Consider the following 54,845-nt stretch of genomic DNA (forward strand, 5'->3'; position numbering starts at 1 on the left):
AGGCGAGGACGCCCCCGTCACCCCAGCCGTCCACGCCGGAGGCAACCTCCCCGGCACCGGCCTGGGCAACCACCTCCCCGGCGGCACCGCGGACAACCTCCCCGGCGGCCGGGCCGATGACCTCGGCAGAGGACCCACCGCATCGCACGAGCCGCCGAGCGGCCACTCCAGCGGAAATGGTGGCGGTCCGAACGAGCCGCCCATTTCCCCACCTGTCCACGAGGGATCAACACTGCACGGCCATGCTGGCGATGGAGCGCACCACACGACCGAGGGGGTTGCACATCATGGAGCAGGCGACAGCGTGTACCACGGCGGAGAAACAGGTCACGGCGTAGGCGAAATCGTCGACCGCAGCGGCGTTCCAGGTATTCCCGGCATCGACGGTGTCCCGCCGCACGAGATTCCGCACTTCCGCGACAACGTTCCGGACTTCCTTGATGGTATCCCGGAAGACTACCGGGCGTCGGATGCCTTCGATGGTGACTCCCCGATGCCAGCTGCCGGGCCGGGGGACAAGTTCCTGGGGCAACTTGATGCAAGTCGAGTACAGACTGAAAACGGACTGATCACACGGATTGACGGACACTCGGTCGAAAGCTTTATGCAGGCTCTGTCTCGGGAAAGGACCAACGTCTATATCGAGGCAAAGAACACGGGGGACTTCCCGAAGACGGAAACTGGACAGGCTGTTGGTGTGGTGCTGGACCGCCGCACGGGGTTTGTGTACGAGGGGATCAACGGTCGGCCTGGCCAACACCTGATCCCACTCGAAGATCTGCACCCAACGCTTGCTGAACGTTATCATCGGATCTCGGGGAGCAAACCCCACCCGGCTGAATTGCTTGAGCATGCTGAGGTCAAGGCAGTGAACCAGTTGCTGCATGAGCGCACCAAGCTTGGGCTGCCGACCGATACGCGAGCCATGGCGCAGATGCATGCTTCCGTCTACTTCCCTTTCATGAAAGAACCCAACGCCTTGGGCGTCAAGGTCGTTCCGAAGAGAGCTCCCTTCTGCGTCAACTGTTCTCACCTGTTGCATGATGTCCCGAGCGGTTCAGGCCGGTTCCTGGGGCATCCGCCGGACATCAACACCAACTACATTCCTTGGTGATTCATATGAAGCGAATCGACCTCGACGATCCCGAGGTGGACCTCGACTACGCGCAGCGACTCCTGTACCAGGGCGAACTCTTCACCGGCGAGGTCGAGGAGTATCTCGCAGGGCATCGCGTGAGTCTGGTGACGTACACGGACGGTTACCGGGACGGGCCGTTCCGTGAGTGGTACAAGAGTGGAGTCCTTCGCGCTGAGGGAATGTTCCGGATGGGCAGTCTGTCGGGGGACTACAAGAGCTGGCATGAGAACGGCGTTCTCGCCACGAAGAAGCTGCACAGCGCAGACGACGGGACGCCGCTCTCTCACTATGAGTGGGACGAGCAAGGGCGTCCGACCCGAGCTTGGGAGAACACGACTCCGCAGGGGTGAGGCGTCTCCCCTACGGGCCGTCCCTGGACGGAAGGGATTCTTATTTGAGCGGCGAGATCGGCGAGGTGTTCAGCTTCGCTGAGGGATCTAGGTGACTCAGACGAGGATCCGGCAGGACGTTTCCTGGTGTGTGTCACGCTGACTCGCTGGTGAGAGGTGGTTGGGTACGACGCGGTGATCGATGCTGGCCGCTCACCGGAATCAGTGGCCTGGCGAGGTGCCTCGTACGACAGGTTCCATGGCCAGGACGACACTTTTGGGGTGCTCGCCGACGCTCTGGGGTAATGAGCGCCTGCGGGAGTTGACGCCGGTCGCCTGCCCGATGATATCCAGCGTCCTTCGGTCGCCGACCGAGGAGAGTTTTACTCGCCGAGCACAGGACGGTACTACGACATCAAGGGTGTACATTCGGACTGGCCCCCCGTCAACAATGTGCGGGATAAGTCTCAGCCTTTCCGTGGCGCGTATGACCCGGACAACAACGCTCGCTGGTAAATAAGCTTTCGGAGCAAATCGTTGCGAAGGGCCGCACTGTTTTCCAGGATGTCAGGAATGCAAACCAGGCAGCGATTGACGACATCAAGTCCATCGTCGAAAAGAACGGCTGGGAAGGCAATGTCAACTGGTACCCGTAAGGGATGGACACCGACCGGTGCGGTTCCCCGTGGACGATGTCGCAGCCAAGCGTCTGCGTGAGTGGATCGACGCGGGTGAAGGTGGACTGGACGCTGTCGGCCTTGACATGAGCGAGGCAGACCTTTCGCACGCCGATTTCTCTGAGTCGTGGTTCACTGATGCCAGGCTGACGAATGTCAAGCTGATTGGTGCGGAGCTGTACCGATCCGACGCCCAGGGAGCTGACTTGACCGGGGCCGACCTGACAGGGTCTTCCCTCGTGCGCGTGAACCTCGACGATGCGATCCTGCGAAACGCGACGCTCGATGGCGCCAATCTGGTGAAGTCGTCGCTCTACGATGTCGATGCATCCGGAGCCAGTTGCCGGGGAACTCAATTCAAGGGCGCTTCGCTACTGGGCGTAGATTTCTGTTCCGCAGATCTCAGCGACTCTGTTTTCGGTGAAAACTCATTCCAAGTGACCCTGGGCAGGAACACGAAACTCGAAGGTGCGTCGGGGTCGATCTTCGGATCAGTAGTAATCGTGGAGGAAGAGATCACCCGAGAGCTATCGGGTACGGAACTGCAGGAATGGATCGCAGAACGTGGCGGAGTCACTCAGGTACTGGACCGGGCTCCCGGCATTCCTAAGAAAGACATTTGATGAACAGAGAGACTGAGAAGTTCATCAAGGTATATTTGAGCTTGGAGCAGGCTTACGACACCACTGGTTACCTGCGTCCAGCGTTGCACGCCTTCAAAGAGGAGTATGTCAGTGCGGTCCGACAGGGACTGGAGACCGTGTTGCGCACACGAGAGATTTCCGTTGGGGATTATGAGCGCCTCACGGACGTCGAGTTCGAAGACGATGATGCCCTGTACGAATACTTGACGAGCATGTGCCAATACCTCTTCGAGGCGCGGGAAAAGCAGCCTGTCCCGCCCAACTGAGAGGCGTCGGCGATTCCTGACGTCCCCACCTGTGAGAGTCGGTTGGTTTCCGTGATGAGAGTTGGATCGCCTGATGACAGCCGCCCAGCGCATTGACACCGACGACGACGAGATCGACATCGGCTTCGACCACCGGTTGCTCTATGCCGGCGATCCTTACACGGGGAGGCAGAGGAGTACTTGGCTGGTCATCTGGTGAACCGCATTACCTATACGGACGGCTTTAAGGACGGTCCTTACCGCGAGTGGTACAAGGATGGCACCCTCCGTGCTGAGGGCATCATGCGCATGGGATTTGTGTCCGGGGAGTTCAAACGCTGGCATCCGAACGGTATCCTGGCCAAACGAATGATCAATAGTGCGGACGGTAGAACCCCTCTCGCTGAATACGAGTGGGACGAGGAAGGGCGCCCGACCCGGGCTTGGGAGAACACCTCCTCCCAGGGGTGAGGAAACGTGTGATTGCGTCCACCCCTGTCGCCCGCTGGACTTGGGGCCGTGACGGCGAGACCACCGATGAATTGGTCCGCTCTCTTCGTGACCTGATGGCTGCGTATGGCGTTCTGGCTGCACATCGGTTCGCGGTCGGTGGGACCGACGTACAGGTGTCTGTGTCGGAAGCCGGCAAGTCGAACAGTGTTCTGTTCAAGAGGGAGCTGGCCGTTGCGGCGGCCTCTTCCGGCTCGACGAGGTCCGCAGAAGCTGTCGCATCATTGGTGGATCAGGTCAGAATAGGATTGCGTGCTGGCGAAATCGGATCCGTGGACGCGCATATCGAGTGCTCCGGCCTGGTCGCGGTGGGGTCCGATGAAGAGTTTCCTGCAAAGCGCCTTGTTCGTGTTGGCAGCATCATCGTTCGCCGATTTCGTCACCGGCGAGCTGGTAACGCGTAGCGACGTGTGGTTGCCGTTCAACCTGAAGGGGCAGCCTCAGCCTGCTGTTTACGACGCCAACGGACCTCGTTTGGCCGCGCTGTTGCGTGATCTCTCCAAGGTCCTTGAGTTGGAGACCGACCCTGACGACCCGACGTACTTCGCGAAGCCGACCGAGACGGGTGCTGAGAACTTTTTCGATGCCGACGGTGCGGCGTCGGACGTGTGGGGAGCTTCGAGGTTCCGACGCGGTACGACTTCTTCACACATGCGCCCGCTTTCGGACGGATCGGGTACCGGCGTACGGCTGAAGGAGATGTGCGCAACATGCCGGTGCTGAGTGAGCAGGGGATCATCGGCTATGTGCGGGCCACCGACACCGACACCGACACCGACACCGACACCGACACCGAGAACGCGGCGAGCTTCGAGCCGAGGGACGTGGGTGACGACGCGACCTACCGTGCCGGGTGTGGCTGGAGCGGCTGCGGTCCGCGCATGATCGGGGATTGTCCCCGTCGGCGGCTTTGGTCAAGCTGACGCGATGCCGGATGAGGGCGGCGCGGGCCGTGCGGAATCGGATGCACAGTCGCAGAGCATTGATCTCGCCGCTTTGCGGGGACTTGCGGCCGACGAGTGATCAGCGCCGAGCCGGATGGGGATGGTTCCGGCTCGGTTTCCTGTGGACAATGTCGCCGCTCAGCGTCTACGGGAGTTTCTCGACATGGGTGCAGGCGGACTGGACGCTCTCGGACTTGACCTCAGCACCGATGCCAAGTTGACCAACGTCAAGCTGGTGGGCGCAGAGATTCGAGTCGGGGAAGACAAGGCGCGTGAGGAGATCACGCAAGCTCTCGAATCCGGGTGACAGCTCGAAGCGCAGTTTCGTGCCCGGTATGGTCACCCTCGTCCCTTAGCTGTCGCTTGCCGCGTCCGCCAGCGCCACGTTCTTGATCGCTTCAAGCCGCGGCCAGTTCGCACCACACGTACTTCCCCCGGTTCCCGCCTCTGGACAGCGGCTGCCAGCCCCACAGGTCGGCGCAGGCCCTGACCAGCGCCAGCCCGCGGCCGTCCTCCGCGTCTGTGAGTCGGTCCAACGGCGCCGGCGGCTCGGGAGGTTCAGGATCGGCGTCCCAGGCGCCAATGCGCAGCACACCGGCCGACCAGCGGACGCGTAGAGCGGCGGGCCCCTTGGTGTGGCGTACGGCGTTGGAGACCAGCTCCGTAGCCAGCAGTTCGGCCATGTCCACCAAGCGGATCAGGCCGTGCAGGGTGAGGATCAGGCGGAGGGTGCGGCGACTGACGGTGACGGCGCGAACGTCGTTCGGGATGTAGAGGGTGTACTCCCAGGGGGCGTTTCCGTTTTCGGGCATGAGTGAACTCCTTTGTGGAAAGGGGCCGTTCGGTACAAGGAGCGGTGGCCGGTGTCATTGCCGCAGCCGTCATGGCAGGACGGAGCGGTGCACTTCCGGTGCTCGGCAGTGCGCAGCGTGTGCGTCGTGTCACTGACGGTGGAGCTAAAATTTGGGACCATGCAACCCGCTGCCGTAATCTGCCCCCCGAACGAGGCGCTGCTCCAAGGCAGTCCGACGGCAAGGAGGCAGAGCATTGGCGCGCAGGAAGCAACCCACCGCACGCCAAGAGCGTCTAGGTTCCGAACTGCGGAAACTGCGCGAAGCTGCTGGGCTCAAGGGGCGCGAAGCCGCCGCTCTGCTCGGAACGGACTCGGCTCAGATCAGTCAGATCGAGTTCGGCACGGCAGGGGTGAGTGAGGAGCGCGTACGGCGCATTGCCGCTCAGTACTCCTGTACGGACACCGAGCTGGTTGAGGCGTTGGTGGCCGTGGCGACCGACCGGACACATGGCTGGTGGGAGGAGTACCGAGGATCACTGCCGGCGCCGTTCCTCGACCTCGCGGAGCTTGAGCACCATGCCACGTTCTTGCGAGAAGTAGCACTGCTGTACATCCCCGGCCTGCTGCAGACGGAGGACTACGCCCGCGCGGTCTACTCCTACCGCGTCCCGGAACTCCCGGATCAACAAGTTGAGTTGCGCGTCCGCCACCGCATGCAGCGCCGGGTGATCCTCGAAGGCCGCGCCCCTACCCCGTACGAAGCGGTGATCCATGAGGCAGCCCTGCGGATCAGAGTCGGCGACCGCACCGCCTCACGGACTCAGCTCTCACACATTTTGGAATGCTCCGACGCGGGCCACATCACCGTGCGGGTCATCCCCTTCGACCTCGACGGCTTCGCCGGAGCCACGAGCACCATGAAGTACGCGGGCGGGGCTGTGCCCAAGCTGGACACGGTGGTACGAGATGCACCCCACGGCACCGCATTCATCGACTCGGAAGCACAACTCAGCGCCTTTCGAACGCTCTTCCGTAAAGTGGAGGCTGTATCACTCGAACCCAGTCAGTCCCGTGAGTTCATCCACAGGCTGGCGAAGGAACTGTGAGGTCCCCATGCCTACTCCCGGCAACTGGCGGAAGTCTTCCTACTCGGGCCCCGGAGACGGCAATGACTGCGTGGAGGTTGCAAACCTCCGCACCCGCATAGCCATCCGCGACTCAAAGGCCCCGACCCAGGCGCGGCTCTCCTTCCCTGCCGACGCCTTCACCGCCTTCGTCGAGGCCCTAAAATCGCCCCCCGGCCAGCAGTAGACCCTCACCCGCACCCGCAACCCGGCCACCGCGCGTTCGCGGCCGGAGCCCTGGAGCAGTCCGCCGGTCAAGGTCCCGCCCAGTGACAAGGAGTGGATCCCCTGATGACAGCCGTGCAGCGCATCGACATCGACGACCCCGACGTGGACATGGACGTGTCGGAGCGGCTGTACTACCGCGGCGAACCGTTCACCGGCGAGGTGACCGAACATCTCGGCGTCAGTCTCGTCAGCCTCGAAACCTACGTCGACGGCTACAAGGACGGACCCTCCCACGAGTGGTACAAGGACGGCACCCTGCGCTCCGAGGGAACACATCGGGCCGGACTGCCCGTCGGTGAGTTCAAGGAATGGCATCCCAATGGTGTGCTCGCGTCGAAGCGAGTGTTCGCCGCGAACGGGATGACGATCCTGGAGGACTGCGAGTGGGACGAGCACGGCCGGCCGACTCGGACCTGGCGGAGGACCTGACCACCTTTCCTCATCGCAAACGCCATCCTCGGCCTGGCCACCATGAGCTACACCACGACAGGGGACACGACCGAATCCGGTTCATAGGCGATCGGTACGCTCCCCACCATGGGGCTGGACATCACTGTGCTGATCGCAGACCGGTCGTGGTTGGAGGAGGTTCCGCCCGGGGAGCGGCTGGAGCGGCTCAGGGATGCCTGGTACGACGACGAGACGGGCTTCTGGGACTGGGACGGCGCGGCCGAGGTAGTGGGGGACTGGAAGTGGCCGCAGGGGCCCAACAGTTCCATCTTCGCGGTGTACGAGTTCCGGCACGCCAGTGGCTCGTTCAAGGCGCACTTCTGGGCCGGGCAACGCTGGGAATCCGCTCGCGACCATGTCGATCCTCAGCTCCGGTCCGAAATCGACACCCTGTTGCTCGGGTTGATCTGGAACGGGCTGAACGGAGAGGCGGAGCACATTGATTCCGGCTTCTTCAGCGACGGCCCCGGCTTCTACGGCGTGCTGCTCGCACGGTCACCGGACAGTGTGCGGGAACTGGCCGGGACCTGGGAGCGAATACGGCCCGGCCTCGGCGGAATGGAACGGGCCTTCACCGAGCATGCCGCACTTCCCCATGGGTGGGTATGCAACTTCCGCGAGTTCAGAGGCCTCCTGGAGGAGTGGGGCCACGTCCTGAGCGAAGCTGCCCGGCGGGGCTGGTGCGTTGTGGGGCTCAGCGAATAGGGCAGAGAGCAGCATGCGAGGTGCGCCGCGACGACCAACGCGGCACACCGGGTCTACGAGAGTCGACCGGGATCACGCAGCCTGCCGCTCACGCCACCCGCAGCCCAACCCTGACCAGCCTCCCCTCCCGACCGACCAGCAGCTCGGGCACATCCTCCTCGTAGAACCTCACCTGTCCGATCACCCCGTCCCACCGCGCGTGCGCCGCCAGCATCTCCAGCAGTGGTTCGAGGTCCGACAGCAACTCCGCGTGGATCTCCTGCCGTGCGGTCAGTGACCAGTGCTCGGCGGCCTGGTGCAGTTCGCCGGTCAGGACTCCGCCGATCTTCGCGGCAGGCCCCCGGTCCGCGAGGAGAGGGAACGGGTCCGGCGAGGCGTCGACCGGTTCCGTCCCGCCTAGGCCGAGATGCCAACGCAGGGTGTCGAGCACGGCGCCCGGCAGGGCAGGCGAGAGATCGAGGGCCAGGTCCACGGCGAACATGTCAGCCATGCGGGGAGTCTAGTCCGCCAGTACACGCCCCGGCCCGGCCCCTTCCCCAGCGGCTCCCACCCCCACTGTCACAACCCACCGGTACCGTCGAATCATGCCCAACCAGTCCCCACCGGCACCCGGCGACCGCCGCCTGGCCGTCCTCGAAGGCGTCCTCGAGCGGATCACGTACGCCAACGAGGAGAACGGCTACACGGTCGCCCGCGTCGACACCGGCCGAGGCGGCGGAGACCTCCTCACGGTCGTCGGCGCGCTGCTCGGCGCGCAGGTGGGGGAGTCGCTGCGGATGGAGGGGAGATGGGGCTCCCACCCGCAGTACGGCAAGCAGTTCACCGTCGAGAACTACACGACCGTCCTCCCTGCCACCGTCCAGGGCATCCGCCGCTACCTCGGCTCCGGGCTGGTCAAGGGCATCGGCCCGGTCTTCGCCGACCGCATCACCCAGCACTTCGGCCTGGACACCCTGAAGATCATCGAGGAGGAGCCGAAGCGGCTGATCGAGGTGCCCGGCCTCGGCCCGAAGAGGACGAAGAAGATCGCCGACGCCTGGGAGGAGCAGAAGGCGATCAAGGAGGTCATGCTCTTCCTCCAGACCGTCGAGGTGTCCACCTCCATCGCCGTGCGCATCTACAAGAAGTACGGCGACGCCTCCATCTCCGTCGTGAAGAACCAGCCGTACCGCCTCGCCGCCGACGTCTGGGGCATCGGCTTCCTCACCGCCGACAAGATCGCCCAGTCCGTCGGCATCCCGCACGACAGCCCCGAGCGCGTCAAGGCGGGCCTGCAGTACGCCCTTTCCCAGTCGACGGACCAGGGGCACTGCTTCCTGCCCGAGGAGCGGCTCATCGCCGACGCCGTCAAGTTGCTCCAGGTCGACACCGGGCTCGTCATCGAGTGCCTCGCCGAGCTGGCCCTGCCCGACGAGGACTCCGGCGAGCCCGGTGTCGTACGCGAACAGGTGCCCGGTGAGCACGGCGAACCCGTCACCGCCGTCTACCTCGTCCCCTTCCACCGCGCCGAACTCTCCCTTTCCGCCCAGCTCCTGCGCCTCCTGCGCACCGACCAGGACCGCATGCCCGGCTTCCACGACGTCGCCTGGGACAGGGCACTGGCGTGGCTGAAGGGCCGTACCGGCGCCGACCTCGCCCCCGAGCAGGAGGCCGCCGTCAAGCTGGCGCTGACGCAGAAGGTCGCCGTCCTCACCGGTGGTCCCGGTTGCGGCAAGTCCTTCACGGTGCGGTCGATCGTGGAGCTGGCTCGCGCCAAGAAGGCCAAGGTCGTCCTCGCCGCCCCCACGGGCCGTGCCGCCAAGCGGCTCGCCGAGCTCACCGGCGCCGAGGCCTCCACCGTCCACCGGCTCCTGGAACTCAAGCCGGGCGGAGACGCCGCCTACGACAAGGACCGCCCCCTCGACGCCGACCTCGTGGTCGTCGACGAGGCCTCCATGCTCGACCTGCTCCTCGCGAACAAGCTCGTCAAGGCCGTACCGCCGGGCGCCCACCTCCTCTTCGTCGGCGACGTCGACCAGCTCCCCAGCGTCGGCGCGGGCGAGGTCCTGCGGGACCTCCTCGCCGACGACAGCCCCATCCCCGCCGTCCGCCTCACCCGCGTCTTCCGGCAGGCCCAGCAGTCGGGAGTCGTGACCAACGCGCACCGGATCAACGCCGGACAGCACCCCGTCACCGACGGCATGAAGGACTTCTTCCTCTTCGTCGAGGACGACACGGAGGCCGCCGGGCGGCTCACCGTGGATGTGGCAGCCCGTCGTATTCCGGCCAGGTTCGGGCTCGACCCACGCCGGGACGTCCAGGTGCTCGCCCCCATGCACCGAGGGCCCGCCGGCGCCGGCACGCTCAACGGGCTCCTCCAGCAGGCCATCACCCCCGGCCGCCCCGATGTGCCGGAGAAGCGGTTCGGCGGGCGGGTGTTCCGGGTCGGCGACAAGGTCACCCAGATTCGCAACAATTACGAGAAAGGGAAAAACGGTGTCTTCAACGGCACCGTGGGCGTGGTCACCTCGCTCGACCCGGTCGACCAGCGCCTCACGGTGCTGACGGACGAGGACGAGGAGGTTCCGTACGAATTCGACGAACTGGACGAACTGGCACACGCCTACGCGGTGACCATCCACCGCTCGCAGGGGAGCGAATACCCGGCGGTGGTCATCCCGGTGACCACGGGCGCCTGGATGATGCTCCAACGCAACCTGCTCTACACGGCGGTCACCCGGGCCAAGCAACTGGTCGTCCTCGTCGGTTCACGCAAGGCGATCGGCCAGGCGGTGCGCACGGTGTCGGCGGGCCGCCGCTGCACGGCCCTCGACTTCAGGCTCGCACCCCAGCCCCTGCAGCCTTGATCCCCGCCTTGGTCCCCGGCTTCATCCGTGCCGCGCAGAAATGATCGATCAAACGAGTCGGAAAGGTCACAGAGCACTTCCGGATGGGGTATCAACCGGGCAGGATGGCAGGTTGGCGGCACTGAGTGCCGCCGATAAGCCCAATGGTCGACCCCGAGTGCACTCTCCTGAGCCAAATGGGGGATGGTAGAGACAGTCAGGGCACCTCGAAGATGAGGCACTACGTCGGTGAGGGAAGACGTGAGCGACAACTCTGTAGTACTGCGGTACGACGGCAGCGAGTACACCTACCCGGTGATCGACAGCACCGTCGGGGACAAGGGCTTCGACATCGGAAAGCTCCGGACCCAGACCGGTCTCGTGACCCTGGACAGCGGTTACGGCAACACCGCCGCCTATAAATCCGCCATCACCTATCTGGACGGCGAGGCCGGCATCCTCCGCTACCGCGGTTACCCGATCGAGCAGCTGGCCGAGCGCTCCACGTTCCTTGAGGTGGCGTATCTGCTGATCAACGGTGAGCTGCCGACGGTCGACCAGCTCACCGGCTTCAAGGACGAGATCACGCGGCACACCCTGCTGCACGAGGACGTCAAGAACTTCTACAAGGGTTTCCCCCGCGACGCCCACCCGATGGCCATGCTGTCGTCGGTCGTCTCGGCGCTGTCCACCTTCTACCAGGACAGCCACAACCCGTTCGACGAGCGGCAGCGCAACCTTTCCACCGTTCGTCTGCTTGCCAAGCTCCCGACGATCGCGGCGTACGCGTACAAGAAGTCGATCGGTCACCCGTTCGTCTACCCGCGCAACGACCTCGGTTACGTCGAGAACTTCCTGCGCATGACCTTCTCGGTCCCGGCCCAGGAGTACGAGCTCGACCCGATCGTGGTCGCCGCGCTGGACAAGCTGCTGATCCTGCACGCGGACCACGAGCAGAACTGCTCGACCTCCACGGTCCGCCTGGTCGGCTCCTCGCAGGCGAACATGTTCGCCTCGATCTCCGCCGGCATCAGCGCCCTGTGGGGCCCGCTGCACGGCGGCGCCAACCAGTCGGTGCTGGAGATGCTGGAGGGCATCCGCGACTCCGGCGGTGACGTCGACTCCTTCATCCGCAAGGTGAAGAACAAGGAGGACGGCGTCCGTCTGATGGGCTTCGGCCACCGGGTCTACAAGAACTTCGACCCGCGCGCCAAGATCATCAAGGCCGCCGCGCACGATGTGCTGTCCGCGCTCGGCAAGTCCGACGAGCTGCTGGACATCGCGCTGAAGCTGGAGGAGCACGCGCTCTCCGACAGCTACTTCACCGAGCGCAAGCTCTACCCGAACGTCGACTTCTACACCGGTCTGATCTACCGGGCCATGGGCTTCCCGACCGAGATGTTCACGGTCCTGTTCGCCCTCGGCCGGCTTCCGGGCTGGATCGCCCAGTGGCACGAGATGATCAAGGAGCCGGGCTCCCGCATCGGCCGTCCGCGCCAGATCTACACGGGCGTCGTCGAGCGCGACTTCGTCCCGGTCGAGGAGCGCTGACCCGCTGATCCCCGCGGCCGCCTGACGCACAGCAGGCGGCCGCACCCAGTGGTGCACAGCAGCCGTACCCAGCAGTGCAATCCAGCAGTGCAATGTAGAAGGCGCCCCGGTACGCCGGTCCCCCCACGGGCCGACGACCAGGGCGCCTTCCCATGTCCCGGTGCGGATTCCCCCCACGGGATCCGGCCGGGCGCCTTTGAGAAACCAGCGCCTGAATCGCTGTTACTGCGGTACTGCTGCCTTGCTGTTGGCTGCGGTCTGCCGGGACAGCGCACGCTGGGAGGGCCGCTCAAAGCTCCCCGGTGTACGTGTCCCGGCAACGCATCCCTGGGGAAGTCCCCCAAGACATCCCCAGATGCCAGGTGGCGCCCCCCAAGACGCCCTCTGACATCGCCAACTTAGACCTTCGAACCCCTTCGATGGTTACGTTCACATCACTGTGATCTGCGTCTCTTGCATATGTCCCGTTAGATGCGCAAGAGGCCCGATACGACGAACGGGGCTCAAGCGTAAGGATGATGCGCGAGCCTTGTGAAGAGCTTATGTGAGGCTCGCGTCGGACTGAAGGGGGATCCGGCCTTTTCAGCGGATCGTCCGGGATTCAACGTCCGGGCTTCAAGTCCGAACTCAGCGGAACGCCCGCAGCCGCAGACTGTTCGTCACCACGAACACCGACGACAGCGCCATCGCCGCCCCCGCGATCATCGGGTTCAGCAGACCCGCCGCGGCCAGCGGCAGCGCGGCCACGTTGTAGCCGAACGCCCAGACGAGGTTGCCCTTGATCGTGCCGAGCGTCCGGCGGGACAGCCGGATCGCGTCCGCCGCCACCCGGAGATCCCCGCGGACGAGGGTCAGGTCGCCCGCCTCGATCGCCGCGTCGGTGCCGGTGCCCATCGCGAGCCCCAGGTCGGCGGTGGCGAGCGCGGCCGCGTCATTGACGCCGTCCCCCACCATGGCGACCGTCCGCCCCTCGGCCTGCAGCCGCCGTACGACCTCGACCTTGTCCTCGGGCAGCACCTCGGCGATCACCTGATCGATACCGACGGTCTCCGCCACCGCCTCGGCCACCCGCCGGTTGTCCCCGGTCAGCAGCACCGGCGTGAGCCCCAGCGCGCGTAACTCGCGCACGGCCTGCGCGCTGGTCTCCTTCACGGCGTCGGCGACCGCGATCACCCCGCGCGCCACCCCGTCCCAGCCGACCACGACGGCCGTACGACCGCTGCTCTCGGCCTTGTCACGGGCGCGCGCCAAGTCCTCCGGCAGCTCCTCGAAGAGCCGCCCCACGGCCACCTCATGGCCCGCCACGCGCCCGCGTACGCCCCGCCCGGGCACGTTCTCGAACCGCTCGACCGCCGGCAGCTCCCCGACCCGCTTCTCGGCACCGGCGGCCACGGCCCGGGCGACCGGGTGTTCGGAGGCGTGTTCGAGGGCGCCCGCGAGCCGCAGTACCTCCCGCTCGTCGGCGCCTTCGGTGACGTACACCTCCTGGAGGGTCATCCGGCCGGTGGTCACCGTTCCGGTCTTGTCCAGGACGACGGTGTCGACGCGGCGGGTGGACTCCAGTACCTCGGGGCCCTTGATCAGGATGCCGAGCTGAGCGCCGCGGCCCGTGCCGACCATGAGGGCGGTCGGGGTGGCCAGGCCCAGGGCGCACGGGCAGGCGATGATCAGTACGGCGACGGCCGCGGTGAAGGCGGCGACCGTGTCGCCGGTCGCGCCGAGCCACCCGCCGAAGGTGGCGGTCGCGAGCGCGAGGACGACGGGTACGAAGATCCCGGCGACCCGGTCCGCGAGCCGCTGCACCTCCGCCTTGCCGTTCTGCGCCTCCTCCACCAGCCGGGCCATCCGCGCGAGCTGGGTGTCGGCGCCGACCCGGGTGGCCTCGACGACCAGTCGGCCCCCGGCGTTCACGGTCGCCCCGGCCACCGCGTCCCCGGCCGCCACGTCCACCGGCACGGACTCGCCGGTCAGCATGGAGGCGTCGACCGCGGAGGCGCCCTCCACGACCGTGCCGTCGGTGGCGACCTTCTCGCCGGGACGCACGACGAACCGGTCGCCGACGGCCAGTTCGGTGACCGGCACGCGGACCTCGCGCCCGTCGCGCAGCACCGCCACGTCCTTCGCGCCGAGCTCCATCAGGGCCCGTAGCGCGGCGCCCGCGCGGCGCTTGGAGCGGGCCTCCAGATAGCGGCCGAGGAGGATGAACGCGATGACTCCGGCGGCCACTTCGAGGTAGATCGTCGAGGCGCCGTCCGTACGGGAGACGGTGAGCTCGAACGGGTGCCGCATGCCCGGCATGCCCGCGTGGCCGAAGAACAGCGCCCACAGCGACCAGCCGAACGCGGCCAGCGTGCCCACCGAGACGAGGGTGTCCATGGTGGCCGCGGCGTGCCGGGCGTTGGTCCAGGCGGCCCGGTGGAAGGGCAGGCCGCCCCAGACGACGACGGGCGCGGCGAGGGTGAGGGAAAGCCACTGCCAGTTGTCGAACTGGAGAGCGGGGATCATCGCGAGCAGGACGACGGGGGCGGCGAGCAGCGCGGAAACGATCAGCCGCTGCCGCAAGGAGGCCAGCTCCGGATCCTGGGGCGCCTGTTCCGGTTCGGGCTGCGGCGGGGCGGGCTCCTCGGCCGTGTAGCCCGTCTTCACGACGGTGGCGATCAGGTCGGCGACCTCGATCCCGGCCGGGTAGGTGACGCGCGCCTTCTCCGTCGCGTAGTTCACCGTGGCGCTGACGCCGTCCATCCGGTTGAGCTTCCTCTCGACACGGGCCGCGCAGGAGGCGCAGGTCATCCCGCCGATCATCAGTTCGACCTCGGAGACCGGCGTGTCCGGCGTGTCCGGCGTGTCTATGGAGGTCCGTGCGGTGCTGCTGGTCGTGGTGGTGCTGCTCATGTCCGACTCCGACTTCAGACGGCGGACCGGACCGTACGGGACCGGTCTGGGGGTCGATCCTCCGGTACGGCCCGGTGTGGGGAAGCGTGATTCAGGCGCGGCCGACCAGCTCGAAGCCGGCCTCGTCGACGGCCGCGCGTACGGCCTCCTCGTCCAGGTCGGTCGCGGAGACGACCGTGACCTCACCGCTGGCCGCGACGGCCTTCACCGAGCTGACGCCGGGCAACTGGGAGATCTCGCCGGAGACGGCGCCTTCACAGTGTCCGCAGCTCATCCCGCTCACCTTGTAGACGGCGGTGACGGAACCCTGGGTGTCGGTCTGCGCGGTCATGTCGTTCTCCTCGTCGAGGCAGATGGGGCTGGCGGGGCCCAGGAGGGTCCCTTACATGTCCACACTATACCCCCTGGGGGTACTTATCCAGGAGGGGCCACGGCGGCCCGGCGACCGCGCCCTGAGCAGCGGTCGCGCGACAAGGGGGCGGCCGGAGGCTAGCGTTCCGGCAGGGCCGGGGCGGTGTGTCCCAAGGGCCTGGACGAAACGAAGGCGAGGGGCGACGGATGCGGGCTGTGGTGTTCGAGCGGTTCGGGGAGCCCGCCGAGGTGCGCGAGGTGGCCGACCCGCGGCCCGCGGAGCACGGCGTCGTGGTGCGGGTCGAGGCCACCGGACTGTGCCGCAGCGACTGGCACGGCTGGCAGGGCCACGACCCGGACATCACGCTGCCGCACGTCCCCGGTCATGAACTCGCCGGTGTCGTCGAGGCGGTGGGTGCCCGGGTGACTGGCTGGCGGCCCGGCGACCGGGTCACCGTCCCGTTCGTGTGCGCCTGCGGCACCTGCCCGTCCTGCGCCGCCGGCGACCAGCAGGTGTGCGAGCGGCAGACGCAGCCCGGGTTCACCCACTGGGGCTCGTTCGCGCAGTACGTGGCGCTGGACCACGCCGACGTCAACCTCGTCGCCGTACCGGACGGCATGACCTTCGCCACGGCGGCCTCGCTGGGGTGCCGGTTCGCCACGGCGTTCCGGGCGGTCGTGCAGCAGGGCCGGGTGGCGGCGGGGGAGTGGGTCGCGGTGCACGGGTGCGGGGGAGTGGGCCTGTCGGCGGTGATGATCGCGGCGGCGTCGGGGGCGCGGGTCGTCGCCGTCGACATATCGGCGCAGGCGCTGGAGCTGGCGCGGAAGTTCGGGGCGGCTCAGTGCGTGGACGCGGCCCGCACCGAGGACACGGCGGCCGCGATCCGGGACCTCACGGGCGGCGGCGCCCACCTCTCCCTCGACGCCCTCGGGTCCCCCGCCACGTGCGCCGCCTCCGTCAACGGCCTGCGCCGTCGCGGCCGGCACGTCCAGGTCGGCCTGCTCCCCTCACACACGGGCACCACGCCCGTCCCCATGGCCCGCGCGGTCGCCCTGGAACTGGAACTGCTCGGCAGCCACGGCATGGCGGCCCACACCTACCCACCGATGCTGGAGTCGGTCCGGGCGGGCACCCTGCGCCCCGACCTGCTGGTGACCGCGACCATCCCCCTGGACGCGACCCCGGCCGCACTCGCGGCACTGGGCAGCGCGCCGGGCGCCGGGGTGACGGTCATCGAGCCGTGGAGCTGATGCCGAAGTCCCGGGGGGCTTCGCTCTGTCTCCGGTGGGCGGCTCGGTCCCGGGGGGCTTCGCTCTGTCTCCGGTGGGCGGCTCAGTCCCGGGGGGCCTTCCCTACCCCCGATGGACGGCCCAGTTCCGAGGGACCTCGCCCTACCCCCGACGCACGGCCCAGTCCCGAGGCACCTCGACGTGTCCGCGGTGCTCGGCCCACTCCCGGTCGAGGACGGCCATCAGCACCTCGTCCACCCACTCCCCGTCCCGCCGGGCCGACTCCCGCCGCACGCCCTCGACCACGAAACCGACCTTCCGGTAGACGCGCAGGGCGCGGTGGTTGTCGCCGTACGCCTCCAAGTGGACGCGATGCAGCCCGAGTCGCTCGAAGCCGTGGCCGACGATGAGCCGGGTGGCCTCCGTGCCGAGGCCCCGGCCACGGCCGCGCGGGCCGATGAGGGTGCGGAAGTTGCAACTGCGCGTGTGGGGATCCCACTCGTTGAGGACGACCTCGCCGACGACCTCGCCGGTGTCACGGTCGGTTACGGCGAGGTCCAGCCGGTCGGGCTGGTCGGACCGGGAGCCGTACCAGGAACGCAGGCCCGCCAGGGTGAGTTCGGTGGACGGGTCGAAGGTGAAGCGGATGACCTCGGGGTCGCTCAGGATCTCCCAGATCGCCTCCGCGTCGGCCTCCGTGAACGGCCGCAGCACGGTCCTGACGCCGGTGAGCACGGGTTTCTCGGAGAAGCTCATGCGCACGACTGTGCCCCACGCGAACGTGGGGCACCACGGAAATTCCGGCGACGTAAATGCGACTACGGACATTTCGCCCGCAGTCGTCACTCCGTTCGCCGCCCCCGATTCCCCGGCCGGGAAGCGACCCAGGCGCGGACAGTATCCGCGTACCAATACGGCTTGCCGCCCTCCACGTGGTCCGGCGGGGGCAGCAGCCCGTGTTTGCGGTACGACCGCACGGTGTCCGGCTGCACTCTGATGTGCGCCGCGATCTCCTTGTACGACCAGAGCCTTCGGTCGGTCATGAGTGCACCTCCCTGCGCATGCCGCGGCGGCGGCCGGGGGCGGCCGTCGGGGGAGCCGGGCGCTGCGCTGGCGATCAGTCACCAAGCCTGTGCCCGCTCAACGACGGAGAGTGACGGCGGGGAAGTGCCTGTCGTGCGGATGTGACGCAGGGGCCGCGTACACGGGACATGCATGACAGGACAGTGGCGTTTGTGACAGATCCGAGGCAAAGGCGCGCACGCCGCTCACTCACGGCCGCGCACCCCACCCCGCTGGTCCGAATGTCTGGACAAACTATTGACAGGCCTCATGTCCGGAGACTAGAAACCGGAGAGAGCCGCCGACGAAGGCGCGACGGGAACGCGAAGGGATCTCGATGGCGTACGACCTGATCACCATGGGGCGGATCGGCGTGGACCTCTATCCACTGCAGACCGGCGTCCCGCTCCCACAGGTGACGTCCTTCGGCAAGTTCCTCGGCGGATCCGCGACCAACGTCGCCGTCGCCGCCGCCCGCCTGGGCCGCCGTACCGCGGTGATCACCCGCACCGGCGACGACCCGTTCGGCACCTATCTTCACGAGGCGCTGCGCGGCTTCGGTGTCGACGACCGCTGGGTCACGCCCGTGCCCGGACTGCCGACCCCGGTCACCTTCTGCGAGGTCTTCCCGCCGGACGACTTCCCGCTGTACTTCTACCGGCAGCCCAAGGCCCCCGACCTGGAGATCGACGCCCACGAACTGGACCTCGACGCCATCCGCGCGGCGAGCATCTTCTGGGTCACCGGCACCGGCCTGAGCGAGGAGCCCAGCCGGACGGCGACCCTCGCGGCCCTCGCCCACCGCAACAGGTCCGGCACCACGGTCTTCGACCTCGACTGGCGCCCCATGTTCTGGCAGGACCCGGACGCGGCCCGCCCGTTCTACGCCGAGGCCCTCAAGCACACCACCGTCGCCGTCGGCAATCTCGACGAGGTGGAGGTCGCCACCGGCGTCCGCGAACCGCACGCCGCGGCGGCCGCGCTCCTCGACGCCGGCGTGTCCGTCGCCGTCGTCAAGCAGGGCCCCAAGGGTGTCCTCGCCGTCAGCGACACGGGCGAGTCCGTCGAGGTCCCCCCGCTGCCGGTCGACGTCCTCAACGGCCTCGGCGCCGGTGACGCCTTCGGCGGCTCGCTCTGCCACGGCCTGCTCGCCGGCTGGGACCTGGAGAAGACCATGCGCCACGCCAACGCCGCCGGCGCCATCGTCGCCTCCCGCCTGGAGTGCTCCTCCGCGATGCCCACCGAGGCCGAGGTGGAGGCCGCCTTGAGGGCAGGCGCCGTACACACCGCCCAAGCCGGCACCCCGGCCCCCGCCGACACTCCGGCCCCCGCCGACCCCACGGGAGCCCCCCAGTGACCGTCGACATCGCCGACCTCGTCCGCACCCGCACCCACCGCCCCGAGGCGATCGCCGAGGCCGCCGCCCGCCGCGTCCGCCGCCCGCTGCTCAACGCGGCCGGCCGCCTCATGATCGTCGCCGCCGACCACCCGGCCCGGGGCGCGCTCGGCGTCGGCAACCGCAAGATGGCCATGGCCAACCGCGCCGACCTGCTCGAACGCCTCTGCCTTGCGCTCAGCCGCCCCGGCGTCGACGGCGTCCTCGCCACCGCCGACATCCTCGACGACCTGCTGCTGCTCGGCGCCCTCGACGACAAGGTCGTCATGGGCTCGATGAACCGCGGCGGCCTCCAGGGCGCCCGCTTCGAACTCGACGACCGCTTCACCGGCCACCGCCCCGAGGACATAGAGCGCCTCGGTTTCGACGCCGGGAAGCTGCTGCTGCGCATCGACTACGACGACGCGGGCTCCCTGACCACCCTGGAGTCCACCGCCCGGGCCATCGACGACATGGCGGCGCGCCGGCTGCCCGTCTTCGTCGAGCCGTTCATCAGCCGCCGGGACGCCGACGGGCGGCTGCGCAACGACCTGTCCGCCGACGCCGTCACCCGGTCCATCGCCATCGCCTCGGGGCTGGGCGGCAGTTCGGCGTACACCTGGCTGAAGGTCCCCGTCACCGAGAACCCCGACGACATGGCCCGGGTCATGGAGACCACGACCCTGCCCGCCGTGCTGCTGGGCGGCGAGGTCGGGGACGACCAGGACAGCGCGTACGAGAAGTGGCGCGGCGCCCTCCAACTCCCCACCGTTCGGGGGCTGGTGGTCGGCCGGTCGCTGCTGTACCCGGTGGACGGCGATGTGGCCGCCGCCGTGGACACCGCCGTAGGACTGCTGTGAGGGCCGCATGAGCAACGAGTTGTACGTCCCGAAGGGCACCACCGCCGACGCGTACTACGCGCTCGACATCGCCCCCAAACTGGCCGGCTGGACCCACAGCAGCCTGCGGATCGTCGAGCTGGAGGCGGGCGGCACGCACACCTTCACCACCGGGGACAGCGAGTGGATCGTGCTGCCCCTGCAAGGCGGCTGCACGGTGCGGGTGGGCGACACCGAATTCCAACTCCTGGGCCGGGACAGCGTCTTCGCCTCAGTCTCCGACTTCGCGTACGTGCCCCGCGACGCCCAGGCACAGATCACCTCCGGCGCGGGAGGCCGCTTCGCCCTGGCAGGAGCGAAGTGCGAGCGACGACTCCCCGCCCGCTACGGCCCCGCGCCGGAGGTGCCCGTCGAGCAGCGCGGCAGCGGCACCTGCACCCGCCATGTGCGCAACTTCGCCTCCGCCGACGCCTTCGAGTGCGACAAGCTCATCGCCGTCGAGGTGATCACCCCCGGCGGCAACTGGTCCTCGTACCCGCCGCACAAGCACGACGAGCACCGGCCGGGCGAGGAGTCGGAGCTGGAGGAGATCTACTACTTCGAGATCGACGGCCCGAACGGCTTCGGCTACCAGCGAGTGTTCCCCTCGCGCGAGGGCGGCGCCGATGTGCTCGCCGAGGTACGCACCGGCGACGCCGTCCTCGTCCCCGACGGCTGGCACGGGCCGTCCATCGCCCAGCCCGGCCACGACATGTACTACCTGAACGTCATGGCGGGACCGGGTCAGACCCGGGAGTGGCGGATCTGCTTCCACCCGGACCACACGGAGGGATATCGATGACCACCAGGCTCACGGTCGCACAGGCGCTCGTACGCTTCCTCTCCGCCCAGTACACCGAGCGGGACGGCATACGGCAGCGGCTCATCGGCGCCACCTGGGGCATCTTCGGCCACGGCAACGTCGCCGGGATCGGCCAGGCGCTGGTCGAGTACGCGGACGTCATGCCGTACCTCCAGGGCCGCAACGAGCAGGCCATGGTGCACGCGGCGGTCGGCTACGCCCGCCAGTCCAACCGCCTGTCCACGCACGCAGTGACCACCTCCATCGGCCCCGGCGCGACGAACCTGGTCACCGGCGCCGCCCTCGCCACCATCAACCACATCCCGGTCCTGCTGCTGCCCGGCGACATCTTCGCCACCCGCCCCGCCGACCCGGTGCTGCAGCAGCTCGAAGTGCCGTACGCGGGCGATGTGTCGGTCAACGACAGCCTGCGCCCGGTGTCCCGGTACTTCGACCGCGTCACCCGCCCGGAAGCCCTGATCCCGGCGGCGCTGCAAGCCATGCGCGTGCTCACCGACCCGGTGGAGACCGGCGCGGTCACGCTCGCGCTGCCGCAGGACGTGCAGGCCGAGGCGTACGACTGGCCGGAGGACTTCTTCGCCGAGCGCACCTGGGTAGTACGCCGCCCGGGCGCCGACCCGACGGAACTCGCCGAGGCCGTCCGCACCATCAGGCAGGCCCGGCGGCCGCTGCTGATCGCAGGCGGCGGCGTCCACCACAGCCGCGCCGAGGGCGCCCTCGCCGAGTTCGCCGAGGCCACCGGCATCCCGGTCGCCTCCACCCAGGCCGGCAAGGGCTCGCTGCCGTACGACCACCCCCAGGACGTCGGCGGCATCGGCCACACCGGCACCGCGACCGCCGACGAACTGGCCCGCACGGCCGACCTGGTGATCGGCGTGGGCACGCGCTACACCGACTTCACCACCGCGTCCGGCACGCTCTTCGCGGGCCCGGACGTCCGTTTCCTCAACCTCAACATCGCCGCCTACGACGGCCACAAGCTCGCCGGATCGCCCCTGATCGCGGACGCGCGCAGCGGCCTGGAGGAGCTGACCGAGGCGCTGGAACTGCACGACCACCGGGTGCCGGACGCGTACCGGGCGGAGTACAGCGAGGACAAGGAGCGCTGGGAGCAGCGCGTCGACGCCGCCTACGAGGCCGCCGAGCCGGACGTACGCCCGACGCAGCCGCAGGTGCTCGGCGCCCTGGACGCGCTGGCCGACGAGTCGGACATCATCATCAACGCGGCCGGTTCGCTCCCCGGTGACCTGCACAAGATGTGGCGGGCCCGATCCTTCGACCAGTACCACTTGGAGTACGGCTACTCCTGCATGGGCTACGAGATCCCGGCCGCGATCGGCGTGAAGCTGGCCGCCCCGGACCGGCCGGTGTGGGCACTGGTCGGCGACGGCACCTATCTGATGATGCCGACGGAGATCGTGACCGCCGTGCAGGAGGGCATCGCGATCAAGGTGCTGCTGGTGCAGAACCACGGGTACGCGTCCATCGGCGGGCTCTCCGAGGAGACCGGCGCGGAGCGGTTCGGCACCGCTTACCGCTACCGCGCGGGCGACGGCACGTTCTCCGGCGCCCCGCTCCCCGTGGACCTGGCCGCAAACGCCGAGAGCCTCGGCATGCGGGTGCTGCGTGCCCGCACCGTGGCCGACCTGCGCTCGGCACTCGCCGAGGCGCGGGCCTCCGACCTTCCCACATGTGTCTACGTCGAGACCGAAACGGCAGACACAGTGTCGGGCGCGCCCGAAGCGCAGGCCTGGTGGGATGTTCCTGTGGCCGAGACCGCGACGCGACCGTCGGCGGTCAAGGCCCGTGAGCTGTACGAACGGCACGTCTCGACCCGACGCCGCCATCTGTGAAGGAGTAACTGGTCATGACGAAGATCGTCAACCACTGGATCGGCGGCAAGGCCGTCGAAGGCGCGTCGGGCACGTTCGGTCCGGTCACGGACCCGGCGACCGGCGCGGTCACCACGAAGGTCGCGTTCGCCTCCGTCGACGAGGTGGACGCGGCGGTCGCGGCCGCCAAGGAGGCGTTCGCGACCTGGGGTCAGTCCTCGCTGGCCCAGCGCACCTCGATCCTGTTCCGCTTCCGCGCCCTGCTGGACGCGCACCGCGACGAGATCGCCGAGCTGATCACCGCCGAGCACGGCAAGGTGCACTCCGACGCCCTCGGTGAGGTGGCGCGCGGCCTGGAGATCGTCGACCTGGCCTGCGGCATCAACGTGCAGCTCAAGGGCGAGCTGTCGACGCAGGTCGCCAGCCGGGTCGACGTGGCGGCGATCCGCCAGCCGCTCGGCGTCGTCGCGGGCATCACGCCGTTCAACTTCCCGGCGATGGTGCCGATGTGGATGTTCCCGCTCGCCATCGCCTGCGGCAACACCTTCGTGCTGAAGCCGAGTGAGAAGGACCCGTCCGCTTCCCTGAAGCTCGCCGAGCTGCTGGCCGAGGCGGGCCTGCCGGACGGCGTCTTCAACGTCGTGCACGGCGACAAGGTGGCCGTCGACCGGCTGCTGGAGCACCCCGACGTCAAGGCGGTGTCCTTCGTCGGCTCCACCCCGATCGCCCGCTACATCCACACCACCGCCTCCGCCAACGGCAAGCGCGTCCAGGCCCTCGGCGGCGCCAAGAACCACATGCTGGTCCTGCCCGACGCCGACCTCGACGCGGCCGCCGACGCAGCCGTGAGCGCCGCCTACGGCTCGGCGGGCGAGCGCTGCATGGCCATCTCCGCCGTCGTCGCGGTCGGTGCGATCGGCGACGAGCTGGTGGAGAAGATCCGCGAGCGCGCCGAGAAGATCAAGATCGGCCCCGGCAACGACCCGACCTCCGAGATGGGCCCGCTGATCACCAAGGTGCACCGCGACAAGGTGGCCTCCTACGTCGAGGGCGCGGCGGCCGAGGGCTGCGAGGTCGTCCTCGACGGTACCGGTTACACCGTCGACGGCTTCGAGGACGGCCACTGGATCGGCATCTCCCTGCTCGACAAGGTGCCGACCAGCGCGAAGGCCTACCAGGACGAGATCTTCGGCCCGGTGCTGTGCGTGCTGCGCGCGGAGACCTACGAGGAGGGCCTGGCGCTGATCAACGCCTCCCCGTTCGGCAACGGCACCGCGATCTTCACCCGGGACGGCGGCGCCGCCCGCCGCTTCCAGCTGGAGGTCGAGGCCGGCATGGTCGGCGTGAACGTCCCGATCCCGGTCCCCGTCGGCTACCACTCCTTCGGCGGCTGGAAGGACTCCCTCTTCGGCGACCACCACATCTACGGCAACGACGGCACGCACTTCTACACCCGCGGCAAGGTCGTCACCACCCGCTGGCCCGACCCGGCCGACGCCCCGGCGGGCGTGGACCTGGGCTTCCCGCGCAACCACTGAGCCGGCCCGATGCCCCGGTCCGCCGAGCGACACGGCGGGCCGGGGCACCGGCGTGTCACTGACCTATCGCCGCGTCCCGCTGCTCCGTGACCTGCTCGGTGAGGTCGCCGGTCTCGGCGGCGGGCGGAGCCGTGATCTGCTCGGTCGCCCCGAACTTCACGAAGTCCATGGTCACGGTCATGCCGGCGCCGGTCTGCGCGATGCGCACGGGCAGGTCCTCGCCGTCGACCCAGATGTCGGCCGTCAGCTTCCCGCCGCCCGCCTCCAGCGCGGCGAGGGCGGCCTTCTTCTCCGGCCCGGTGAGCTTGGACTTGTTGATGTGGTCCTTGCCGACGCTGCCCCGGTAGTGGGTGACCTTCTTGCCGAGGACGGTCTCCTCGCCGAGGTCCTTCACCTGCGTGGAGGCGGTCATGTAGCGCAGCATCGCCGTCGGGTCCGCGGTGGCCGCCATGTTCTCGGCACCCGCCTCGCCCATCACCGCGGAGACGTCGATACGCATCCACTCCTTGCCCATGAGCGGACCGCTCGGCTGGGGGTCGATGTCGTAGTAGTAGGCGCCGTCGACCATGATGACGCGCGTCGTCGGGTCGTCCTGGAGGGCGCTCATCTGCGCCGCGGCGGTGTCCATCTCGACGTCCATGGCCGGGCCGTCACCCCAGGAGTAGGTGCCGTCCATGGCGATCGGCTCGCCGCCGGTCGCGTCCAGCTCGGTCGTCGTCTCGATCTGCGCCGAGCCCAGCTCCTCGGTCCGGTCCGTCGCGCGCGTGAGCGCCGCCATGATCTGGTCGGCGTTCTGGACCGCCTCGGCCGCCTTCTTCGTCGTCTCCGCGCTGCAAGCGGTCGTCGCCAGCAGCGCCGCCGCGGTGACCCCCACCCAGGCAGCGGTGTGCCGCACGTCCATGTGTTCCCACCCCAAAGCTGTGTGTCAGTTGTGGGCGCGACTCTAGCGGGCCGTACTGACACTTGTGCGACGTCCTTTTGTTCGCTCAGGTGAATTCACGGCGCCGGGCGTACCGCGGGCGTGGTACGCCCGGGGTGTGCGGTACTCCCCGGGGAGGGGGCCGGTTTCCGCCCACAAGCTGTCTGTCGCCGACAGGTTGGCCCCGTACCGTTGACGCATGGATCTTCGATCGCCCGGACTGCGGGGGCTGCTTCGGCGGCCGCGACGGCTGATCGCCGCCGCGGCCGCCGTCGTCGTGCTCGCCGGTGCCGGTACGTGGACGGCCGTCGCCGACGACGACGCGCCCGCGGTGCGCCGCGCCGACCGGGTGCTGGCCGTGGGCGACGGGGTGCGCCTCGACACCTCGTACTTCACCTCCGCGGCCACCGGCCGCCGCCCCGCCGTGCTGCTGGCGCACGGCTTCGGCGGCAGCAAGGACGACGTACGGCAGCAGGCGGAGGACCTGGCCCGCGACGGGTACGCGGTGCTGACCTGGTCGGCGCGCGGCTTCGGCAAGTCCAGCGGCAGGATCGGGCTGAACGACCCGAAGGGCGAGGTCGCCGATGTCTCGAAGCTGATCGACTGGCTGGCGAGGCAGCCGCAGGTCGAGCTGGACAAGTCCGGCGACCCGCGCGTGGGCATGGCGGGCGGCTCGTACGGCGGCGCGATCTCGCTGCTGGGGGCCGGGTACGACGACCGCGTGGACGCCATCGCCCCGGCGATCGCCTACTGGAACCTGGCCGACGCCCTGTTCCCGAACGGCGTCTTCAAGAAGCTGTGGGCCGGCATCTTCGTCAACTCCGGCGGCGGCTGCGCCAACTTCGAGCCGCGGCTGTGCGAGATGTACGAGCGGGTCGCCGAGTCCGGCACCCCCGACACCGAGGCACGCGAACTGCTCGAAGAGCGCTCACCGTCGGCCGTTGGGGACCGTATCGACGTACCGACGCTGCTGGTGCAGGGCCAGTCGGACTCCCTGTTCCCGCTCGGCCAGGCCGACGCGGCCGCCCGGGCCATCCGGGCCAACGGCGCCCCCGTGGACGTCGACTGGATCGCCGGCGGCCATGACGGCGGCGACATGGAGACGAGCCGGGTCCAGCAGCGCGTGACGGCGTGGTTCGACCGGTACCTCAAGGACGACAAGGGCGCCGACACCGGCCCCGCCTTCCGCGTCACCCGCACCGGAGGCGTCGACTCCACCGACGGCGAGGCCCTGCTGCGGGGCGCGAGCGCGGACACGTACCCCGGCCTGGAGAGCGGAGTGCGCTCCGTCCCCTTGACCGGGCAGGAGCAGACCTTCGACAACCCGCCCGGCGCCGGACCGCCCGCCGTCTCCGCCCTGCCCGGCCTCGGCGCCGGCAGCGGCCTCGCCCAGCTCTCCGCGCTCGGCGTCGGCATCTCGCTCGACTTCCCCGGCCAGTACGCCCGCTTCGAGTCGGCGCCGCTGAGCCAGGACCTGCGCATCACCGGTTCCCCGACGGCCACCGTCCATGTGAGGTCCAGCAGCGAGGACGCCGTCCTGTTCGCCAAGGTCTACGACGTCGGCCCCGACGGCCGCCAGCAGGTGCTGCCCTCCCAGCTGGTGACGCCCGTCCGGGTCGAGGGCGCCGAGGCCGGCAAGGACGTGACGCTCACCCTGCCCGCCATCGACTACGAGGTCGGCAAGGGCCACCGGCTGCGCCTGGTCCTGGCCTCCACCGACCTGGCGTACGCCTCCCCGGCCGCCCCGGCGACCTACACCGTCTCCCTCAAGGGCGACCTGAAGGTGCCGACGGCTCCCGCTGTGACGACGGCGGCCGCGCCGCTGCCCGCCTGGGTGTGGTGGCTGCCGCTGACCGGTGCCGCGATCGCGCTCGCCCTGCTGCTCTCGGCCCGCCGCCGCACCGCCACGCCCGCACCGGACCCTGCCCTGTCCGAGGTCCCGCTCCAGATCACCGGCCTGAGCAAGCGGTACGCGAAGTCGGCGGACCGGTACGCGGTCCAGGACCTGTCCTTCCGCGTGGAGAAGGGCCAGGTCCTCGGCCTGCTCGGCCCCAACGGCGCGGGCAAGACCACGACCCTGCGCATGCTGATGGGCCTGATCAAGCCGGACGGCGGCGAGATCCGGGTCTTCGGCCACGCCATCCGCCCCGGCGCTCCGGTGCTGTCCCGGGTCGGCGCCTTCGTGGAGGGCGCGGGCTTCCTGCCGCATCTGTCCGGCCGGGAGAACCTGGAGCTGTACTGGCGGGCGACCGGCCGCCCCGCCGAGGACGCCCACCTGGACGAGGCGCTGGAGATCGCCGGGCTCGGCGACGCGCTCGCCCGCGCGGTGCGCACGTACTCGCAGGGCATGCGCCAGCGCCTCGCCATCGCACAGGCCATGCTCGGCCTGCCGGACCTGCTCATCCTCGACGAACCGACCAACGGCCTCGACCCGCCACAGATCCGCGAGATGCGCGAGGTGATGATCCGGTACGCGGCTGCCGGCCGCACAGTGATCGTCTCCAGCCACCTCCTGTCGGAGGTCGAGCAGTCCTGCACGCATCTCGTCGTGATGGACCGGGGCAAGCTCGTGCAGGCGGGCCCGGTGGGCGAGATCGTCGGCTCCGGCGACACCCTCCTCGTCGGTACCGGTACGCCCGTGGAGGACGCGGTCGTCGAGAAGATCGCCGCCCTGCCGGGCGTCGCCTCGGCCGTCCTCACCGGCGACGGGCTGCTGGTCCGGCTGGACGCCGACGGCAGCGCCACGCGCCTGGTCGCCGAACTGGTCCGGCTGGAGGTGCCGGTCGCCTCGGTCGGCCCGCACCGCCGTCTGGAGGACGCCTTCCTCACCCTGATCGGAGGTTCCGCATGAGCACCACCGCTCTCACCGACGTCGCCTCCGGCTACCGGGCGGGCCGCACCCTGCCCCTGCGCGTGGAGCTGGTCCGCCAGCTCAAGCGGCGCCGCACCCTGGTCATGTTCGGCATCCTCGCCGTCCTGCCCTTCGTCCTGGTCGTCGCCTTCGCGATCGGCGGCGAGCCGGACGCCGGCGGCGACCGGGTCACGCTGCTGGACACGGCCACCTCGTCGGCGGCCAACTTCGCCGCGGTGAACCTGTTCGTGTCGGCGGGCTTCCTGCTGGTCGTCCCCGTCGCCCTGTTCTGCGGGGACACCGTCGCCTCCGAGGCCGGCTGGTCCTCCCTGCGCTATCTGCTCGCCGCTCCCGTGCCCCGGGCGAGGCTGCTGTGGTCCAAGCTCGTCGTCGGACTCGGCCTCAGCCTCGCCGCCATGGTGCTGCTGCCCCTCGTCGCGCTGGGCGTCGGGATCGCCGCCTACGGCTGGGGACCGCTGCAGATCCCCACCGGCGGCGCGCTCGACGCGGGCACGGCGGCGCAGCGGCTGGCGGTGGTCGTGGCGTACATCTTCGTGTCCCAACTGGTCACCGCGGGGCTGGCGTTCTGGCTGTCCACCAGGACGGACGCACCGCTCGGCGCGGTCGGCGGCGCGGTCGGCCTGACCATCGTCGGCAACGTCCTCGACGCGGTCACCGCCCTCGGCGACTGGCGGCACTTCCTGCCCGCGCACTGGCAGTTCGCCTGGGCGGACGCCGTACAGCCCGAGCCGCAGTGGTCCGGCATGATCCAGGGCACCGCGATTTCCATAACGTACGCACTGGTGCTGTTCGCCCTGGCCTTCCGGGGCTTCGCCCGCAAGGACGTGGTGTCGTAGCGGACGCAATTTTATGATCAATGGATTCGCCGACCAGATGTGTATCCCATATCCCCATATCCCTTCGGGGAATTCCGAGCAATGCGCTCCTTCACTCCGTGGCATTCATGCGTATGGAGTAGCGCATTGCTTCGGGTGGATCGCGGACTGCTATGTTCTCCCTCTGTCGGATCAGGGATGACTTTCACGCGAGGTGAATCATGAAGAAGGCAGTTTTCACAACTGCGGCGCTGGCTATCGGCGCGGGGCTTGTGGGTGGCTCCGCCGTCGCGGCGTCGGCGGCCGACAAGGCACCTGTCCGCGAAACCGGTCCGCTCGGCCTCATGTCCCAGACCGAGGTGGCTCCGGCGATCGTGCCCGCGGCCGACACCGTGACGCGGCTGGCCCGCAATGGCAACATCACGAAGGGCAGCGCGTTCGACGAGAAGAGGCCGGGGAAGGTCTCCGGCGTGTACCTGGACGGGCTCGACCGCGGCAAGACCAAGAAGCCCGCGATTCCGGTGAAGAACCCGGTCGGCACCGGGGAATTTCAGGTCCGCCCGCTGAATGCGCCGACCAGCGCCGGGCTCGGTAGCCTGTTCAATCGGGGATGACGCAAAAACCGCTCGGAATTCCGACCCTCTGATCCGGTTCTCGGCAGCCGGAGACTGACACCGCAGTGTCGCGGGACGGACCGGCCCCATGACGGCCCTGGTCCGGCCCACGTCCGGTGCCTCGAAGGCACAGGCCCCGAGGCTGATCCGGATCCGCAGCTTCGCACCCACTCGGCGGCCGACGCCGCGCGGGGCCTGCCCTCAAGCCTGTCCGGCCCACTGGATTCCTCCTTGCCAGTGGGCCGGACGCATGTCGGCGTTCACTTCGGACTCCTAATGCGCGGCCCCGATTCGCACGGCGTCATTCCGCCATCCGATGGAATCTGCCTCGTATGGGCGGTTTCCGCGTGACCTTTAGTCACAAATTTCGGTTTCCTGTTATGTAAGCGGGCTCTACCGTGAATCCAGAAAGGAACCGAGTTGACCAGGAAGTTCGCGGTTGTCACCGCCCTCACCCTTGGCGCTGTCTGCGGCAGCGCCGGTGTAGCCTCCGCCCACTCGGACAACACCAACGTCACCGGCGGTAAGGGATTTTCGTCCTCCCCGGTCGTCGTGAACGCCCCTCAGCAAGGCGTTGTCGTCGTCAACGGCACGCTCGTCGATGGGCGCTGCATCGCGCCGTGGTCGAACGGTTCCGTCCTCGGCGGCGTCATTGCGCCGAACTCGCACTACGCCGCCTGCAACACGGCCCTGATCGACCAGTCGCAGAACGCGGACTACAACGCCGGCATGCTCCTCTGACCCGTTGCTCCGAGTCATTCGAGCAAGGGTCGACAACCTCACAACGCAGCCCGGAAAGGCCATCTCATGCGTAACAAGATCACGGCTGTCTCAGCCGTTGCCGCGGGTATCGTCCTGGCGGCCGGCGCCACCGCTGCGGCCTGCAGCTGCACGGATGTCACCGGAGGCAGCGACTTTTCGTCGTCCCCGGTCGTCGTGAACGCCCCTCAGCAGGGCGTTCTCGTTTCCAACGGCACGCTTGTCGACCTCCGCTGTGCCGCGCCGTGGTCGAACGGTTCCGTTCTCGGTGGCGTCGCCGCACCGAACTCGCGCTACGCCGCGTGCAACACCGCTCGCATCGATCAGTCGCAGAACGCCGACTACAACGCCGGCCTGCTCCTCTGATCCTCCTCCGAATCTCCCCGCACTCCGATCAATTCGGAGCAGGGCAGCCCTCCCCTCCCCATCCGTATCCCATCCGAAAGGTGGCACCTCATGCGCAACAAGGTTTCGGCCCTCTCGGCCCTTGCCGCGGGCATCGTCCTCGCGGCCGGCGGCACCGCTGCCGCCGGCGACGGTGACAACACCACCGTCACCGGCGGTTCCGGCTTCTCGCAGTCCCCGATCGTCGTGAACGAGCCCCAGCAGGGGCTTGCCGTCGTCAACGGCTCCCTGGTCGACGGTCGCTGCCTCGCGCCGTGGTCGAACGGTGCCGTCATCGGCGGCATCTACGCGCCGAACTCGCGCTACGCCGCGTGCAACACCGAGCACATCGACCAGTCGCAGCTCGGCAACTACATCAGCGGCCTCCTCTGAGCAGAGCCGCACCCTGGCGGTCCGCCGAGTGTCGGCGGACCGCCGCCGTGCTTTGTACCGGTCTTTCTACGCCGTTCTTTGTACCGGCGAACCCGAGCACGACAAAGGTCGGCCCCGAGAACTACGGAGCCGACCTGAATCGCTGAGCCGGTGTGGTCCGCTACTCGGCGACCTGAAGTCGCGCAGGCAGCTTGCCGTTGACAGGCATCTTGCCGTTGATGGGGCTCTTGCCATTGATGGGATTCGGCAGGGCGCCGCCGAGGACAGGGGTCTTCACGACACCCGTCCGCTTCACGCCCTCCGTCGCATGCCTGACGTCGTTGGCCACCTGACCCGCCGGGACCTCGGCTGCCTGGGGGAGCGCGCGAGCCACCGTCTTCCCCTCCTCGATGAGGCCCTGCGCCGGCAGGTCCGCCGCAAGAGCGGGCGCCGCGGTGCCTGCGATGGCAAGGGTGCCGACAACGAGGACGGCAGCCTTCAGACTCTTCATGCTGTTCCTTTCTTCGCGGGTGTCCGCTATCTCAGTTCCCCCGGCTAACGAGAAAGGAGCGCCACGGGAAACTCCGCCGCCGACAAGTTCCCGGAACTCATACGAAAAGACCTGCTCCCGTCGGATTATCTGCCGTTTTCCTCCATTGGTGTACCGCGGACGCACCGACACAGTTGACGGTTCCTCAGATAAGTGCGGATAAGCGACTAGTGTGGTCGTCCGAATCCGGCGGATTTTATGAAGGGAAGCCTCTGTCATGCGCATTTCCCTGGGACCCGGCCCGGACCGTGCGGCGCCCGCAGCACGTGAGCCGCACGTCCTGCACGTCACTCAGCCGGTCGAGGGCGGTGTCGCCCGGCTCGTGACGGACCTGGCGGCGAGGCAGCGCGCCGCGGGGCTGCGTGTCACCGTGGCCTGCCCGTCGGGCGGCACGCTGATGAACGCACTGCGCGCGACGGGTTGCACGGTGATCCCCTGGGAGGCGACCCGCGCACCGGGGCACCGGCTCCCGGGCGAGGTACGGCGGCTGGCGCGGCTCGTGCGTGCCGTGCGGCCCGACGTGGTGCACGCGCACAGCGCGAAGGCGGGGCTCGCTGCCCGGCTCGCGGTGCGCGGCCGCGTCCCGACCGTCTTTCAACCGCACGCGTGGTCGTTCGAGGCCGTGGACGGAAGTCCGGCCAACGCGGCTGTGTGGTGGGAGCGGTTCGGGGCGCGATGGACGGCGCGTGTCCTGTGCGGGAGCGAGGCGGAATGGCGTACCGGGGAGCAGCGTGGCATCTCCGCCCAGTGGCGGGTGATCCCCAACGGCGTGGACACCCGCAGGTTCCGGCCGGAGGGGATCAGCGCTCGGACCGGCGCGGGTCCACTCGTCGTGTGCGTGGGACGGCTGTGCCGGCAGAAGGGCCAGGACGTGCTCCTTCGGGCCTGGCCCGCCGTCCTGCGGCAACTGCCCTCCGCCCGGCTGGTGCTGGTCGGCGACGGCCCGGACGCGGACCGACTGCGCGCCGTTGCGCCCGCGTCGGTGGAGTTCGCCGGCCCGGCACTCGACCCCGCCCCCTGGTACCGGGCCGCCGACGTCGTGGTCCTGCCGTCCCGCTGGGAGGGCATGGCGCTCGTACCCCTGGAGGCCATGGCGTGCGCCCGGCCCGTCCTCGTCACGGACGTGGACGGAGCGCGCGAGAGCCTGCCGCCCGGCCATCTGCCGCATTGCCTGGTGCCGCCGGAGCAGCCCGACGCGCTGGCGTGGGCGCTGACGACGCTGTTGCGTCGGGCACCGCTGCGCGCGGCGCTGGGCGCGCAGGGCCGCGCCCATGTGCTCGCCGAGCACGACGTACGGCACGCCGCCAACGCAGTGATCGATGTGTACCGCGAACTGTTCGGGATTGTCATCACGCCGGTCGTCGTACCCAGCCAGAGCAGGGAGTCCATCACCACGTGACGGAGCGCGAACGACGGGGCCCTGTGCCGCAGCCGGCGCAGGGCCCCGAACTGATTTCGTCACTGGCCGTACGCGTACCGCAACATCATGCGCTGGCGCTCCCGCGTGTGCTCGGCGAACAGCTCGGCCAGCCGCACGTCGTTCTTCTCGCCGGGACCGTGCGTGAGCACGGCGACGGCCGCTGCCGCCAGCTGTCGCGGTGTGTCGACCAGGCCGGTCAGGCCCAGGGACTCCAGGGCCGGGATGCGCCGCGCCACCACCGGCCGCCCCAGCCCCACCGCCTCCAGGAGCGTCATCGGCGCTCCCTCCCACAGGGCGGTGTGCGCGTACACGGCCACCTGACCGAGCAGTCGTTGCAGGGAACGGTGGTCCAGCCACCCGGTGACCGTGACACCGGCCCGCTCCAGCCGCTCCCGGTGGGCGGGGTCGCCGCCGCCGAGCCAGAACCAGTTGCTCGACGGCATCAGCCGCCGCCCTTCGGCGGCCGCTTCGGCGAAGAAGGCGGGGTCCTTCTGCGGGCACAGCCTGCCGACGGCGGCAACGGTCCGCGGCGGCAGGCTGCCGAAGTCGCCGGTACGCACCGCGGTTTCCGCCCTCGGCCGCAGCGGAACGGCGGTGGCTTCCTGACGGGGCACCAGGTTAGGTACGTGGACGGCACGCTGACGCTTACGCAGGGCGCGGGCGAGTTCGACCTCACGGGGGCTGACACCCGCCACGGTGCCGGTACGCCGGGACAGCACACGCTCGACCGTCTGCACCGCTGCCGCGGCGTGCCGTGCGAGGTCGCCGCGCTCCATCGCGTAGCAGTGCGGGGTGTAGACGATGCGCTCCGTCGGCACGGAGGGGGCGAGGCGCACATAGGCCCCCGCCAAGGAGGAGTGGGCGTGGACCACGTCCGGCCGCAGCCCGCGGAACAGTCGCCCCACGTCGCGGACGCGTGCGAAGTGGCCGGACGGCATCCGCCAGACCCCGTCGAAGAGCGCGTCCGTGTCAGTGATCTGACAGTCGGCGCGCTCGGACATCAGCAGCAGGTGCCGTACCTCTGGAACGGATCGCACGTAGTCGCGGACCGCCGTCTGCACCCCGCCGCCCCAGGCCTCCGCGACATGCAGGACAGTGGGCCGCCTTCCGCCCCCCGTCGTCCTGCCCGGGTCACCGCGCATTGCGCGTTCTGAGGACGGCGGGCAGCGTGCGCAGGAGGATGAGCAGGTCGAGCTGCAGGCTCCACTGGTCGACGTACCGCAGGTCGAGCCGGATCGCCTCGTCGGCCGTGGTGCTGGAGCGGCCCGACACCTGCCACAGCCCCGTCATGCCCGGCTTGACGGACAGCCGCCTCGCCCGGTCCGCCGAGAGCAGCGTCTGGTTCTCGGGGCGCAGGTTGGGGCGCGGCCCCACCAGCGACATCTCGCCCCGCAGCACGTTGATCAGCTGAGGGAGTTCGTCCAGCGAGGTCTTGCGCAGCAGACGGCCGACCGGCGTGATGCGCGGATCGTGCCGTGGTTTGGCGCAGATGGACATCGTCCTGCCGTCCGCCAGCAGCAGCTCCGCCAGGTCCACGGTCGAATTGACGTACATGGTGCGGAACTTCAGGACGGTGAAGGGTCGTTCAGCCAAGCCGTCCCGGGTCTGCCGGTAGATGACAGGTCCCGCACTGCTGACGGCCACCACGACACCGATGAGCACCATCAGAGGCAGAAAAGCGACCAGCAAAAGCGCGGAGAGCACGAGGTCCAGCGTGCGCTTGACGCGGGAGTCGGCGCAGTGAGCACGTGGCTCGCCGGTGAGCGAAGGCTGTGGCGTCACCTCCAAGCTCTCGGCCTCGCTCAGCGTATGAACTACTCCTCCCACAGCACTACTCCTCCCGAAATGGAAGAAAAATAATCTGACATGCGGAATGTAGGAGGGGTTGCCATCGCAGATTGACCGCGACATACCGCGGCCCATTCGGTCGCCGAGGCAAGACACCCGTTCGACGCATCGAGGGTCGGCCGATGGCGCCGACGGGGTGAGTCGAGGTTCCGGGACACGACACGTCCGACCTCACGGTTCCGACACAGTTGACGACCTTTCAGGTAAATACAGATGCCGATAGAGGTGCTCGCCTCCGAAAACCAGCGAACTCCGCCGAGTCACAGTTCTCGATCCGCACGCCCGAGGAATTCACATCGACAGCGCAGTCCTCAACTCTTGCCGCTGGTTTCAGAAATGCAGGGAGACCACCCCCACATGAGCACGACGTCCGCAGCCGCGTCACCGTGGGCACCACCCCTGCCGTCGCTGCGCCGGGCCGCTCCCGTCCTGCCCGTCGTGGCGTTGATCGCCCTGATCGGACTGCCGTACATGTCGGACGGCCTCGTCACACCCGCCGACGCCGCCTCCGGGCTGGTGGTGCTCTGGGCCGTCGTACGCACCGCGCGCCAGGCCCGGCGTCCGCTGACGCGAACCGCCGCCGTCGTACTCGGGCTGCCCGTGATCGGCGTCGCGGTCGCCGCGACCGGCGCGTCCAGCGCGGGTGCGGGCCTCGTGGGATTCGCCCGCTACCTGCAGGTCTGCGTACTCGTCCCGGTCGCCGTGCTGATGCTGCTGCGCGACCGCCGCGATGTGCGGCTGGTGGCCTGGTCGCTGATCGGGCTCGCGGTGTGGGAGGGCGCGGTCGGGGTGCACCAGTACATGACGGGTACGGGCGCCCTGTACGACGGGGTGTACGTCCGGGCCGTGGGCACCTTCGGGCCGACCGAAGTGATGGCGATGGCGATGGTCGTCGCATCCGGCGTGGTCGCCGCCACGGGGCTCGCGCTCGGGGCGCCCACACGGCGGGAACGGATCGTGGCGACGGTGTTCTCGCTGGCGCTGCTCCTTCCGCTGACGGTGTCCTTCAGCCGGGGTGCCTGGATCGCCACGGTCGCGGCCTGCGGAGCACAGCTGCTGCTGGCCGGGGTGCGGCGGGCGGTGAAGGTGTTCGCGGCGGCGGTCGCGGCCGCCGTGGTGCTGGTCGGCGGGTTCGGGGTGGGGACGTCGATGCTGCAGGAGCGCCTGACGAGCATTTCGCAAGTCACCGACGCTCCGGACCAGTCGGTCGTCGACCGCTATTCATTGTGGTCGGCCGCGGTCGGCATGTGGCGGGAGAAACCGTTGACGGGCGTGGGGCTGAGAGATTTTCCCGAATACCGGGACGGCCATGCCCCGCTCGCGATGAATTCGGCCTCCGACACCGCAGGAGCGGGCCACGGCTATTACCGCGAGCCCTTTCTCTCACCGCACAACATGTACCTGGAGATCCTCAGCGAACAGGGACTGCTGGGCGTGGTGACAGTCGGGGGAAGCTGGCTGGCCCTGCTGGTGTGCGCACTGATGCGCACACGCCGGGCCCGGCCCCGCCCGGACTGCGCGATCATCGCCTGCGGCCTGCTGCTGTGGCACCTCGTGGACTTCCTGTACGGCGACATCGGCGGCTCCGCCACCGTTCTCATCGGCGTCAAGTTCGGCCTGGTGGCCTGGTGGGCACTGGGCCACGACGCGCCGGACGGCACGGCCGCGGCGTCGGAAGCGAGCCCGCGATGACGACGACCGAGGCCACGGCTCGGGGTACGGACACGGGGCCCAGCTCGGCAGCCTCGGGCCGCTTCCTCGCGAAGGCGACCTTGCTCACCACCGCGCTGTCCGTGGCCGGGGCGGGGCTCGGACTCGTCAGGGATCAGATCCTGGCCCATTTCTTCGGGGCGAGCGGGGAGACCGATGCCCTGCTGGTGGCCTGGACCCTGCCCGACCTGGCCGGGGCGCTGCTGACCGAGGGCGGGGTGGTGATCGTGCTGGTCCCCGTGTTCAGCGTGGCGCTGGCCCGGCGGGCGCGCGGCGTCCTGTCACCCGACCCGGTGCGGGAGCTGATCGCCTCCTCACTGCCCCGGCTGGGCCTCGCCTTCGCGGCCGTGGCCGCGGTGTTCATCGCCGGGGCGCCGCAACTGGTCCCCGTCCTCGCACCCGGCCTGCCCGATCCCTCCCTCGCCGTGGACTGCACCCGCCTGACTGCGACCTGCGTGCTGACCTTCGGGCTGGCCGGGTACTGCAGCGCGGCACTGCAGGCACACCGCTCGTTTCTCGCCCCCGCGACGATCTCCCTCACCTCCAACAGCGCCATCATCGTCACGATGCTCGCCCTCGGCGGCCACTGGGGCGTGCGCTCCGCCGCACTCGGGGTCGCGCTCGGAGGATGCCTCATGGTCACCGTGCAGGCCCTCTCCTTGCGGCGCAGGATCACCGACGGACCCCGGCAGCCCGCGTCCGCGGATGCCGGTGAGAGTGTCCGGCCGCTGACGTTCACCCTGGTCGCCACGGTGCTGCTCTTCGCGCTGTGCCGCCACTCACAGGTCCTCGTGGAGCGCTACTTCGGGTCCGGGCTGCCCGCCGGTGCCGTCTCGTACCTCAACTACGCCCAGAAGATCGGGCAGTACCCCATGGTGCTGGCGCTGACGCTCGCCATCGTGACCTATCCCCTTGTGGCACAGGCCATCGCCGAGGGCGACATGCGGCGGGCCCGGGACCGTATCGAGCGGGATCTGGTGCTGGTGTCCTGCGTCGCGCTGCTGGGCGCCGCCGCGATCGTGGCCTGTGCGCCGCAGATCGTCCATGTCCTCTTTCAGCGCGGGGCGTTCACGGCCGAGGACACCGAGGCGACCGCCGCCGTCCTGCGGGTGTACACGCTCGGGCTGCTCGGCCACACGCTGGTGGGCGCGCTGGTGCGGTCGTACTTCTCAGCGGGACGTGCCACCTGGTACCCGGTGGGGGCGATGACTGTGGGCATGGTCGCCACCGCCGTCATCGGCGCCTGGGCCGTGGGGCCCTGGGGCGCATGCGGCATCGCCGCGGCCAACGCGGTCGGCATCACCCTCACCGCACTGCTCCTGCTGCACGGGCTGGGCAGGCGCAGCGTCGCCGTGCGCGTCCGTCGCGTCGTCACCGAACTGGCGAAGCCGGTGGGCGCGGCGGTGGGCGCCGCGGGAGCCGGGTTCGTCTGCGCACAGTCGTTCACCTCGCCGCCGGCCGCCCTCACCGTGGGCTGCCTGGGCGTCACCGTCGTCTACCTGCTGTTGGTCTGGGTCCTCGACGCGGCGGGCGCCCGGTCGCTGGCTCCCTGCGCCTTCCTCACCATCCGACGCTCCCTCACACGAAGGCAGAAACATGGTCATTGACGCCTCAGAAGCCCACCCAACGGCTGGGCAGGACTCGGGGCCGGTCGTACGGAGACGGCCCCGGCGGGGCCCGGCCGCCTGGGTGGCCATGTACCACTCCGTCGCCGACTGCACGGACGACCCGTTCAATGTCACCGTCTCCGCCGACCGCCTTCACCGCCAGCTCGCCTGGCTGCGTGGCCGTGGTCTGCGCGGGGTGAGCATGCGGGAACTGCTCGACGCCCGCGCCCGAGGAGAGGAACGGGGGCTGGTGGGCCTCACCTTCGACGACGGGTACGCCGACTTCCTCACCACCGCGCTGCCCGTGCTGCGCCGTTGGCAGTGCGGCGCCACCGTGTTCCCGGTGGTCGGGCGACTCGGCGGGGAGAACGGCTGGGAGCCGTCCGGCCCGTGCAAGCGGCTGCTCGACGCGAACGACATCCGCCTCATCACGGCCGCGGGCGTCGAGGTCGGCTCGCACGGCCTCACACACGCCGACCTCACCCGGGTCCCGGAGGACACGCTGCACGCCGAGGTCCACCACAGCCGCGCCCTGCTCGCCGAGATCACCGGTCAGGAGATCCAGGGCTTCTGCTACCCGTACGGCTCGGTCGACGCACGTGTCAGGGCCGCCGTGCACGCTGCGGGCTACCGCTACGCCTGCGCCACCGCCCCCGACCCCGAGGACGCCGGCGACCTGGCGCTGCCCCGCATCCACATCGGGCAGGCCGACACCGGGCTGCGGCTGGAAGTGAAACGGCGGCTGGCTCGTACCTGGGGACGCGCCGTGGAGGCCTCATGAGAGTGCTGCACATCATCACCGGCCTCGGCGTGGGGGGAGCCGAGCAGCAACTGCGCCTGTTGGTACGCCACCTGCCCGTGACCTGCGACGTGATCACACTGACCAACCCCGGTCCGGTCGCCGACGGACTGGCAGCCGACGGCGTCCGCGTCACCGACCTGGGCATGCGCGGCAACCGAGACCTCCGCGCGCTGTTCAGCCTTGTCCGGTGGATCCGCGCCGGCCGCTACGACGTGGTGCACACGCACCTGTACCGGGCGTGCGTGTACGGCCGGATCGCCGCGCGCCTCGCGGGTGTCCGGGCCGTGGTGGCCACCGAGCACTCGCTGTGCGCGACGCGGTTGGAGGGCAGGACCCTGAACGCGGGCATCCGGGCCCTGTACCTGGCCACCGAACGCCTTGGCCGTGCCACGGTCGCCGTCTCCCCGACGGGCGCCGGGCTGCTGCGCGACTGGGGCGTACCCGATAAGCGCATCCGCGTCGTCCCCAACGGCATCGACGCCTCCCGCTTCCGCTTCGACGAGGTGCGCCGCAAGGAGGCCCGCGCCTTCTACGGAGTGCCCGAGGACGCCTACGTGGTGGGCGGCATCGGCCGCCTCGTCTCCGCCAAGCGCTTCGACGTGGTCGTGCGCGCGGTGGCAGCGCTGCCCGGCGACGTACGGCTGGTGCTGGCCGGTTCCGGGCCCGAAGAGGAGACACTGCGGCGCATCGCGCGAGAACTGGGGATCGCGGACCGGGTGGTATTCACCGGCGAGCTTCCCTACCTGCCGGATCCCCGCATTGATGCGCCCGAGCTTCCGGCGCTGCTGTCCGCGCTGGACGTGGTCGCCGCGCCCGGCACTGATGAGACGTTCGGCCTGGCCGTGCTGGAAGCGCTCGCGGCCGGGCTCCCCGTGCTGTACACGAGCGCCCCCGCCCTCGCCGACCTGCCGCCGGACGCGGCTCCGGGCGCCCAGCGCCTGGCGAGCGGCGCCGAGACGTTTGCCCGGGAACTCTTGCGGCTGCGTACGGCAGGACCCGGCGAACGAGCCGTCCCGGACGCCGTGCGGCACTACAGCATCGAAAGCACCGCCCGGCAGTTGATGGACGTGTACACGGCAGCCCTGGCGGCTGGTGGATCAACCTGGAAGTGAGTCCCCTGATGACCGACAACCCCAGCCGGCTCATGCGACTGCCTCGCCGGATTCTCGCGCGCGTGGGGCGGCTGATTCCGCGATGGCTGATCCCGGCGGGCGTACTGCTCGGTGCCGCGGCCGGAGGCGTGTACGGGTTGGTGAAGCCACCGCAGTACACGGCCACCAGCTACGTCATCGCCGTACCGACCGGCGAAACGAGGTCCGACGCCACGGCGGCACTCGGATTCGCGCAGGCCTACGGCCGTGTCGCGACACAGCTCGCCGTGCTCGCGGACGCGCAGATGTGGGCGGGCGTGCCGGTGAAGGAGCTGCGCAGCAGCGTGCGCGCCGCCACCTCGCCCGACGCGCCGATGGTCGCGATCACGGCGGACTCCGAACGCCGCGACCAGGCTGCCGACATCGCCAACGCCGTGTCCCACGCATTGACCCTGCAGGCCGACCGTGCCAAGAACGAGACCGGCATCGAGCTCGTGCTCCTGTCCCGAGCCCTCAAGCCCACCGAGCCGTCGTCCGCGTCACCGGCGCTGACCTCGCTCGTGGGCGCGAGCGCCGGAGGCCTGCTGGGCGGCCTCGCGCTGCTGGCCCGGCCGCGGCGGGCGGCGCCCACGAGCGCGGACGGCCACACCGGGCGGGCCCAGCTGCCCGCCCCGGCCCCCGCCGCCGACACCGAGGGGGCGCTGTGACCACCGCAACCGTTCGTGCCGTGTCGGTGGAGGTATGCACCGACGAGCACGCGTTCGCGGAGCTGGCAGGGGAGTGGGAGCGGCTGCGCCGGGCCTGCGGCGCGGCGACGCCGTTCCAGAGCCACGCCTGGCTGAACTCGTGGTGGCGGTCGTACGGAACGCCGGGCGGGCTTCGGCTCGTCCTGGTGCGTGGCGACGGTGAACTGCTGGCTGCCGCACCGCTGATGCGGGTACGCCGCCCGTTTCCCGCTCTGGTGCCGATCGGCGGCGCCATCACGGACTTCTGCGATGTGCTCCTCGACGAGACGGCGGCTGCTCAGGGCGCCCCGGCGCTGGCGGAGGCCCTGGCCGACCTGGCCCGCACCGCTCTGATCGACTTCCGTGAGGTGCGGCCGGGCGGCGTGGTGGAGCGGATCTACGACTGCTGGCCCGGTCCGCGTCACCTTGTGCCCGACTCGCTGTGCCTGGAATTGCCCGCCGTCCCCATGGATCAGCTGATCGGGCGGCTGCCGTCGACGCGCGCTCGGCGGATCCGTAACAAGATCAGCAAGCTCGGACGGCTCGGCGTCGAGTGGCGTGTCGTGGGTCACGACGAGACCGAGGGTGCACTGCGCCGACTCCTCCTGCTGCACCGACTGCAGTGGCAGGGCAGGAAGGTGGCGCCGGAGCATCTGCGGCCGCGGTTCCTGGAGCACCTGGTGCGCTCGGTGCCCGCGATGGTCCGGTCCGGCGATGCGGTCGTGAGGGAGTTCGTGCTCGACGGTGCCGTGGTGGCGGTAGCTCTGACGGTGCTGTCGAGGAGGTGGGAGGGCCTGTATCTGTACGGCGTCGACCCTCAACTGCTTGAGCGCAAGGCGGACGTGTCGACGATGCTGCTGCGTGCCTTGACCGAGGATCCCGTGGCCGGTGGCGAGCGCCAGGTCCTGAGCCTGCTGCGCGGCGACGAGCCCTACAAGCACCGCTGGCACCCGGAGACGGTCGTCAACCAGCGTCTGCTGCTGGCCCGTCGGCGCACCGCGCCACTACTCGCGGCCGCCGTCGGCGAGGCCGCAGCGCGAGCCCGGGCCAAGAAGATCCTGCGCCGGAACGCCACCACGGGCTCCCCGAAGTCCGGGTAGGCGCTCGCGCCACCACAGTTGGGTCATTCTCCCGGCGTAGGGCTGGGGTGGTGAGGCGTCGGATTCGGAGTCGGATGCGGCGGCTCGGCGGAAGCCGTGGGCGGCCGCGAGGAGGGCACCGACGGCTCCGGTTCCGGGTCCGGCGCGTACTGACCGGACACCACCGCGCGGTAGACGGCGGACGCCCGGGAATTGGCGGAGCACTCCCAGACGCCGTGCGGGCAATAGTCGGTGACCGTGTGGTACAGCGGCTTGTGCTCGTCCAGCCACGCGAGCATGCGCAGCATGTACGTCGCGTTGTCACCGTTGCGGAACAGACCCCACTCGGGGTACGCGATCGGCTTGCCGTGCGCCTTCGCGAAGTCGACGTGGAACTGCAGGCCGTAGGGCTCGGACACCTGCTCGTCGAATGTGATCCCGTTATGCTGGTCGTACGAGTCCATGCCGATGATGTCGACGACGTCGTCACCCGGATAGCACTTCGGCCACGGAATGTCATCCACGCCCCGGTTCGGTGCGAACTCGAACATGAACCGCTGTCCGGGCACCGAGCGCATGGCGGTGACGATGCGCCGCCAGTACGTCTTCCAGTGCTTCGGGTTGGGGCCGCAGCGGTGGGTGTACGTGATGCCGTTCATCTCCCAGCCGAGCACCAGGATCGTGTCCGGCACCCCCAGAGCGACGAGGTTCTGGGCCAGCGTCCGGAAGTGCCGGTCGAACGCGCCCGCCGCGGCCTGCCGCAGCAGGTCCCTGACCTTGCTGTCGGGAAGATCCGCCTCGTTCTGCTCCATCAGCGGGACGTTGAGCACGAAGACCCGGTCGTCCTTGGCCCGCCGCCACTCGGCCCAGACGTCGAGGAAGTCCCGCCTGCCCTCGATGTTGCTCCACAGGTCTCCGGGCAGATACGTGTGCCCCACGCGCACGTTGGCGCCGCCCAGCCATGTGCTGAACTTCTTGATCCGCTTCACGCCGCGGATGTCGTAGCCGACGTACGCGCCGAGGGCGGGGGAGTCCGAACCCGAGGTCCCGTTGGCAGAGCACACGGAAGGGGTGGGATGGCCGGATCCCGCAACCGGCATGCAGTGCCGCGCATCAGGCTTGCTTGCGGTGTCGGCCTCAAGGCCCGGATCCGGAACGCCAATCGCCGACGCGAGCACTGCGACGAGCACCGCCACGAGTACCGCCGCGGCGAGGAGCGCCAGTCGCTTGTGGGTGGACCGGCGAGGCTCGGACGTCATTCGTACTCCTTCGGTGCGACTGCCCCCTTATGCCAAAGCACAGCCATATATACGCTGAATGCACCAAATGAGTCGGGCGGCTCGGCGCTGATCGCCCGCAAAGAGGAACGGACGGACGAGAAGTCTCGCCGGACGGAACGGAGCGGCGGGTGCCGGACGCGAGACGTCCGGCACCCGGTGTGCTACCGACGGGACTTGGCCCGGCCTCGCCGGAACAGGGCGGTTCCGGTGGCCAGCAGCGTTGCGCCGGCGGCCGTCGCGGCGAGGACGCCCTCAGCGCCGGTCTCGGGCATCTGGGGACGCGGATCCGTGGGCGGTGCCTTCGGCGCGGGAGGCGTCGGCTTCGGCGACGGGGTGGTCTTGTCCGGAGGCTCAGGCGTGGTCGGCTTGCTGGGAGTGGGCGTCGGCTTGGGCGACTCGTCGTTGCCGTAGCCGTATCCGTTGCAATCGCAGGAGGACTCGTCGCTCGGTTCCGCGGACCCGTATCCAGAGGTGCCGTATCCCGATGTGCCGTATCCGGATGTGCCGTATCCGGACGTGGTGTCTTCGGGCGTGCCGTAATCCGTCGAGCTGTCTGTGGGCGTGCCGTATTCCGACGAGCTGTCTTCGGATGTGCTGTCTTCGGACGCGCCGTATCCGGACGTGCCGTAATCCGATGTGCCGTCTGTGGACGACGTGCCGTATCCGAGCGCCGCCTCCGGTTCATCCGGCTCATCAATGTCCAGGTCATCCAGGTCGACCGTCTGAACCGTGTTGCCCGACAGCACAGCGGATGAGTCCGCCGCGGCCCCATGCATGCGGGAGTCCGCGTACGCCCATGTGCCGTACAGAGACAGGGCGCTTGTCGCGGCGGCGGCCACGATCAATCCCTTGCTCAGGGTCTGTCGCACTCTCGTTGTCCTTTTCTCAGGCGGAAATGGGAAGCCGGCGTCGGTCGTTGACGCGATCTTGTCGATCGCCGGGTTCCGCAGGGTCATCGCAGGGAGCGTGCTGTCGCACGTTCGCACTCGCCACGACCTGCGGACTGTGAACGAGATATGGAGGCCCCAAGAAACCAGGACGCCCCAATCGCCGGGGAATTCACCCGATCGCCCGCCCCGAGCCGTGTTCGAGCGACGTCGGCACGGCGTCCCCCGAACGTGTGGGACGCCGACCGCTTTCACCCCGGTCGGGTGAGCGGGCACCGGCCCGCCCGGCCGAGCGCCGATAGGGTCGCGCGGTGACCTCAACCCCCCTCGAAACGCGCCCTTCCCGCTCGGCGGAGCTGGGCACACTCGTCCTTCTCGCCTGGACCGGCGAGACCCCCGACGGTGACGTGCCCCACCTCCTCGCCTACTGCCTCGGCGACGCGGCGGACGGCCCCGAGGCCTCCTCCGCTGCCGTCCGCGAGCTGCTGGAGGACAACGGCCTGGCGGTCGGCGGCGACATCGTCGACGGCAACGACGAGCCCGGCCTGACGGTTGGGCTGCTGGTGGAAGCGGGCGATGCGGTCGTCTCCCTGCCCTCCCTCGTCGCCCGGTGCGCCGCCCCGCCGAACTGGCTGGCCGCTGTCGCCGAACGCGGATACGCCCACCTCGTGTTCACCTCCCGCCCGTGGCCGGAGGCCGTGCCCGGCAAGCCCGTCCTGGCCGAGGCGCTGGCCGCCTTCATCGGCGCCGAGGAGACCCTGAAGGCCGCGGCCCATGTCATCCTTCCCGCCCGCAGCCCGCACGCCTGAATTGCGCCACAGCGTCGTGATCCGCGTCAGCACGAGCCAGTTCGGGAGCAGCTCGGTGCCGCGCAGGACGCCGTGACCCCCATCACTCCATCGCCGCTCCAGTCACCGGTCCGGCCGCACGTCGGTGACCGGAAGGGCGGTCCGGTGGTTACCGCTTCGGACAACCGAACCCGACGAGGAGTGAACGATGGTCGTAGGCGTCGGCGAATCGCCGGCGGGCGGGCAGCGCGGCACGCCGTTCGAGGGGGCGCGGTCCCTGGGCAGAACGCGGCGGGAGGCGACGCGGAGGCTGGTCATCTCGGCCGTCGCCGTGGCGCTCGCCCCGGCGGTCGCGGCCTGCCGGCACCCGCGTGTCCCGGACGACGGCCGGCAGGTCACCTCCTTCGAGGAGACCTACCGCGGCCGCCACATCCGGGGCGTCGAGGTCCACCCGGCACGGCAAGCCGTGGGCAGCCGCTGGGAGGTCACGATCGACGGCCGCCCACTGCACCTGATGCGCCGCGCCGACGGCAGCTGGCTGAGCATGGTCGACCACTACTGCTCGTACCCGACCCCGCTCGCCGCGGCCCGCGGGGCGGTCGACGAACTGGGCCCCGGAGAGCAGTTGCACGACCTGGCACCGGGACCGATGGGCGGGGGATCGATGCACACGGGGGACGGACATGACGTACACGCGTAAGGACGTCAGCAAGCTGACCGGCACCGAGCGCCGAAGGTTCGTCGGCGCCCTGCTGGAACTCAAACGGCGTGGTGAGTACGACGAGTTCGTACGGATGCACGTCACCTACTACACCCCCGACGGCGAGCGCGGACTGCGCTCCGCCCACATGACGCCCTCCTTTCTGCCCTGGCACCGCAAGTTGCTGCTGGACCTGGAGCGGGCGCTGCGCCGGGTGGACCCGTCGGTGACGGTGCCGTACTGGGACTGGACCCGCGACCGCACGGCCACCTCCGTGCCGTGGACCGACGACCTGCTCGGCGGCAACGGGCGGCCCTCGGACCGGCAGGTGATGACGGGCCCGTTCGCCTACCGAGAGGGGCGCTGGCCCCTCAAGGTGGGCGTGACCGACAGGAGGTACCTCACCCGCGACCTCGGCCGCGCCCGTGACCCGATCGCGCTGCCGACCAGGAACGATCTGGAGTGGGCGCTCAAGGACGGCGTGTACGACACGTATCCGTACGACTCGACGGTCACCAAGGGGTTCCGCAACAAACTGGAGGGGTGGGGGACGGGCCGGGGCAGCGCATCCTGGCGCAACCACAACCGGGTGCACCGCTGGATCGGCGGGACGATGCTCGGTGGCGCATCCCCCAACGACCCCGTCTTCTGGCTGCACCACGCGTTCGTCGACCTGCAGTGGATCCGCTGGCAGCAGCGGCACCGCGCCCACCGATACCTCCCGGACAAGCCGCCCGGCGTGGGCAACGCCCAGCGCGGCCGGATCGTGGCCCGGCACGAGAAGTTGCCGCCGTGGGACGTGACGCCGGACGAACTGGACGACATGAGCGCGATCTACCGGTACGTGTGAGGCCAGTTCAGGGGCGACGTACGTGAGAAGAGCCCCGGCACGCGAAGTGCCGGGGCTCTTCCCACGCACGCCCCCCCGTCAACGCCGAGTGATCGCTTGGTTGTTCGGGTCATCGCACGTTCCGTTGAAAAATCAGCGACACGGCGGCCACTGCTGGCTGCGCATGCCATTCCCTTGATCGTCTTTGTGTCTTCTGCGAACGGAGACGCCCTGTGCGAGTTTCTGACATTCAGCGCTGCGAGGTCCGGCCTGGACAGCTCGTCGAGTGGACGTTCAGCCCGGCGACCGTCGCGGCGGCGGCAGTGCTGCCGCCGGATCCGCGGCCGCCGGCGTACATCCAGGAGTCGCACATCCGAACGGCGCGGTCGGTGCGCGAGGACGGTCTGTTCGTGCCGACCTGGCTGGGCGCGGCGTTCGACCTGCCGGGCCGGGCCGATCTCGACGCGCTGGAGGAGGCGCTGCGCGGCTGGACGCTGCGGCACGAGACGCTGCGCAGCGGCTTCCGTTGGGCCGACGACGAGATGCAACGGTTCACGCTCGACGGGGACGACGTATCGCTGAGTCGCAAGGTGGTCGGCGACTTCACCGACGAGGGCGCGCTGGTACGGCACTTGCAGGACCGTTTCGACGTGGCGGCGGACGCGCTCGGCTGGCCGAACCACATCTTCGCGGCGGTCGTCCGCGACGATTCCACCAGCGTGTACATGGCCTTCGACCACACCAACGTCGACGCCTACTCCCTCCAGCGCATCCCGCAGGAGATCCACGAGCTCTACGCGGCGCGTCTCGCGGGCCGTGCCGTGGCCGGGGCTCCGGCCGGCAGCTACGTCGACTTCTGCGAGCTGGAACGGGCGAGCGCGGACGGGATCGACGACTCGCACGCGATCGTCGCCCGCTGGCGCGAGTTCATCGGCCGGTGCGACGGACGGCTGCCCAGCTTTCCCGTCGACCTCGGCCTGGAGCCCGGGGGCGGGCTGCCCGCGCAGCAGCTCATGCGTGAACCGCTCGTGGACGCGGACGCCGCAGCCGCGTTCGAGGCGTACTGCCGTCCCTTCGGCGGCAGCCTGGTGGGCTTCCTGGCTGCAACCAGCCTGATCGTCCATGAACTTGGCGGGGAGCCGGTCTACCGCACGGTCGTGCCGTTCCACACCCGGCTGAAGTCCGTGTGGTCGGACTCCGTGGGCTGGTACGTCGGCGGCGCGCCGATCGAGGTGGCCGCGGCACGGGACTTCGACGAGGCACTCACGGCGGTACGCGCCGAACTGCACGCCAACCGGTCACTGGCGCGTATGCCGTTGGCCCGGGTACTGCGCCTGCTCGGCACGGACTTCCGCCCGACCTCCCCCGACCTGTACTCGATCGTCTCGTACGTCGACGCCCGCGTCGTCCCCGGCTCCGCCCGCTGGGCAGAGCGGAAGGCGTACGGACTGATCCGGGTCTCGTACGGCGATCAGGTGTGCGCCTGGGTCAACCGGCTGCACGAGGGCCTGTGGTTCGCCTGCCGCTACCCGGACACCGACGCGGCATACAAGAACATGCGGCGGTACGTCGAGGGGCTGCGGGATCTGGTCGTCTCCGTGGCCGCGCGCCACTGAGCACAACTCACCCTTACTGCGTGGGTGTTGGTGTCTCGACCGGACCTCGAAAGATCCCTGAATGTGCCCCATGTCCCCATCTGGACACGGCTGTCCAAGTGTGGAACACGCTGGATGATTACTGCTAGTGTTCATTCAGTCACGGTAGGCAATCAGCCTCGATGTAACAGGCAATGAAGAACCGAGGGTTCCATGCGTAAGCTTCAGCAGGTCGTGATCGCAGCAGTGGCCGCCGGCGGTCTGTCGGCCGTCGGTGCCGGCGCCGGTACCGTCTTCGCTCACGAAGGCGGGCTGGAGGCGAACGACCTCTACCGCCCCTACCAGGAGTGCAGCCCGCAGACGGTGGCCGAGACCGACCTTCCGATCGGCGTGCTCGGTCTCGCCCAGACCTTCGACACCACCTGCGGTCAGTTCAACAACGCCTTCACTCGCTGAGGGCGGCGGCGCAAGCGTGCGCGACGCGGGCCACTTTGGGGTCAGCCCCCGAGGGGCCCGCGTCGTACACGGCCGGAGTCTGTCTCTCGGACGTCATCAGGGCCCGGCGTGGCCCGTTCGCGGCGCACGGCGCCCGGGCACCCTCACAAAGGAAACGCACCACATGTTCAGTACGAAGAAGATCGCGGCCGTCTCGGGGCTTCTGGGTGGCCTCGCCGTGACCTGCACCGGCATCACCCAGGCCTACGCCGCAGCAGGCCCGGGTGCCTGCACCAGCGATGCCGAGGGCAACATCACCTGCATTCAATGGGTTACCGGCACCCCGGCCGAGGGCGACAGGTTCGCCAGGCAGTCACAGGGCTGCGTGCCGATGCAGCCCTGGACGTTGCCCTCTCCCCTCAGCTTGCTGAGCAGGGGGACCACGAAGATCGGGCCCGAGGTGACGTGCCTCAACTCGACGCCGAAGACCGGCGACAGCGCCGAGAGTGCCGACGGCCCGGTGCTGCCTCGTCTGCTGGGCTGAGCCTCGGCGGAACCTTCAGACACCTTCATCACGCTTCAACCAGCGGATGGCCGGACCGGGATGACCCGGGGTCGGCCATCCGCTGTTTTCGCGTCCACGCGAGCGCACCTGCAAATGGGTGACCGCCTCTGGCTGCCCGTGACTCGGCCCCGGGGCAAGCTCGTTGCCTTCACGGGACGAGGCGGATGGAAGGGCGCCTCGCCATGAGCCGACACGACGGAAGGCAGAGATCCCAAAATGCTACGTAGCGTGTGTATATGCTCACACTAAGTAGTCAACCCATGGCTTCATGCCAGGTCAGAAAGGGTCAACCATGCGCAAGTTTCAGCGCGCTGCCGTCGTAGCCGCAGCGGTCGCGGGGCTGTCCACCCTTGGCGTCGGCGTCAGCTTCGCCAACGGCGGGGACGCTCCGCAGATCACCGCGGTGGCCAACTCGCAGGCCAACGCGGTGGCCACGTGGGGCGGCGCCCCGCACGATCAGTCGAAGGCCGCTCCGTACTCGGCTCCGTACGCTGCCCCGCAGGCGGCTCCTTACGCCGCCGCTCCCCAGGCGGCTCCGCAGGCCGCTCCGTACGCTGCCCCGCAGGAGTCCACCTACGCCGCGCCTCAGGCGGCTCCGTACGCCGCCGCGCCCGACGCCAACTACGGTCAGTACTCCGCTCCGGACGGCTACCGGTAAAAAAGCGCCGGGGCTCGACGCGCACGTTTCAGCGTTGCCCGGCGGCTTCCTCGAGGCCAACGCTCTGGGATGTTCAGCGGTGTGCTGAGTGACACCCTCAACGGCAAACGCGGCCCGGGCGCGCAGCAGACCCATCAGGGTGCGCGCCCGGGCCGCAAAAGTTCCTGCCGCCGAACGCAAGTTGAGGATGCGTCAGGCGCCGGGTCCCGTATTTCGACCTTCTCCAAGGCTCGGGCGCACGCCGGTCAACGGCACAGGCGCCCGGGCCTCGATTGCAAAGGAAAGCAGCACATGATCGGTCGACGGAAGATCGCAACCGTCTCGGGGCTCCTTGGAGCCCTCGCTGTGATCTACGGCGGTGCCACCCAGGCGTACGCTGACGAACCCTCGGGCGAGTGCACGCTCAACGGCCAGGGTGACATCATCTGCGTCAAGAAGAGCGAAGTCGTCCACAAGGACAAGGACGGCAAGCACGTCATCAAGCAGAAGCAGAACTGCGAGACGATCGAGCGGCCGCGCTTCGTGTTTTCCGACGGTCACCTGCTGAACGGTGGGGCCACGAAGGTCGGACCGGAAGTGGAGTGCTCCAACAAGGCGGAGCTGCCCAAGGGATACAAGCTGCCTGAATTCAAGTTCTGAAGTGCGACCGGTGAATGCCGGATCGGGATCCCTCCCGATCCGGCATTTGGCTTTCCTGACCTCCTGTCGACACAAAAACCCCGGTGCCCCGGCCAGTGGCCGGGGCACCGGGGAAGGGGTCTTGGCCTACCTCACTTGCCGACGCTGTTGTTGCAGCCCATGGTCGAGCCCAGGCTGGTCTCCTGTGCGCCCGGGTTGCCCTCGCCGTTGAGCAGGTTTCCGCCCAGACCGTTGCCGATGCCGACCTGGCCGAGGATGTCGACGTTGCTGTCGTGCGACCTGCAGGTGGTGCTCTGCAGGACGTTGAAGCTCGTGCCCTTGTGGCCCCAGCCGCCCGGTCCCTGGTCCGCGGTGGCTGTGCCGGCGCTCAGGAGGCCGACGCTCCCGAGGGCGGCGACCACGACGGCGGCCTTGCGGAGCTTGTGCATGTCATCTCCGGTGGAGTGAAGTGGGTTGCGATCTGTGACAGATCGACTTCGTACAGTTACGGAGGGTAATAAGAAATATCCCAAAGCAACTGACGGCACGCCGAATTCGGGGCAGTCTCACCATCTTGGCCGATGGGCGGTAAATGGCTCGCCTTGCGAGTGAATCTCTCAAGTGAATTGGGCAAAAAAGGGGTCCCGGCGCCGAGTCTGATGCTCGGTGCCGGGACCTGTTTCCCGCTCTCGGCCGGCGCTGCGACCGTTGCGCGCCTAGAAGGCGCTGTTGTTGCAGCCCATGGTCGAGCCGATGTGCGTGTCCTGCGCGCCAGGTGCGCCTTCGCCGTTGAGCAGGCCGGCCAGCGCGGCGCCGAGCAGGTTGACCTGGCCGAGGACGTCGACGTTCAGGTCGTGCGACTTGCAGTTGGAGCTCTGCAGGACGCTGAACTTGTCCCCGTCCTTCTTGCCGCCGTGGCCGTCGTGCCCGTTGGCGCTGGCGGTGCCCGCGCTCAGGAGTCCGACGCTGCCCAGGGCCACGACTACGACGGCAGCCTTGCGAAGCTTGTGCATGTCATCTCCGGTGGAGTGAAGAGGGGTGCGATCTGTGGAAGATCGACTGCTTACAGTCACAGGAGATTATTCGGAAATACCTCAAAACGGACAGCGACGCGCCGATTTCGTGATCTCGCAGCGGAAGCACCCGGACGTCGCATCGCAGACCAGCGGGCCCTCCGGGGATCCTCGAAGGGCCCGCGTGGACGCCAACCTCCTGCCGCCCGACGGCTCTAGCTGGTGTGGAGTGCGTTGGCGAGGGCGTTCGACTGGCTGTTGGCCTGGGTGCAGGCGACGCCGTTGGCCTCGGAGGCGGCGAGTACGGCGACCGGCAGATTCGCGTTGAGCAGGGACTGCGGGCTGCACTCCTGGTTGGGACGGAAGAGGTTGTTCTGGCTCGCCGGGGCGGCCTGCGCCGAGCCACTCTGCGGCGAACTCTGCGGGCTGAGCTGAGGGTTGAGCTGAGGGCTGAGCTGCGGATTGATCTGCGGGCTGACTTCAGCGGGCTGCTGCGGGGCCATGTGCTGGTACGGGGCCGGCGCGCCGTGGGTCTGCGCGGCGGCCTGAGAGGCGGTCCACGATCCGGCCTGGGCGTCCGGCTGTCCAATGGGGGGCGGAGCAGCACCGTTGTACGCGACGGGAGCGTCGGCGAAGCTGGAGCCGGTGTTGAAGGCGGACAGACCGCCGGCTGCTGCGACGACGAGCGCGACCTGTTGAAGTTTGCGCATGGAACCCTCGGCCCTTCATTGACCTGTGCATGGAACGTATGGGAATGCTGATGAGCCGGCGCAGCCTTTGTCGTTGTTGCTGCCCCGGCGGCTGCGGTGGGCCATCGCTCTGGCCGAGTGGGGAACGAGACAAGGGCTGGTCCAGGCACGGGTGTCAGGGCGTGGTCACTCATTTGCCCCAATGTCGTACGGCGTGTCCTTACCGACCCGTGGCGAGGCAGGCTGGCGCAAATGGGTGAGCGGATTTCGGATCCCGTGACCGGGTCAGGAGAAATGTCGTTGCCAGCGGGGAGAGGACAGCGACCGTGCATCTGAGAGGGGTCAGGAGATTCGCTGTCGACTCCGGCATGAAGTCCACGCGACAACCCGGGATGACGCCTGTCAGGGCGCAGTACGAACATCCGACTGGGTGGACGCAGGACTGCACTGAATACAACGAAATTCCCTGTACAGGTATTGAAGGGCCGAGGGTTCCATGCGAAAGCTCCACAAGGCCGCGCTCGTCGCAGCAGCGGCCGGCGGTCTGTCCGCCATCGGCGCCGGCGTCAGCCATGCCGACTCTCCCGTCGGGTACAGCGGTGCTGCTCCGGCTCCTGCACCCCAGTACCCGGCTCCCCAGTACTCGGCACCCCAGTACTCCGCACCGCAGTACTCGGCTCCGCAGTATTCGGCACCCCAGTACTCCGCACCGCAGTACTCGGCTCCCCAGTACTCGGCTCCGCAGTATTCGGCTCCCCAGTACGCAGCCCCCGCGCCTGCTCCCCAGTACTCGGCACCCCAGCACAGCGCTCCGCAGGCCAGGGCGGCAGCCGGTTCGGCGGGCACCGCACAGGTCGCCGCTCCGCAGCCGCATGCCCAACCGGTCCACTCGACGCTGCCGGCGCCGGCCCCGCACCAGGGCGGCGGTTACGCCTCCGCTTCGGCCTCGTCGGGGGGTTACGCGCAGGTCTCCAACTCGCCGTACGCCGCGCAGCAGGCCGCCCCCCAGCAGCCGGCGCCGCAGGTCATGCCGCAGGTGACCCCGCAGACGGCGCCGCAGGTCATGCCGCAGGTCGCTCCGCAGGTCGCCGTACCCCAGGCCTTCGCTCCGGCGCCCGGACCGCGTGTCACCCCGCAGGTGAACCCGGAGGTCAACCCGCAGGTGAATCCGCTCATCAACCCGCTGATCTCGCCGGCCGGGCCGCCGCAGGTACCCGGGCTCGGCCTCGGACAGGTCGCGGCGCCTCCTGTGGGCCAGTTGGGTCTGCCCCGGCTCGGCTGATGACCTTCCCGCACGTCTCCAACGACCCCACTCGATCCGCTGCACACCACATCCGCTCGACCAACGGAGAAGAAATGCGCAAGCTTCAGAAGGTCGCCCTCGTGGGCGCCGTCCTCGGCAGTGTCGGCTCCTTCGGCGTCGGCACCGCCGTCGCCCACGGTGAGGCGGGAGCTCACGACTTCGACGTCACCCAGGGCATCGAGTGCCGCTCGCACGACATGAACATCGACGTCCTCGGCAGCCTGGGCGCCCTCAACAGCGTGCTGGCCAACGCGTTCAACGGCGAAGGGTCGCCGGGCGCGCAGCCCACCCACCTCGGTTCGGACATGGGTTGTAACAGCCAGGCGTTCTGACCTGCCGCGCTACACGCCCTCCCACCGAGGAGTGTGTAGACCTGGCAGCGAACAGATGTCGCGTCCGGGGAACCGCAGCGCGTCGCGGGGGCTCTCGCCCTCGCTGACGCGGCGGGGCCAGAGGGTGTGCGACCATGAACAAGGGCAGGCCATCGCGCAAGTCTCCCCGGTGAACGGTCAGTTCAACCGGTGGAGCGCACGATGGCCTTTGTCTCTTGGTCTGAGGTGATGGGATGGCCGCCGCGGGACCGTCACTCCTGACGACACCGCTTGGCGGGACATGACCCCTAGTGGTGCCCGTGGTGCCCGTGGTGCTTCTTGGTCGGGTGGGCGGGCTTGTCCGGGTAGGCGGGTTTGGTGGGGTAGGTGGGCTTGTCCGGGTATGCGGGCTTCTCCGGGTGGACGGGCTTGGCGGGGTACGTGGGCTTGTCCGGGTAGGCCGGCTTGACGGGGTATGCGGGCTTGGCCGGGTACGCAGGCTTTTCCGGGTAGGCGGGTTTGGCGGGGAGGGCGGGCTTCTCCGGGTAGGCGGGTTTGACGGGGAGCGCGGGCTTTACCGGGTACGCAGGCTTCTCCGGGTAGGCCGGTTTGACGGGGAGCGCGGGCTTTACCGGGTACGCAGGCTTCACCGGGTAGGCGGGCTTGGCGGGGAGCGCGGGCTTCTCCGGGTAGGCGGGCTTGGCCGGGTATGCGGGTTTGACGGGGAGGGTGGGCTTCTCCGGGTATGCGGGCTTGACGGGGTACGCAGGCTTCTCCGGGTAGGCCGGCTTAACGGGATACGCGGGCTTGGCCGGGTAGGCGGGCTTCTCCGGGTGGACGGGCTTGACGGGGTAGACGGGCTTCTCCGGGTGGGCCGGCTTCGCCAAGTGATGATGCTTCGCCGGGTAGGCAGGCTTCATCGGGGACGGCGGGTGCGGGTTGGTGTGGTCCTCTGCGTAGGCGGCTCCCGCGTTCGCCAGCGGTGCTGCGACGAGCGCTGCAGCTACGGCGGCTGACGGCAGAACAGATCGCCATCGCGGCGATGTCGTCATTCGTTCCACTCTCCTCGGCTTGGTTCAGGGCTAGGTGACAGGTGGTCAGCACCAAGCGCCAGACAGTGGAATGCATAGGAAATCGGAGAATATGAATAACGCTGCGACGGCCATAAGCCACCGGATGGTGTAACACGGCACACCTGTTGGCCCGGCTGAAGCGATTGGGGCGGAGCCACTCGCGGTGCAGCTGACCGGCGGGCACCGCAACGACGTCACCCGTCTGCCGCCCCTGATCATCTCCGCACGTCAGGACGTGAGCGCCCCCGGCAGGACTCGAACCTGCGGCCAAGCGCTTAGAAGGCGCCTGCTCTATCCACTGAGCTACGGGGGCCAGGTGTGTGGCCTCTGTCGTGGGTGCCCGGGTGTGGGCCGATCCGTGACGTTGCCGGGGACAAGGATAGGGCTCCC

General features: G+C 69.1%; 58 protein-coding genes and 1 tRNA gene. 42 read left to right on the forward strand and 17 right to left on the reverse strand.

Annotated elements, in window-relative coordinates; translation table 11 throughout:
* The 7 genes from SSP24_RS24135 to SSP24_RS44265 all read left to right on the forward strand — a co-directional run.
* The coding region (locus SSP24_RS24135) for a YwqJ-related putative deaminase (RefSeq protein ID WP_280527087.1) at positions 1 to 1,114 on the forward strand (1,114 nt) is incomplete at its 5' end.
* A gap of 5 nt (positions 1,115 to 1,119) precedes the next feature.
* Entirely contained in the window at positions 1,120 to 1,488 is a 369-nt protein-coding gene (locus SSP24_RS24140; protein WP_141311786.1) for a toxin-antitoxin system YwqK family antitoxin, read from the forward strand.
* Between the two features lie 664 nt (positions 1,489 to 2,152).
* Positions 2,153 to 2,767: a pentapeptide repeat-containing protein gene (locus SSP24_RS24145; RefSeq protein WP_229866200.1), complete on the forward strand. Its 615-nt coding sequence runs from the start codon at positions 2,153 to 2,155 to the stop codon at positions 2,765 to 2,767.
* Entirely contained in the window at positions 2,767 to 3,054 is a 288-nt protein-coding gene (locus SSP24_RS24150; protein ID WP_141311788.1) for a hypothetical protein, read from the forward strand. The genes SSP24_RS24145 and SSP24_RS24150 overlap by 1 nt, the downstream gene beginning before the upstream one ends.
* A gap of 73 nt (positions 3,055 to 3,127) precedes the next feature.
* A complete protein-coding gene (locus SSP24_RS44955; RefSeq protein WP_268255108.1) occupies positions 3,128 to 3,253 on the forward strand; it encodes a hypothetical protein in 126 nt (41 codons plus the stop codon).
* Positions 3,254 to 3,861: 608 nt separating this feature from the next.
* Entirely contained in the window at positions 3,862 to 4,266 is a 405-nt protein-coding gene (locus SSP24_RS44260; RefSeq protein WP_229866212.1) for a hypothetical protein, read from the forward strand.
* Entirely contained in the window at positions 4,254 to 4,466 is a 213-nt protein-coding gene (locus SSP24_RS44265) for a hypothetical protein (RefSeq protein ID WP_229866219.1), read from the forward strand. The genes SSP24_RS44260 and SSP24_RS44265 overlap by 13 nt, the downstream gene beginning before the upstream one ends.
* 419 nt (positions 4,467 to 4,885) lie before the next feature.
* Here SSP24_RS44265 and SSP24_RS24165 read toward each other — a convergent pair whose 3' ends face one another.
* On the reverse strand, positions 4,886 to 5,299 hold the full coding sequence (locus tag SSP24_RS24165; RefSeq protein ID WP_141311789.1) for an ATP-binding protein: 414 nt from the start codon (positions 5,297 to 5,299) through the stop codon (positions 4,886 to 4,888).
* A 235-nt stretch (positions 5,300 to 5,534) separates the two neighbouring features.
* Here SSP24_RS24165 and SSP24_RS24170 point away from each other — a divergent pair, with 235 nt between their 5' ends.
* The 4 genes from SSP24_RS24170 to SSP24_RS24185 all read left to right on the forward strand — a co-directional run bounded on the left by SSP24_RS24170 (position 5,535) and on the right by SSP24_RS24185 (position 7,787).
* Positions 5,535 to 6,386, forward strand: coding sequence for a helix-turn-helix domain-containing protein (locus SSP24_RS24170; RefSeq protein WP_141311790.1), 852 nt, complete (start codon positions 5,535 to 5,537; stop codon positions 6,384 to 6,386).
* 7 nt (positions 6,387 to 6,393) lie between these two features.
* Positions 6,394 to 6,591, forward strand: coding sequence for a DUF397 domain-containing protein (locus SSP24_RS24175; RefSeq protein WP_141311791.1), 198 nt, complete (start codon positions 6,394 to 6,396; stop codon positions 6,589 to 6,591).
* Positions 6,592 to 6,695: 104 nt separating this feature from the next.
* Positions 6,696 to 7,061 carry a toxin-antitoxin system YwqK family antitoxin gene (locus SSP24_RS24180; RefSeq protein WP_141311792.1) on the forward strand — a complete coding sequence of 122 codons (366 nt, stop codon included), beginning with the start codon at positions 6,696 to 6,698 and terminating at the stop codon, positions 7,059 to 7,061.
* A gap of 108 nt (positions 7,062 to 7,169) precedes the next feature.
* Complete coding sequence (locus tag SSP24_RS24185) at positions 7,170 to 7,787, forward strand: hypothetical protein (RefSeq protein WP_141311793.1); 618 nt, start codon at positions 7,170 to 7,172, stop codon at positions 7,785 to 7,787.
* A gap of 88 nt (positions 7,788 to 7,875) precedes the next feature.
* Here the strand turns inward: SSP24_RS24185 and SSP24_RS24190 are convergent, their stop codons facing one another.
* Positions 7,876 to 8,277, reverse strand: coding sequence for a hypothetical protein (locus SSP24_RS24190; protein WP_141311794.1), 402 nt, complete (start codon positions 8,275 to 8,277; stop codon positions 7,876 to 7,878).
* A 94-nt stretch (positions 8,278 to 8,371) separates the two neighbouring features.
* Between SSP24_RS24190 and recD2 the strand changes: the two genes are divergently transcribed.
* The gene (gene recD2, locus SSP24_RS24195) at positions 8,372 to 10,633 is read left to right on the forward strand and encodes an SF1B family DNA helicase RecD2 (protein WP_141311795.1); all 2,262 of its coding nucleotides are present in this window, start codon (positions 8,372 to 8,374) and stop codon (positions 10,631 to 10,633) included.
* Positions 10,634 to 10,873: 240 nt separating this feature from the next.
* On the forward strand, positions 10,874 to 12,163 hold the full coding sequence (locus SSP24_RS24200) for a citrate synthase (RefSeq protein ID WP_141311796.1): 1,290 nt from the start codon (positions 10,874 to 10,876) through the stop codon (positions 12,161 to 12,163).
* Between the two features lie 627 nt (positions 12,164 to 12,790).
* Here SSP24_RS24200 and SSP24_RS24205 read toward each other — a convergent pair.
* Together SSP24_RS24205 and SSP24_RS24210 are read right to left on the reverse strand one after the other, a co-directional pair.
* On the reverse strand, positions 12,791 to 15,055 hold the full coding sequence (locus tag SSP24_RS24205; protein WP_141311797.1) for a heavy metal translocating P-type ATPase: 2,265 nt from the start codon (positions 15,053 to 15,055) through the stop codon (positions 12,791 to 12,793).
* 91 nt (positions 15,056 to 15,146) lie between these two features.
* Positions 15,147 to 15,386, reverse strand: a complete 240-nt coding sequence (locus tag SSP24_RS24210) for a heavy-metal-associated domain-containing protein (RefSeq protein ID WP_141311798.1) — start codon at positions 15,384 to 15,386, stop codon at positions 15,147 to 15,149.
* 227 nt (positions 15,387 to 15,613) lie between these two features.
* On the opposite strand from SSP24_RS24210, the gene SSP24_RS24215 reads away from it, so the two are divergent.
* Positions 15,614 to 16,657, forward strand: a complete 1,044-nt coding sequence (locus SSP24_RS24215; RefSeq protein ID WP_141311799.1) for a zinc-dependent alcohol dehydrogenase family protein — start codon at positions 15,614 to 15,616, stop codon at positions 16,655 to 16,657.
* Between the two features lie 141 nt (positions 16,658 to 16,798).
* Here SSP24_RS24215 and SSP24_RS24220 read toward each other — a convergent pair whose 3' ends face one another.
* Both SSP24_RS24220 and SSP24_RS24225 read right to left on the reverse strand, forming a co-directional pair.
* Complete coding sequence (locus SSP24_RS24220) at positions 16,799 to 17,392, reverse strand: GNAT family N-acetyltransferase (protein ID WP_141311800.1); 594 nt, start codon at positions 17,390 to 17,392, stop codon at positions 16,799 to 16,801.
* 86 nt (positions 17,393 to 17,478) lie between these two features.
* Complete coding sequence (locus SSP24_RS24225) at positions 17,479 to 17,679, reverse strand: helix-turn-helix transcriptional regulator (RefSeq protein WP_053763086.1); 201 nt, start codon at positions 17,677 to 17,679, stop codon at positions 17,479 to 17,481.
* Positions 17,680 to 18,035: 356 nt separating this feature from the next.
* Between SSP24_RS24225 and iolC the strand changes: the two genes are divergently transcribed.
* Genes iolC through mmsA form a run of 5 tightly spaced genes read left to right on the forward strand, consistent with a single transcriptional unit; the run spans position 18,036 to position 24,144 of the window.
* The gene (iolC, locus tag SSP24_RS24230; RefSeq protein WP_229866221.1) at positions 18,036 to 19,055 is read left to right on the forward strand and encodes a 5-dehydro-2-deoxygluconokinase; all 1,020 of its coding nucleotides are present in this window, start codon (positions 18,036 to 18,038) and stop codon (positions 19,053 to 19,055) included.
* On the forward strand, positions 19,052 to 19,933 hold the full coding sequence (locus tag SSP24_RS24235) for a Cgl0159 family (beta/alpha)8-fold protein (RefSeq protein WP_141311801.1): 882 nt from the start codon (positions 19,052 to 19,054) through the stop codon (positions 19,931 to 19,933). Before iolC ends, SSP24_RS24235 begins: the two co-directional genes overlap by 4 nt.
* Before the next feature lie 7 nt (positions 19,934 to 19,940).
* Positions 19,941 to 20,753, forward strand: a complete 813-nt coding sequence (gene iolB / locus SSP24_RS24240) for a 5-deoxy-glucuronate isomerase (protein WP_141311802.1) — start codon at positions 19,941 to 19,943, stop codon at positions 20,751 to 20,753.
* Positions 20,750 to 22,627 carry a 3D-(3,5/4)-trihydroxycyclohexane-1,2-dione acylhydrolase (decyclizing) gene (gene iolD / locus SSP24_RS24245; RefSeq protein WP_141311803.1) on the forward strand — a complete coding sequence of 626 codons (1,878 nt, stop codon included), beginning with the start codon at positions 20,750 to 20,752 and terminating at the stop codon, positions 22,625 to 22,627. The genes iolB and iolD overlap by 4 nt, the downstream gene beginning before the upstream one ends.
* Positions 22,628 to 22,641: 14 nt before the next feature.
* Positions 22,642 to 24,144: a CoA-acylating methylmalonate-semialdehyde dehydrogenase gene (gene mmsA, locus SSP24_RS24250; RefSeq protein ID WP_141311804.1), complete on the forward strand. Its 1,503-nt coding sequence runs from the start codon at positions 22,642 to 22,644 to the stop codon at positions 24,142 to 24,144.
* Positions 24,145 to 24,199: 55 nt separating this feature from the next.
* Here mmsA and SSP24_RS24255 read toward each other — a convergent pair whose 3' ends face one another.
* Complete coding sequence (locus SSP24_RS24255) at positions 24,200 to 25,045, reverse strand: SCO4651 family lipoprotein (protein WP_141311805.1); 846 nt, start codon at positions 25,043 to 25,045, stop codon at positions 24,200 to 24,202.
* A 217-nt stretch (positions 25,046 to 25,262) separates the two neighbouring features.
* Between SSP24_RS24255 and SSP24_RS24260 the strand changes: the two genes are divergently transcribed.
* The 6 genes from SSP24_RS24260 to SSP24_RS24285 all read left to right on the forward strand — a co-directional run bounded on the left by SSP24_RS24260 (position 25,263) and on the right by SSP24_RS24285 (position 30,900).
* A complete protein-coding gene (locus SSP24_RS24260; RefSeq protein ID WP_167529683.1) occupies positions 25,263 to 27,914 on the forward strand; it encodes a CocE/NonD family hydrolase in 2,652 nt (883 codons plus the stop codon).
* A complete protein-coding gene (locus tag SSP24_RS24265; RefSeq protein WP_141311806.1) occupies positions 27,911 to 28,771 on the forward strand; it encodes an ABC transporter permease in 861 nt (286 codons plus the stop codon). Before SSP24_RS24260 ends, SSP24_RS24265 begins: the two co-directional genes overlap by 4 nt.
* A 200-nt stretch (positions 28,772 to 28,971) precedes the next feature.
* Positions 28,972 to 29,364, forward strand: a complete 393-nt coding sequence (locus SSP24_RS24270) for a hypothetical protein (protein WP_229866223.1) — start codon at positions 28,972 to 28,974, stop codon at positions 29,362 to 29,364.
* Between the two features lie 420 nt (positions 29,365 to 29,784).
* A complete protein-coding gene (locus tag SSP24_RS24275; protein ID WP_141311807.1) occupies positions 29,785 to 30,105 on the forward strand; it encodes a hypothetical protein in 321 nt (106 codons plus the stop codon).
* A gap of 66 nt (positions 30,106 to 30,171) precedes the next feature.
* On the forward strand, positions 30,172 to 30,489 hold the full coding sequence (locus SSP24_RS24280) for a hypothetical protein (RefSeq protein ID WP_141311808.1): 318 nt from the start codon (positions 30,172 to 30,174) through the stop codon (positions 30,487 to 30,489).
* A gap of 90 nt (positions 30,490 to 30,579) precedes the next feature.
* On the forward strand, positions 30,580 to 30,900 hold the full coding sequence (locus SSP24_RS24285) for a hypothetical protein (RefSeq protein ID WP_141311809.1): 321 nt from the start codon (positions 30,580 to 30,582) through the stop codon (positions 30,898 to 30,900).
* Between the two features lie 160 nt (positions 30,901 to 31,060).
* Here the strand turns inward: SSP24_RS24285 and SSP24_RS24290 are convergent, their stop codons facing one another.
* Entirely contained in the window at positions 31,061 to 31,390 is a 330-nt protein-coding gene (locus tag SSP24_RS24290; RefSeq protein WP_141311810.1) for a hypothetical protein, read from the reverse strand.
* 256 nt (positions 31,391 to 31,646) lie between these two features.
* Here SSP24_RS24290 and SSP24_RS24295 point away from each other — a divergent pair, with 256 nt between their 5' ends.
* Positions 31,647 to 32,828, forward strand: a complete 1,182-nt coding sequence (locus SSP24_RS24295; protein WP_141311811.1) for a glycosyltransferase family 4 protein — start codon at positions 31,647 to 31,649, stop codon at positions 32,826 to 32,828.
* A 59-nt stretch (positions 32,829 to 32,887) separates the two neighbouring features.
* Here the strand turns inward: SSP24_RS24295 and SSP24_RS24300 are convergent, their stop codons facing one another.
* A complete protein-coding gene (locus SSP24_RS24300) occupies positions 32,888 to 33,991 on the reverse strand; it encodes a glycosyltransferase family 4 protein (RefSeq protein WP_141311812.1) in 1,104 nt (367 codons plus the stop codon).
* Positions 33,981 to 34,676 (reverse strand): sugar transferase, encoded by a 696-nt coding sequence (locus SSP24_RS24305; RefSeq protein WP_218037102.1) that lies wholly within the window; start codon positions 34,674 to 34,676, stop codon positions 33,981 to 33,983. Before SSP24_RS24305 ends, SSP24_RS24300 begins: the two co-directional genes overlap by 11 nt.
* A gap of 378 nt (positions 34,677 to 35,054) precedes the next feature.
* Here SSP24_RS24305 and SSP24_RS24310 point away from each other — a divergent pair, with 378 nt between their 5' ends.
* The 6 genes from SSP24_RS24310 (at position 35,055) to SSP24_RS24335 (ending at position 41,732) form a co-directional block, all read left to right on the forward strand.
* A complete protein-coding gene (locus SSP24_RS24310; protein ID WP_141311814.1) occupies positions 35,055 to 36,389 on the forward strand; it encodes an O-antigen ligase family protein in 1,335 nt (444 codons plus the stop codon).
* On the forward strand, positions 36,386 to 38,014 hold the full coding sequence (locus tag SSP24_RS24315; protein ID WP_141311815.1) for a lipid II flippase MurJ: 1,629 nt from the start codon (positions 36,386 to 36,388) through the stop codon (positions 38,012 to 38,014). Before SSP24_RS24310 ends, SSP24_RS24315 begins: the two co-directional genes overlap by 4 nt.
* Positions 38,015 to 38,102: 88 nt before the next feature.
* Positions 38,103 to 38,795: a polysaccharide deacetylase family protein gene (locus tag SSP24_RS24320; RefSeq protein ID WP_229866225.1), complete on the forward strand. Its 693-nt coding sequence runs from the start codon at positions 38,103 to 38,105 to the stop codon at positions 38,793 to 38,795.
* Positions 38,792 to 39,928, forward strand: coding sequence for a glycosyltransferase (locus tag SSP24_RS24325; protein ID WP_141311817.1), 1,137 nt, complete (start codon positions 38,792 to 38,794; stop codon positions 39,926 to 39,928). Before SSP24_RS24320 ends, SSP24_RS24325 begins: the two co-directional genes overlap by 4 nt.
* An 8-nt stretch (positions 39,929 to 39,936) precedes the next feature.
* Positions 39,937 to 40,614, forward strand: a complete 678-nt coding sequence (locus tag SSP24_RS24330) for a YveK family protein (protein WP_141311818.1) — start codon at positions 39,937 to 39,939, stop codon at positions 40,612 to 40,614.
* Positions 40,615 to 40,634: 20 nt separating this feature from the next.
* Positions 40,635 to 41,732, forward strand: coding sequence for a GNAT family N-acetyltransferase (locus tag SSP24_RS24335; protein ID WP_229866227.1), 1,098 nt, complete (start codon positions 40,635 to 40,637; stop codon positions 41,730 to 41,732).
* 23 nt (positions 41,733 to 41,755) lie between these two features.
* On the opposite strand, the gene SSP24_RS24340 is transcribed toward SSP24_RS24335, so the two are convergent.
* Together SSP24_RS24340 and SSP24_RS24345 are read right to left on the reverse strand one after the other, a co-directional pair.
* Complete coding sequence (locus SSP24_RS24340) at positions 41,756 to 42,970, reverse strand: glycoside hydrolase family 26 protein (protein WP_141311819.1); 1,215 nt, start codon at positions 42,968 to 42,970, stop codon at positions 41,756 to 41,758.
* A 182-nt stretch (positions 42,971 to 43,152) separates the two neighbouring features.
* The gene (locus SSP24_RS24345; protein WP_141311820.1) at positions 43,153 to 43,947 is read right to left on the reverse strand and encodes an LPXTG cell wall anchor domain-containing protein; all 795 of its coding nucleotides are present in this window, start codon (positions 43,945 to 43,947) and stop codon (positions 43,153 to 43,155) included.
* A 242-nt stretch (positions 43,948 to 44,189) separates the two neighbouring features.
* On the opposite strand from SSP24_RS24345, the gene SSP24_RS24350 reads away from it, so the two are divergent.
* From SSP24_RS24350 to SSP24_RS44270, 8 genes are all read left to right on the forward strand, one after another.
* Positions 44,190 to 44,687 (forward strand): DUF5949 family protein, encoded by a 498-nt coding sequence (locus tag SSP24_RS24350; RefSeq protein ID WP_141311821.1) that lies wholly within the window; start codon positions 44,190 to 44,192, stop codon positions 44,685 to 44,687.
* A 187-nt stretch (positions 44,688 to 44,874) separates the two neighbouring features.
* Entirely contained in the window at positions 44,875 to 45,366 is a 492-nt protein-coding gene (locus SSP24_RS24355; RefSeq protein ID WP_141311822.1) for a tyrosinase family oxidase copper chaperone, read from the forward strand.
* Positions 45,350 to 46,216, forward strand: coding sequence for a tyrosinase family protein (locus SSP24_RS24360; protein WP_141311823.1), 867 nt, complete (start codon positions 45,350 to 45,352; stop codon positions 46,214 to 46,216). Before SSP24_RS24355 ends, SSP24_RS24360 begins: the two co-directional genes overlap by 17 nt.
* A 212-nt stretch (positions 46,217 to 46,428) precedes the next feature.
* A complete protein-coding gene (locus SSP24_RS24365) occupies positions 46,429 to 47,811 on the forward strand; it encodes a condensation domain-containing protein (RefSeq protein ID WP_141311824.1) in 1,383 nt (460 codons plus the stop codon).
* Positions 47,812 to 48,003: 192 nt separating this feature from the next.
* The gene (locus tag SSP24_RS24370) at positions 48,004 to 48,246 is read left to right on the forward strand and encodes a hypothetical protein (protein WP_141311825.1); all 243 of its coding nucleotides are present in this window, start codon (positions 48,004 to 48,006) and stop codon (positions 48,244 to 48,246) included.
* Positions 48,247 to 48,409: 163 nt separating this feature from the next.
* The gene (locus SSP24_RS24375) at positions 48,410 to 48,769 is read left to right on the forward strand and encodes a hypothetical protein (RefSeq protein WP_141311826.1); all 360 of its coding nucleotides are present in this window, start codon (positions 48,410 to 48,412) and stop codon (positions 48,767 to 48,769) included.
* A 313-nt stretch (positions 48,770 to 49,082) separates the two neighbouring features.
* On the forward strand, positions 49,083 to 49,448 hold the full coding sequence (locus SSP24_RS24380; RefSeq protein ID WP_141311827.1) for a hypothetical protein: 366 nt from the start codon (positions 49,083 to 49,085) through the stop codon (positions 49,446 to 49,448).
* A gap of 81 nt (positions 49,449 to 49,529) precedes the next feature.
* Positions 49,530 to 50,087 carry a hypothetical protein gene (locus SSP24_RS44270; protein WP_229866229.1) on the forward strand — a complete coding sequence of 186 codons (558 nt, stop codon included), beginning with the start codon at positions 49,530 to 49,532 and terminating at the stop codon, positions 50,085 to 50,087.
* A gap of 131 nt (positions 50,088 to 50,218) precedes the next feature.
* Here the strand turns inward: SSP24_RS44270 and SSP24_RS24390 are convergent, their stop codons facing one another.
* From SSP24_RS24390 to SSP24_RS24400, 3 genes are all read right to left on the reverse strand, one after another.
* A complete protein-coding gene (locus SSP24_RS24390; protein ID WP_141311828.1) occupies positions 50,219 to 50,515 on the reverse strand; it encodes a hypothetical protein in 297 nt (98 codons plus the stop codon).
* Between the two features lie 267 nt (positions 50,516 to 50,782).
* Complete coding sequence (locus tag SSP24_RS24395) at positions 50,783 to 51,079, reverse strand: hypothetical protein (protein WP_141311829.1); 297 nt, start codon at positions 51,077 to 51,079, stop codon at positions 50,783 to 50,785.
* A 215-nt stretch (positions 51,080 to 51,294) separates the two neighbouring features.
* Positions 51,295 to 51,789: a hypothetical protein gene (locus tag SSP24_RS24400; protein WP_141311830.1), complete on the reverse strand. Its 495-nt coding sequence runs from the start codon at positions 51,787 to 51,789 to the stop codon at positions 51,295 to 51,297.
* A gap of 475 nt (positions 51,790 to 52,264) precedes the next feature.
* Between SSP24_RS24400 and SSP24_RS24405 the strand changes: the two genes are divergently transcribed.
* Entirely contained in the window at positions 52,265 to 53,050 is a 786-nt protein-coding gene (locus tag SSP24_RS24405) for a hypothetical protein (RefSeq protein ID WP_141311831.1), read from the forward strand.
* A gap of 74 nt (positions 53,051 to 53,124) precedes the next feature.
* Entirely contained in the window at positions 53,125 to 53,403 is a 279-nt protein-coding gene (locus SSP24_RS24410; protein ID WP_141311832.1) for a hypothetical protein, read from the forward strand.
* A 287-nt stretch (positions 53,404 to 53,690) separates the two neighbouring features.
* Here SSP24_RS24410 and SSP24_RS42990 read toward each other — a convergent pair whose 3' ends face one another.
* Both SSP24_RS42990 and SSP24_RS24415 read right to left on the reverse strand, forming a co-directional pair.
* A complete protein-coding gene (locus SSP24_RS42990; RefSeq protein ID WP_167529685.1) occupies positions 53,691 to 54,269 on the reverse strand; it encodes a hypothetical protein in 579 nt (192 codons plus the stop codon).
* A gap of 426 nt (positions 54,270 to 54,695) precedes the next feature.
* A tRNA-Arg gene (locus SSP24_RS24415) sits at positions 54,696 to 54,768 on the reverse strand.
* Positions 54,769 to 54,845: the final 77 nt, after the last annotated feature.

The organism is Streptomyces spinoverrucosus, from assembly GCF_006539505.1.
GTDB lineage: Bacteria > Actinomycetota > Actinomycetes > Streptomycetales > Streptomycetaceae > Streptomyces > Streptomyces spinoverrucosus.

Excerpts from the sequence above, each read along its gene's own strand:
- SSP24_RS44265 (WP_229866219.1), top strand. The coding sequence starts at position 4,254 with ATGCCGGTGCTGAGTGAGCAGGGGATCATCGGCTATGTGCGGGCCACC.
- SSP24_RS24340 (WP_141311819.1), bottom strand. The coding sequence starts at position 42,970 with ATGACGTCCGAGCCTCGCCGGTCCACCCACAAGCGACTGGCGCTCCTC.
- SSP24_RS24315 (WP_141311815.1), top strand. The coding sequence starts at position 36,386 with ATGACGACGACCGAGGCCACGGCTCGGGGTACGGACACGGGGCCCAGC.
- SSP24_RS24370 (WP_141311825.1), top strand. The coding sequence starts at position 48,004 with ATGCGTAAGCTTCAGCAGGTCGTGATCGCAGCAGTGGCCGCCGGCGGT.
- SSP24_RS24325 (WP_141311817.1), top strand. The coding sequence starts at position 38,792 with ATGAGAGTGCTGCACATCATCACCGGCCTCGGCGTGGGGGGAGCCGAG.
- SSP24_RS24295 (WP_141311811.1), top strand. The coding sequence starts at position 31,647 with ATGCGCATTTCCCTGGGACCCGGCCCGGACCGTGCGGCGCCCGCAGCA.
- SSP24_RS24345 (WP_141311820.1), bottom strand. The coding sequence starts at position 43,947 with ATGACCCTGCGGAACCCGGCGATCGACAAGATCGCGTCAACGACCGAC.
- SSP24_RS24310 (WP_141311814.1), top strand. The coding sequence starts at position 35,055 with ATGAGCACGACGTCCGCAGCCGCGTCACCGTGGGCACCACCCCTGCCG.
- SSP24_RS24300 (WP_141311812.1), bottom strand. The coding sequence starts at position 33,991 with ATGCGCGGTGACCCGGGCAGGACGACGGGGGGCGGAAGGCGGCCCACT.
- iolB (WP_141311802.1), top strand. The coding sequence starts at position 19,941 with ATGAGCAACGAGTTGTACGTCCCGAAGGGCACCACCGCCGACGCGTAC.
- SSP24_RS24150 (WP_141311788.1), top strand. The coding sequence starts at position 2,767 with ATGAACAGAGAGACTGAGAAGTTCATCAAGGTATATTTGAGCTTGGAG.
- SSP24_RS24380 (WP_141311827.1), top strand. The coding sequence starts at position 49,083 with ATGCGCAAGTTTCAGCGCGCTGCCGTCGTAGCCGCAGCGGTCGCGGGG.
- SSP24_RS44955 (WP_268255108.1), top strand. The coding sequence starts at position 3,128 with ATGACAGCCGCCCAGCGCATTGACACCGACGACGACGAGATCGACATC.
- SSP24_RS24165 (WP_141311789.1), bottom strand. The coding sequence starts at position 5,299 with ATGCCCGAAAACGGAAACGCCCCCTGGGAGTACACCCTCTACATCCCG.
- SSP24_RS24185 (WP_141311793.1), top strand. The coding sequence starts at position 7,170 with ATGGGGCTGGACATCACTGTGCTGATCGCAGACCGGTCGTGGTTGGAG.
- SSP24_RS24405 (WP_141311831.1), top strand. The coding sequence starts at position 52,265 with ATGCGAAAGCTCCACAAGGCCGCGCTCGTCGCAGCAGCGGCCGGCGGT.
- SSP24_RS24265 (WP_141311806.1), top strand. The coding sequence starts at position 27,911 with ATGAGCACCACCGCTCTCACCGACGTCGCCTCCGGCTACCGGGCGGGC.
- iolD (WP_141311803.1), top strand. The coding sequence starts at position 20,750 with ATGACCACCAGGCTCACGGTCGCACAGGCGCTCGTACGCTTCCTCTCC.
- SSP24_RS24395 (WP_141311829.1), bottom strand. The coding sequence starts at position 51,079 with ATGCACAAGCTTCGCAAGGCTGCCGTCGTAGTCGTGGCCCTGGGCAGC.
- SSP24_RS24355 (WP_141311822.1), top strand. The coding sequence starts at position 44,875 with ATGGTCGTAGGCGTCGGCGAATCGCCGGCGGGCGGGCAGCGCGGCACG.
- SSP24_RS24205 (WP_141311797.1), bottom strand. The coding sequence starts at position 15,055 with ATGAGCAGCACCACCACGACCAGCAGCACCGCACGGACCTCCATAGAC.
- SSP24_RS24175 (WP_141311791.1), top strand. The coding sequence starts at position 6,394 with ATGCCTACTCCCGGCAACTGGCGGAAGTCTTCCTACTCGGGCCCCGGA.
- SSP24_RS24280 (WP_141311808.1), top strand. The coding sequence starts at position 30,172 with ATGCGTAACAAGATCACGGCTGTCTCAGCCGTTGCCGCGGGTATCGTC.
- SSP24_RS24330 (WP_141311818.1), top strand. The coding sequence starts at position 39,937 with ATGACCGACAACCCCAGCCGGCTCATGCGACTGCCTCGCCGGATTCTC.
- SSP24_RS24140 (WP_141311786.1), top strand. The coding sequence starts at position 1,120 with ATGAAGCGAATCGACCTCGACGATCCCGAGGTGGACCTCGACTACGCG.
- SSP24_RS24220 (WP_141311800.1), bottom strand. The coding sequence starts at position 17,392 with ATGAGCTTCTCCGAGAAACCCGTGCTCACCGGCGTCAGGACCGTGCTG.
- iolC (WP_229866221.1), top strand. The coding sequence starts at position 18,036 with ATGGCGTACGACCTGATCACCATGGGGCGGATCGGCGTGGACCTCTAT.
- SSP24_RS24190 (WP_141311794.1), bottom strand. The coding sequence starts at position 8,277 with ATGGCTGACATGTTCGCCGTGGACCTGGCCCTCGATCTCTCGCCTGCC.
- SSP24_RS24225 (WP_053763086.1), bottom strand. The coding sequence starts at position 17,679 with ATGACCGACCGAAGGCTCTGGTCGTACAAGGAGATCGCGGCGCACATC.
- SSP24_RS24255 (WP_141311805.1), bottom strand. The coding sequence starts at position 25,045 with ATGGACGTGCGGCACACCGCTGCCTGGGTGGGGGTCACCGCGGCGGCG.
- mmsA (WP_141311804.1), top strand. The coding sequence starts at position 22,642 with ATGACGAAGATCGTCAACCACTGGATCGGCGGCAAGGCCGTCGAAGGC.
- SSP24_RS24320 (WP_229866225.1), top strand. The coding sequence starts at position 38,103 with ATGTACCACTCCGTCGCCGACTGCACGGACGACCCGTTCAATGTCACC.
- SSP24_RS24180 (WP_141311792.1), top strand. The coding sequence starts at position 6,696 with ATGACAGCCGTGCAGCGCATCGACATCGACGACCCCGACGTGGACATG.
- SSP24_RS24400 (WP_141311830.1), bottom strand. The coding sequence starts at position 51,789 with ATGCGCAAACTTCAACAGGTCGCGCTCGTCGTCGCAGCAGCCGGCGGT.
- SSP24_RS24390 (WP_141311828.1), bottom strand. The coding sequence starts at position 50,515 with ATGCACAAGCTCCGCAAGGCCGCCGTCGTGGTCGCCGCCCTCGGGAGC.
- SSP24_RS24210 (WP_141311798.1), bottom strand. The coding sequence starts at position 15,386 with ATGACCGCGCAGACCGACACCCAGGGTTCCGTCACCGCCGTCTACAAG.
- SSP24_RS24215 (WP_141311799.1), top strand. The coding sequence starts at position 15,614 with ATGCGGGCTGTGGTGTTCGAGCGGTTCGGGGAGCCCGCCGAGGTGCGC.
- recD2 (WP_141311795.1), top strand. The coding sequence starts at position 8,372 with ATGCCCAACCAGTCCCCACCGGCACCCGGCGACCGCCGCCTGGCCGTC.
- SSP24_RS24285 (WP_141311809.1), top strand. The coding sequence starts at position 30,580 with ATGCGCAACAAGGTTTCGGCCCTCTCGGCCCTTGCCGCGGGCATCGTC.
- SSP24_RS24360 (WP_141311823.1), top strand. The coding sequence starts at position 45,350 with ATGACGTACACGCGTAAGGACGTCAGCAAGCTGACCGGCACCGAGCGC.
- SSP24_RS24270 (WP_229866223.1), top strand. The coding sequence starts at position 28,972 with ATGAAGAAGGCAGTTTTCACAACTGCGGCGCTGGCTATCGGCGCGGGG.
- SSP24_RS24260 (WP_167529683.1), top strand. The coding sequence starts at position 25,263 with ATGGATCTTCGATCGCCCGGACTGCGGGGGCTGCTTCGGCGGCCGCGA.
- SSP24_RS44260 (WP_229866212.1), top strand. The coding sequence starts at position 3,862 with ATGAAGAGTTTCCTGCAAAGCGCCTTGTTCGTGTTGGCAGCATCATCG.
- SSP24_RS24375 (WP_141311826.1), top strand. The coding sequence starts at position 48,410 with ATGTTCAGTACGAAGAAGATCGCGGCCGTCTCGGGGCTTCTGGGTGGC.
- SSP24_RS24290 (WP_141311810.1), bottom strand. The coding sequence starts at position 31,390 with ATGAAGAGTCTGAAGGCTGCCGTCCTCGTTGTCGGCACCCTTGCCATC.
- SSP24_RS24410 (WP_141311832.1), top strand. The coding sequence starts at position 53,125 with ATGCGCAAGCTTCAGAAGGTCGCCCTCGTGGGCGCCGTCCTCGGCAGT.